The organism is Nocardiopsis sp. iso_237 (genome assembly GCF_056173345.1).
Genome location: NZ_CM149669.1, coordinates 2,059,543 through 2,116,371, shown reverse-complemented (window position 1 = coordinate 2,116,371; position 56,829 = coordinate 2,059,543). Strand labels below are relative to the sequence as shown.

Annotated in this window: 51 protein-coding genes (2 of these 51 cut by a window edge); 24 read left to right on the top strand and 27 right to left on the bottom strand. The window is 70.8% G+C overall.

The features are described from left to right. Both AC0VYM_RS09555 and AC0VYM_RS09550 read right to left on the bottom strand, forming a co-directional pair. Positions 1–784 carry the 5' portion of a hypothetical protein gene (locus AC0VYM_RS09555; protein ID WP_475461207.1) on the bottom strand. It extends 131 nt beyond the left edge of the window, so 784 of the gene's 915 nt are visible here — the first part of the coding sequence; its start codon is at positions 782–784; the stop codon falls past the left edge of the window. Beyond that, positions 781–1,578, bottom strand: coding sequence for an alpha/beta hydrolase (locus AC0VYM_RS09550; RefSeq protein WP_475461205.1), 798 nt, complete (start codon positions 1,576–1,578; stop codon positions 781–783). Before AC0VYM_RS09550 ends, AC0VYM_RS09555 begins: the two co-directional genes overlap by 4 nt. 415 nt (positions 1,579–1,993) lie before the next feature. Between AC0VYM_RS09550 and AC0VYM_RS09545 the strand changes: the two genes are divergently transcribed. Then, positions 1,994–2,857 carry a lysophospholipid acyltransferase family protein gene (locus tag AC0VYM_RS09545; protein WP_475461203.1) on the top strand — a complete coding sequence of 288 codons (864 nt, stop codon included), beginning with the start codon at positions 1,994–1,996 and terminating at the stop codon, positions 2,855–2,857. 64 nt (positions 2,858–2,921) lie between these two features. On the opposite strand, the gene AC0VYM_RS09540 is transcribed toward AC0VYM_RS09545, so the two are convergent. Together AC0VYM_RS09540 and AC0VYM_RS09535 are read right to left on the bottom strand one after the other, a co-directional pair. Next, on the bottom strand, positions 2,922–3,863 hold the full coding sequence (locus AC0VYM_RS09540; RefSeq protein ID WP_475461200.1) for an ROK family glucokinase: 942 nt from the start codon (positions 3,861–3,863) through the stop codon (positions 2,922–2,924). 181 nt (positions 3,864–4,044) lie between these two features. Then, positions 4,045–4,527 (bottom strand): hypothetical protein, encoded by a 483-nt coding sequence (locus tag AC0VYM_RS09535; protein WP_475461197.1) that lies wholly within the window; start codon positions 4,525–4,527, stop codon positions 4,045–4,047. A 572-nt stretch (positions 4,528–5,099) separates the two neighbouring features. Here AC0VYM_RS09535 and AC0VYM_RS09530 point away from each other — a divergent pair. After that, on the top strand, positions 5,100–6,908 hold the full coding sequence (locus tag AC0VYM_RS09530) for an AMP-dependent synthetase/ligase (RefSeq protein ID WP_475461194.1): 1,809 nt from the start codon (positions 5,100–5,102) through the stop codon (positions 6,906–6,908). Positions 6,909–7,150: 242 nt separating this feature from the next. Here AC0VYM_RS09530 and qcrB read toward each other — a convergent pair whose 3' ends face one another. Genes qcrB through ctaE form a run of 4 tightly spaced genes read right to left on the bottom strand, consistent with a single transcriptional unit; the run spans position 7,151 to position 11,443 of the window. Further along, positions 7,151–8,803: a cytochrome bc1 complex cytochrome b subunit gene (gene qcrB / locus AC0VYM_RS09525; protein WP_475461191.1), complete on the bottom strand. Its 1,653-nt coding sequence runs from the start codon at positions 8,801–8,803 to the stop codon at positions 7,151–7,153. A 3-nt stretch (positions 8,804–8,806) separates the two neighbouring features. Next, positions 8,807–9,937, bottom strand: coding sequence for a cytochrome bc1 complex Rieske iron-sulfur subunit (qcrA, locus tag AC0VYM_RS09520; RefSeq protein WP_475461189.1), 1,131 nt, complete (start codon positions 9,935–9,937; stop codon positions 8,807–8,809). Beyond that, positions 9,930–10,850, bottom strand: coding sequence for a cytochrome bc1 complex diheme cytochrome c subunit (qcrC, locus tag AC0VYM_RS09515; protein ID WP_475461187.1), 921 nt, complete (start codon positions 10,848–10,850; stop codon positions 9,930–9,932). The genes qcrA and qcrC overlap by 8 nt, the downstream gene beginning before the upstream one ends. 17 nt (positions 10,851–10,867) lie before the next feature. Beyond that, positions 10,868–11,443, bottom strand: coding sequence for an aa3-type cytochrome oxidase subunit III (ctaE, locus tag AC0VYM_RS09510; protein WP_378742560.1), 576 nt, complete (start codon positions 11,441–11,443; stop codon positions 10,868–10,870). Between the two features lie 534 nt (positions 11,444–11,977). Here ctaE and AC0VYM_RS09505 point away from each other — a divergent pair. The 3 genes from AC0VYM_RS09505 to trpD are packed head-to-tail and all read left to right on the top strand — an operon-like array spanning position 11,978 to position 13,718. Further along, positions 11,978–12,415: a hypothetical protein gene (locus tag AC0VYM_RS09505; protein WP_475461184.1), complete on the top strand. Its 438-nt coding sequence runs from the start codon at positions 11,978–11,980 to the stop codon at positions 12,413–12,415. 19 nt (positions 12,416–12,434) lie between these two features. Then, entirely contained in the window at positions 12,435–12,566 is a 132-nt protein-coding gene (locus AC0VYM_RS09500) for a hypothetical protein (RefSeq protein ID WP_475461183.1), read from the top strand. Between the two features lie 60 nt (positions 12,567–12,626). After that, positions 12,627–13,718 carry an anthranilate phosphoribosyltransferase gene (gene trpD / locus AC0VYM_RS09495; protein ID WP_475461180.1) on the top strand — a complete coding sequence of 364 codons (1,092 nt, stop codon included), beginning with the start codon at positions 12,627–12,629 and terminating at the stop codon, positions 13,716–13,718. 45 nt (positions 13,719–13,763) lie between these two features. Here trpD and AC0VYM_RS09490 read toward each other — a convergent pair whose 3' ends face one another. The 3 genes from AC0VYM_RS09490 to AC0VYM_RS09480 are packed head-to-tail and all read right to left on the bottom strand — an operon-like array spanning position 13,764 to position 16,602. Beyond that, positions 13,764–14,039: an Lrp/AsnC family transcriptional regulator gene (locus AC0VYM_RS09490; RefSeq protein ID WP_475461178.1), complete on the bottom strand. Its 276-nt coding sequence runs from the start codon at positions 14,037–14,039 to the stop codon at positions 13,764–13,766. Between the two features lie 42 nt (positions 14,040–14,081). Beyond that, positions 14,082–14,846, bottom strand: coding sequence for a rhomboid family intramembrane serine protease (locus AC0VYM_RS09485; protein ID WP_475461175.1), 765 nt, complete (start codon positions 14,844–14,846; stop codon positions 14,082–14,084). Continuing rightward, the gene (locus tag AC0VYM_RS09480; RefSeq protein ID WP_475461173.1) at positions 14,824–16,602 is read right to left on the bottom strand and encodes a DEDD exonuclease domain-containing protein; all 1,779 of its coding nucleotides are present in this window, start codon (positions 16,600–16,602) and stop codon (positions 14,824–14,826) included. The genes AC0VYM_RS09485 and AC0VYM_RS09480 overlap by 23 nt, the downstream gene beginning before the upstream one ends. Positions 16,603–16,731: 129 nt before the next feature. Between AC0VYM_RS09480 and AC0VYM_RS09475 the strand changes: the two genes are divergently transcribed. The 5 genes from AC0VYM_RS09475 to AC0VYM_RS09455 all read left to right on the top strand — a co-directional run bounded on the left by AC0VYM_RS09475 (position 16,732) and on the right by AC0VYM_RS09455 (position 22,432). Beyond that, on the top strand, positions 16,732–17,013 hold the full coding sequence (locus AC0VYM_RS09475; protein WP_475461170.1) for a hypothetical protein: 282 nt from the start codon (positions 16,732–16,734) through the stop codon (positions 17,011–17,013). After that, positions 17,010–18,419 carry an NYN domain-containing protein gene (locus AC0VYM_RS09470; RefSeq protein ID WP_475461167.1) on the top strand — a complete coding sequence of 470 codons (1,410 nt, stop codon included), beginning with the start codon at positions 17,010–17,012 and terminating at the stop codon, positions 18,417–18,419. Before AC0VYM_RS09475 ends, AC0VYM_RS09470 begins: the two co-directional genes overlap by 4 nt. A gap of 364 nt (positions 18,420–18,783) precedes the next feature. Next, positions 18,784–19,779, top strand: coding sequence for a C40 family peptidase (locus AC0VYM_RS09465; protein WP_475461164.1), 996 nt, complete (start codon positions 18,784–18,786; stop codon positions 19,777–19,779). A 350-nt stretch (positions 19,780–20,129) separates the two neighbouring features. Further along, positions 20,130–21,176 carry a C40 family peptidase gene (locus AC0VYM_RS09460; RefSeq protein ID WP_475461161.1) on the top strand — a complete coding sequence of 349 codons (1,047 nt, stop codon included), beginning with the start codon at positions 20,130–20,132 and terminating at the stop codon, positions 21,174–21,176. A gap of 107 nt (positions 21,177–21,283) precedes the next feature. Next, entirely contained in the window at positions 21,284–22,432 is a 1,149-nt protein-coding gene (locus tag AC0VYM_RS09455; RefSeq protein WP_475461159.1) for a glycosyltransferase family 4 protein, read from the top strand. Between the two features lie 31 nt (positions 22,433–22,463). Here the strand turns inward: AC0VYM_RS09455 and AC0VYM_RS09450 are convergent, their stop codons facing one another. The 4 genes from AC0VYM_RS09450 to ctaC all read right to left on the bottom strand — a co-directional run bounded on the left by AC0VYM_RS09450 (position 22,464) and on the right by ctaC (position 27,125). After that, a complete protein-coding gene (locus tag AC0VYM_RS09450; protein WP_475461156.1) occupies positions 22,464–23,783 on the bottom strand; it encodes a L,D-transpeptidase in 1,320 nt (439 codons plus the stop codon). Positions 23,784–24,032: 249 nt separating this feature from the next. Further along, a complete protein-coding gene (locus AC0VYM_RS09445) occupies positions 24,033–24,458 on the bottom strand; it encodes a cytochrome c oxidase subunit 4 (protein ID WP_357768088.1) in 426 nt (141 codons plus the stop codon). A gap of 12 nt (positions 24,459–24,470) precedes the next feature. Next, positions 24,471–26,144, bottom strand: coding sequence for an aa3-type cytochrome oxidase subunit I (gene ctaD, locus AC0VYM_RS09440; protein ID WP_475461152.1), 1,674 nt, complete (start codon positions 26,142–26,144; stop codon positions 24,471–24,473). Then, complete coding sequence (gene ctaC / locus AC0VYM_RS09435) at positions 26,145–27,125, bottom strand: aa3-type cytochrome oxidase subunit II (protein ID WP_475461149.1); 981 nt, start codon at positions 27,123–27,125, stop codon at positions 26,145–26,147. A gap of 403 nt (positions 27,126–27,528) precedes the next feature. Here ctaC and AC0VYM_RS09430 point away from each other — a divergent pair, with 403 nt between their 5' ends. Further along, on the top strand, positions 27,529–27,786 hold the full coding sequence (locus AC0VYM_RS09430) for a sulfurtransferase TusA family protein (protein WP_475461146.1): 258 nt from the start codon (positions 27,529–27,531) through the stop codon (positions 27,784–27,786). 238 nt (positions 27,787–28,024) lie between these two features. Here AC0VYM_RS09430 and rpsD read toward each other — a convergent pair whose 3' ends face one another. The 7 genes from rpsD to AC0VYM_RS09395 all read right to left on the bottom strand — a co-directional run bounded on the left by rpsD (position 28,025) and on the right by AC0VYM_RS09395 (position 33,502). Further along, entirely contained in the window at positions 28,025–28,636 is a 612-nt protein-coding gene (rpsD, locus tag AC0VYM_RS09425; RefSeq protein WP_017546511.1) for a 30S ribosomal protein S4, read from the bottom strand. Between the two features lie 286 nt (positions 28,637–28,922). Next, positions 28,923–29,894, bottom strand: coding sequence for a carbohydrate kinase family protein (locus AC0VYM_RS09420; protein ID WP_475461142.1), 972 nt, complete (start codon positions 29,892–29,894; stop codon positions 28,923–28,925). A 190-nt stretch (positions 29,895–30,084) separates the two neighbouring features. Further along, the gene (locus AC0VYM_RS09415; protein ID WP_378742598.1) at positions 30,085–30,435 is read right to left on the bottom strand and encodes a HesB/IscA family protein; all 351 of its coding nucleotides are present in this window, start codon (positions 30,433–30,435) and stop codon (positions 30,085–30,087) included. 261 nt (positions 30,436–30,696) lie between these two features. Beyond that, on the bottom strand, positions 30,697–31,317 hold the full coding sequence (gene pspAB / locus AC0VYM_RS09410; protein WP_475461140.1) for a PspA-associated protein PspAB: 621 nt from the start codon (positions 31,315–31,317) through the stop codon (positions 30,697–30,699). Between the two features lie 29 nt (positions 31,318–31,346). Continuing rightward, positions 31,347–32,273 (bottom strand): zinc metalloprotease HtpX, encoded by a 927-nt coding sequence (htpX, locus tag AC0VYM_RS09405; RefSeq protein WP_475461138.1) that lies wholly within the window; start codon positions 32,271–32,273, stop codon positions 31,347–31,349. A 183-nt stretch (positions 32,274–32,456) separates the two neighbouring features. Continuing rightward, entirely contained in the window at positions 32,457–32,735 is a 279-nt protein-coding gene (gene pspAA / locus AC0VYM_RS09400) for a PspA-associated protein PspAA (RefSeq protein ID WP_475461135.1), read from the bottom strand. Further along, a complete protein-coding gene (locus AC0VYM_RS09395; RefSeq protein WP_378742606.1) occupies positions 32,732–33,502 on the bottom strand; it encodes a PspA/IM30 family protein in 771 nt (256 codons plus the stop codon). The genes pspAA and AC0VYM_RS09395 overlap by 4 nt, the downstream gene beginning before the upstream one ends. Before the next feature lie 96 nt (positions 33,503–33,598). Between AC0VYM_RS09395 and AC0VYM_RS09390 the strand changes: the two genes are divergently transcribed. Together AC0VYM_RS09390 and AC0VYM_RS09385 are read left to right on the top strand one after the other, a co-directional pair. Beyond that, a complete protein-coding gene (locus tag AC0VYM_RS09390) occupies positions 33,599–34,261 on the top strand; it encodes a DUF3043 domain-containing protein (RefSeq protein ID WP_475461132.1) in 663 nt (220 codons plus the stop codon). Between the two features lie 123 nt (positions 34,262–34,384). Next, entirely contained in the window at positions 34,385–35,389 is a 1,005-nt protein-coding gene (locus AC0VYM_RS09385; RefSeq protein WP_475461129.1) for an aldo/keto reductase family protein, read from the top strand. Positions 35,390–35,453: 64 nt separating this feature from the next. On the opposite strand, the gene AC0VYM_RS09380 is transcribed toward AC0VYM_RS09385, so the two are convergent. Beyond that, the gene (locus AC0VYM_RS09380; RefSeq protein WP_475461126.1) at positions 35,454–35,657 is read right to left on the bottom strand and encodes a hypothetical protein; all 204 of its coding nucleotides are present in this window, start codon (positions 35,655–35,657) and stop codon (positions 35,454–35,456) included. Positions 35,658–35,863: 206 nt separating this feature from the next. Here AC0VYM_RS09380 and AC0VYM_RS09375 point away from each other — a divergent pair, with 206 nt between their 5' ends. Together AC0VYM_RS09375 and AC0VYM_RS09370 are read left to right on the top strand one after the other, a co-directional pair. Continuing rightward, on the top strand, positions 35,864–36,853 hold the full coding sequence (locus AC0VYM_RS09375) for a bifunctional adenosylcobinamide kinase/adenosylcobinamide-phosphate guanylyltransferase (RefSeq protein WP_475462981.1): 990 nt from the start codon (positions 35,864–35,866) through the stop codon (positions 36,851–36,853). After that, the gene (locus tag AC0VYM_RS09370) at positions 36,850–37,632 is read left to right on the top strand and encodes an adenosylcobinamide-GDP ribazoletransferase (RefSeq protein WP_475461123.1); all 783 of its coding nucleotides are present in this window, start codon (positions 36,850–36,852) and stop codon (positions 37,630–37,632) included. The genes AC0VYM_RS09375 and AC0VYM_RS09370 overlap by 4 nt, the downstream gene beginning before the upstream one ends. Positions 37,633–37,658: 26 nt before the next feature. On the opposite strand, the gene AC0VYM_RS09365 is transcribed toward AC0VYM_RS09370, so the two are convergent. After that, the gene (locus AC0VYM_RS09365) at positions 37,659–39,404 is read right to left on the bottom strand and encodes a hypothetical protein (protein ID WP_475461120.1); all 1,746 of its coding nucleotides are present in this window, start codon (positions 39,402–39,404) and stop codon (positions 37,659–37,661) included. A 436-nt stretch (positions 39,405–39,840) separates the two neighbouring features. Between AC0VYM_RS09365 and AC0VYM_RS09360 the strand changes: the two genes are divergently transcribed. From AC0VYM_RS09360 to AC0VYM_RS09330, 7 genes are all read left to right on the top strand, one after another. Beyond that, on the top strand, positions 39,841–41,361 hold the full coding sequence (locus AC0VYM_RS09360; protein ID WP_475461117.1) for a leucyl aminopeptidase: 1,521 nt from the start codon (positions 39,841–39,843) through the stop codon (positions 41,359–41,361). Positions 41,362–41,509: 148 nt separating this feature from the next. Continuing rightward, entirely contained in the window at positions 41,510–42,886 is a 1,377-nt protein-coding gene (gene lpdA / locus AC0VYM_RS09355) for a dihydrolipoyl dehydrogenase (RefSeq protein WP_475461115.1), read from the top strand. 105 nt (positions 42,887–42,991) lie between these two features. Further along, on the top strand, positions 42,992–44,719 hold the full coding sequence (gene sucB, locus AC0VYM_RS09350) for a 2-oxoglutarate dehydrogenase, E2 component, dihydrolipoamide succinyltransferase (RefSeq protein ID WP_475461113.1): 1,728 nt from the start codon (positions 42,992–42,994) through the stop codon (positions 44,717–44,719). Positions 44,720–44,905: 186 nt separating this feature from the next. After that, positions 44,906–45,469 (top strand): NADPH-dependent FMN reductase, encoded by a 564-nt coding sequence (locus AC0VYM_RS09345; RefSeq protein WP_475461110.1) that lies wholly within the window; start codon positions 44,906–44,908, stop codon positions 45,467–45,469. Between the two features lie 352 nt (positions 45,470–45,821). Then, the gene (gene lipB / locus AC0VYM_RS09340; RefSeq protein ID WP_475461107.1) at positions 45,822–46,526 is read left to right on the top strand and encodes a lipoyl(octanoyl) transferase LipB; all 705 of its coding nucleotides are present in this window, start codon (positions 45,822–45,824) and stop codon (positions 46,524–46,526) included. Positions 46,527–46,593: 67 nt separating this feature from the next. Further along, entirely contained in the window at positions 46,594–47,547 is a 954-nt protein-coding gene (lipA, locus tag AC0VYM_RS09335; protein WP_475461106.1) for a lipoyl synthase, read from the top strand. Between the two features lie 215 nt (positions 47,548–47,762). Then, positions 47,763–48,479, top strand: a complete 717-nt coding sequence (locus tag AC0VYM_RS09330; RefSeq protein WP_475461103.1) for a DUF4191 domain-containing protein — start codon at positions 47,763–47,765, stop codon at positions 48,477–48,479. A 73-nt stretch (positions 48,480–48,552) separates the two neighbouring features. Here the strand turns inward: AC0VYM_RS09330 and AC0VYM_RS09325 are convergent, their stop codons facing one another. The 3 genes from AC0VYM_RS09325 to AC0VYM_RS09315 all read right to left on the bottom strand — a co-directional run bounded on the left by AC0VYM_RS09325 (position 48,553) and on the right by AC0VYM_RS09315 (position 52,290). After that, positions 48,553–49,911: an LCP family protein gene (locus AC0VYM_RS09325; RefSeq protein WP_475462980.1), complete on the bottom strand. Its 1,359-nt coding sequence runs from the start codon at positions 49,909–49,911 to the stop codon at positions 48,553–48,555. 223 nt (positions 49,912–50,134) lie between these two features. Next, positions 50,135–51,556, bottom strand: coding sequence for an LCP family protein (locus tag AC0VYM_RS09320; RefSeq protein ID WP_475461101.1), 1,422 nt, complete (start codon positions 51,554–51,556; stop codon positions 50,135–50,137). Positions 51,557–51,783: 227 nt separating this feature from the next. Further along, positions 51,784–52,290 (bottom strand): RDD family protein, encoded by a 507-nt coding sequence (locus AC0VYM_RS09315; RefSeq protein WP_475461098.1) that lies wholly within the window; start codon positions 52,288–52,290, stop codon positions 51,784–51,786. 329 nt (positions 52,291–52,619) lie between these two features. Between AC0VYM_RS09315 and glnA the strand changes: the two genes are divergently transcribed. Both glnA and AC0VYM_RS09305 read left to right on the top strand, forming a co-directional pair. Further along, the gene (gene glnA, locus AC0VYM_RS09310) at positions 52,620–54,044 is read left to right on the top strand and encodes a type I glutamate--ammonia ligase (RefSeq protein WP_475461095.1); all 1,425 of its coding nucleotides are present in this window, start codon (positions 52,620–52,622) and stop codon (positions 54,042–54,044) included. Between the two features lie 112 nt (positions 54,045–54,156). Then, a protein-coding gene (locus AC0VYM_RS09305; protein WP_475461092.1) for a bifunctional [glutamine synthetase] adenylyltransferase/[glutamine synthetase]-adenylyl-L-tyrosine phosphorylase crosses the window boundary here: on the top strand, positions 54,157–56,829 show its 5' portion. It continues 429 nt past the right edge of the window; 2,673 of the gene's 3,102 nt are visible here — the first part of the coding sequence; the start codon lies at positions 54,157–54,159; the stop codon falls past the right edge of the window.

Genomic DNA, 56,829 nt, shown 5'->3' with positions numbered 1-56,829 from the left:
AACCCAGGAACGCGGCGCCGAAGAGCAGCACCGGACCGCCCAGGAGACCGATCCAGGCCGCGATGCCCACCCGGTCGCCCTGGAGCAGGGGTGGCGGCGGCGGGGGCTCGTAGTGGCCCTCCAGTTCCGCCTCGGCCCGGCGGCGGTCCTCCTCGCGGGACTCGTCGTCGTCCTCGCCCGGGTCCCGGGGCAGGTTGGCGAGGATGTCCCCGAGCCGGGTCTGGTGCTCGTCCGGGGCGCTGAGGTTCTCGACGTCGGGCCAGGCGACCCGGCCGCGCTGCTCGGTGGTGCCCTCGGTGTCGTCGTAGAACCGCGCGACCAGGTCGTTCCAGACGTCGTCCTCGTCCTTGGAGCGCGTCCGGGGCGTCTCGGGGTCGACGTCGGCCGGGGGTCCGTCGAGCAGGTCGCCGCCGGTGGACGTGTCGTCGCCCTCGTGCGCGGCTGCGGGTTCCTGCTTGTCCTCGCCCTCGGCCTCCGGTCTGACCTCGACACGCGGGGCCAGCAGGTCCGGCCCGGCGTCCCGGTCGCTGAGGTCGGGCAGCTCGGAGCCGAGCACGCGCTCGGCGGCACCGCGCTCTTCGGCGTCGACGTAGAGGTGGTCGGTGGGCGGGTCCTCCACCTGGCCGCCGGTGGGCTCCAGGACGTCCTCCGCCAGGGGAACCGCGTAGGCGGCGATCCCGCTGCGCCGGAGCGCCTCCAGCATGAGGTCCGCGTGGGAGGGCGCGAGCAGGATCAGCGGAACGTAGGCGTCGGCGAGCAGGCCGTTGCCCCGACGTTGCGTCATCGGTCGGATCCTTCCCCGCTTCTACTGCGCTCGCGTACGAACGCGAGGCTTCCTTCGAAGATGGTGGCGGCGTCGTGGTCGAGCGTCGCGACGTGGTAGCTGTCGTGGAGCAGGTGGATCGTCAGCCGCGTGTTGACCGCCCTCCTAGCGAGGATACGCAGACTGTCCGGTCCGACGACGTGGTCCTGGGGGCTCCGGTAGGCCAGAACCGGCGCCCGCAAACCGGACATGCCGTCCTGAACCGCGCGCCACAGCTTCGGGAGTGTCGCGGCCGCGGCGGTGGGTACCCGGTCGTACCCGCCCTCGGAGGCGGTCTCCAGGGCGACGTCGCTGGACAGGCCCGGGGTGGAGGGCATCAGGCGGGCGGCGAGGTGGCGGATCGGGGCGATGACCGGGAGCCTGCGGTCCTCCACGGTCAGGGAGGGGTTGACGAGGACCACCCCCCGGACGACGTCGGGGTGTTCCTGGGCCAGGCGCAGGGTGAGCGCCCCGCCCATGGACAGGCCCATGACGTACACCTGCTCGCACCGTCCCGCGAGGTCGAGCAGGGCCGCCTCCACCTCCGCGTACCAGTCGTCGCTGGTGGTGGTGGCCATGTCCTGCCAGGTGGTGCCGTGTCCGGGCAGGCGCGGGAGTTCGACGGTCAGCCCCGCCTCGGCCAGGTACTCGGCCCAGGGGCGCATCGAGTGCGGCGAACCGGTGAACCCGTGGCAGAGCAGGACTCCGACGCCCGAACCCGTGTGGCTGAAGGGGTCCGCCCCCGGGATGAGGGGGATGGCGCTGGTCGGTCTCACAGGTCTGCTCCCGGGATCGTTCGGCGGGGAACCGGTTGGGACGGCGGCCCCAGCCGTGAGGCTAGTCGCTCGGGCGAGCGTTTGTCATCGAGTGAACGGTAGCGTTCTCCTGCCCGAACTCCGGGAGCGCCCGGCGTGTTCCCGGGCGTCCGAGGGCGGACCTGCCGCGACGCCCGCACCGGTCGTGAGTATCCTCGACAGTGCCCCCGCGGCGCGTCCCCTCCTGACCCGCGACGAACGGCACGGTCCGTTCCGGACGCTTTTGGTGGAGACCCGCACGTGGTGGGAAGATGACGTTCGTCAGCCTCCCCGTGTCCGCGGCGGAGGCGTTCCGGACAATGTCAGCCGAGCGGGACAGTGAGACGTGGCAGGCCCTGCCCAGTGCTCCCCGCGTATGCAGGGGTGATCTGAAGCAATGTTCTACTGGGTGGTCAAGGCGATCCTGGGGCCGATTCTGGCCGTGTTGTGGCAACCCCGCGCGGAGGGCGTGGAGAACGTTCCCCGGCGCGGTCCGGCCGTCATGGTCAGCAACCACCTGTCGTTCTCCGACCACTTCTTCGGTCCGCTGCCGCTGCCGCGCAGGATCACCTTCCTCGCCAAGGCCGAGTACTTCACCGGCACCGGCGTGAAGGGGTTCCTCAGCCGGGCGTTCTTCACCGGCGTGGGCCAGATCCCCATCGACCGCTCCGGCGGCAAGGCGAGCGAGGCGGCCCTGCGCACCGGGCTGCGCGTCCTCAAGCGCGGTGACCTGCTGGGCATCTACCCCGAGGGCACCCGCTCCCCCGACGGCAAGCTCTACCGGGGTCGCACCGGGGTGGCCCGGCTCGCCCTGGAGGCCAAGGCCCCGGTCGTGCCGATGGCGATGATCAACCTGGAGAAGATCATGCCCCCCGGGCGCACCGTTCCCAAGCTGGGCGTGCGTCCCAAGGTGGTCTTCGGCAAGCCGCTCGACTTCTCCCGGTACTACGGGATGGAGAAGGACCAGCGGGTCCTGCGGGCGATCACCGACGAGATCATGTACGCCCTCATGGAGCTCTCCGGCCAGGAGTACGTGGACCGCTACGCGCAGGCGGTCAAGGCCGAGATCGAGGCGGAGGAGAAGGAGGCCAGGCGCGAGCAGCAGGCCGGCGCCAAGGACGAGCGCCGGACCCGCCGCGCCGAGCGCAGGGCCGACCGTGCGGCCCGCAAGGAGGCGAAGCGCGAGGAGAAGCGGGCCCGGAAGGCCTCCGACCGGGCCGACGCCGAACAGGCCGAGACGCCGCGCGACGACGCCGCGTAACGTCGGACCGCCGGAAGGGGGCGGCCACCGGGGGTTCCCGGTGGCCGCCCCCTTCCCGTGGGTCTCAGTGCCGGGCGAGGTCGCCCGCGCCGACGATGCCCGCCTCGCCGCCGAGTTCGGCGACGCGCACCTCGGCCAGACGGCGGCCCGGGCGGCCGGAGACGTGCCGCGCGAAGGAGGCGCGGACCGGGTCGAGGAGGATGTCGCCCGCGTCGGAGACCCCGCCGCCGAGGACGAAGCACTCGGGGTCCAGGATCGCGGCCAGGTCGGCCAGGCCGAGCCCGGCCCAGTCCCCGACGATCCGGAAGCACTCCAGGGCGGCCGGGTCGCCCTCCATCGCGGCGCGGGTGATGACCTCGCCCTCGACCCGCTCCACGAGGCCGTCGGCGAGCTTGAGCATGCGCTCGCCCCTCTGGGGGTCGGTGCGGGCCAGGTCCTGCGCCTCGGCCACCAGGGCCCGGCCGCTGGCGTACTGCTCCCAGCAGCCGTGGTTGCCGCAGGCGCAGCGGCGGCCGTGCGGGACCATGCGGTAGTGGCCGACCTCGGCGGCCACGCCGTGGCGGCCCCGGTGCAGGGCGCCGCCGAGGACGAGACCGCCGCCGATCCCGGTGCCCAGGGTCACGCAGACGATGTGGTCGCTGCCGCGCCCCGCGCCGAACCGGGCCTCGGCCCAGGCGGCGGCGTTGGCGTCGTTCTCGATGACCACGGGGAGGTCGACGTGGCGCCGCACGCGCTCCTTGAGGGGTTCGTCGAGCAGGCCGAGGTTGACGGCGACCTGGACGGTGGCGCGGTCCTCGTCGACGAAACCGGCCACGCCCACGCCCACCGCGCCGACCCCGGGCCGGCGCTCACGGAGCTCCCGCACCGCCCGTCCCACGACCTCGGCCAGGCCGCTCGGGTCGTGGGACGGGGTGGGGTACTTGACCTTGTCCAGGATCTGCCCGTCGTGGTCGACGACACCGGCGGCGACCTTGGTTCCGCCGATGTCTACGCCAATGGTCAGCATGGGGGCAGCTCCTTCTACTTACGCCCGAACTCTGACATAAGTCTCAAGGTTCATGGCAGAGGGTTTTCAAATGGTGTAAACCATTCGATTAAACCAGGCTCGGGCGTCGCCGCACACCCCGAGAGCGACCACTGTCCGGTTCGCCCCGATCCCCCACCGTGACCTGCGAATCCGCCCCGCCCTAGGCGCTCCCACCAGGTGCGGAGGCCTCCTCCGCACCCTCCGGCGACTCACGGCGGGCACGCGCGTCCCGCTCGCGGTCGTCCCGCTCCCGCGCCTCCCTCTCCTCACGCTCCCGGGCGGCCTCCTCCCGCCCCTGCTCGAAGGAGCGCTCCACCACTCCCCAGGTGCGTCCCACGGCGTCCGCGAAGGACAGCCCGGCCCGTCCGAGGTGCCCCGCGACCTCCGGGGCGCTCCTGCGCACGATCTCGACGAACTCCTCCAGCGGGGGGCGCTGCTCCCGCGTCTCCACACGGATCGCCTCCTCCCACACGTCGGCCTTGGCCGGAGGGTTGGTGACCGCGCTGACCCCCCGCTTGACCCCGGCGACCAGGAGCTTGCGCTGGAGGCTGTCCACGAGGCGCAGGGCGTCGTCGATGAGGTCCGGGCTGTCGGGGCGTCCGCCGCCCGTCCGTTCCGAGCGCCCGGTGTTGTTGTCGGTCATGTCCGTGAGCCTCCTGTAGGTACGTCTGGCATCACGGTAACCGCCCCGCCCCGGGGCCGACAGGCGCCCCGGGGGAGGTTCAGGGAAGAGCCAGGGGCGCCCGGGGGTCGTGCCCGGGGATGACCCCGGGGGCCCGTCACGTTACGGAAACCGGGAGGAGACAGGCGGGCCCTCGGGCACGGAGCCAACGGGACACCCGTCCGTTTCGGGGGGAAACGACGCGAACCTCACCGGATGTGCACGAAGAACCCGCCGCGCGGTAGTCTCGGCTCCGCGCGAGCAGTTACCGGGATCACCCGCTTGACCTGCGCACTCCCGGGCGGCCCGACGAGAGGCGACCCGCCCTCCGACGGGCGCGATCACGCCGACAACATCACAGGGGAAGGCCCGACCCGACCACTCACGGCCACCGGCGGACACGCGACGAACAGCGCGTTCGCCCCGCGAGGCGCGTCAAGCTCGGATCACCGTTGGATACCGAACGGCAACCTGTCCTACTCACGAGTAGGATGGTGTTGTTACGGTCGTCACGTCCCCACCACCAAGAACCCGTACACGTCCAGGAGCATCACGTGCGCGAATACAGCTCTCCCGCGAAGGCTGAGATCTCCGACGACGCGCGGCTGACCGACACGCTCTTTGCGCGCGCGGCCAGCGAGCCGCAGGCCGTCGCCGCCCGTCGCCAGGAGGAGGCCGGGGCCGGCCAGTGGCGCGACGTGACCGTCGAGCGCCTCCACGGCGACATCGTCGGATACGCCAAGGCCCTGATCAACGCGGGCATCGGGCAGGGCGACCGCGTCGCCCTCATGTCGCGCACCCGCTACGAGTGGACCGCGGTCGACTACGCGGTCTGGGCGGTCGGCGCCGTCACCGTACCGATCTACGAGACCTCCTCCGCCGAGCAGATCGAGTGGATCCTCTCCGACTCCGGCGCCAAGGCCGCGTTCGTCGAGACCGAGGACCACGCCAAGCGCGTCGAGGGCATCCGGGCCAACACCCCCGAGCTCGCCCACCTGTGGCGCTTCGACGGCGACGACCTCACGGCGCTCACCGCCACCGGCGCCGACGTCTCCGACGAGGACCTGGAGACCCGCCGCACCGCGGTGGGGGCCGACGACCTCGCCACCCTCATCTACACCTCCGGCACCACCGGCCGCCCCAAGGGTTGCGAGCTCACCCACCGCAACTTCCTCTTCATCGCCCACTCCGCGCTGGAGGGCCCGGCCAAGCCGATCATCCTGGGCCACGAGGGCACCCCCTCCACCCTGCTCTTCCTCCCCCTCGCGCACGTCTTCGCGCGCTTCGTCCAGGTCATGGTCATCGAGGGCAAGGCCGTCCTGGGCCACTACCCCAGCACCGGCCCGGACCTGATCGACCAGTTCTCGGTCTTCAAGCCCACCTTCCTCCTCGCGGTCCCCCGCGTCTTCGAGAAGGTCTTCACCAAGGCCCAGCAGAAGGCCGAGGGCGAGGGCAAGGGCAAGATCTTCAACGCCGCCGCCGACACCGCCATCGAGTACAGCAAGGCGCTGGCCACGGGGAACGTCCCGTTCACCCTCAAGCTCAAGCACGGTCTGTTCAAGAAGCTGGTCTACGGCAAGATCACGGACCGCCTCGGCGGCGAGGCCCACTACGCGGTCTCCGGCGGCTCCGCCCTGGGCGACCGCCTCGGGCACTTCTTCCGCGGCGTCGGCCTGACCATCATCGAGGGCTACGGCCTCACCGAGACCACCGCCCCGACCTCGGTCAACAGCCCCGGCTTCAACAAGATCGGCACCGTCGGCCAGCCCATGCCCGGCACGACCGTGCGCATCGCGGACGACGGCGAGATCCTGCTCAAGGGCGACCACATCATGGTCGGCTACTGGCAGAACGAGAAGGCCACCAAGGAGGCCTACGAGGACGGCTTCTACCGCACCGGTGACCTCGGCTCCCTCGACGCGGACGGCTTCCTCAGCATCACCGGCCGCAAGAAGGAGATCATCGTGACCGCGGGCGGCAAGAACGTCGCCCCGGCCGTCCTGGAGGACCGCATCCGCTCCCACGCCCTGGTCAGCCAGTGCATGGTCGTGGGTGACAACCGCAAGTTCATCGCGGCCCTGGTCACGATCGACCCGGAGTCCTTCGAGCTGTGGAAGGACGCCAACGGCAAGACCGGCGAGATCTCCGACCTCACCGCCGACGCCGACCTCAACGCCGCCATCCAGGGCGCCGTGGACGACGCCAACAAGGCGGTCTCCAAGGCCGAGGGCATCAAGAAGTTCAAGATCCTGCCGAGCGACTTCACCGAGGAGGGCGGCCAGATGACCGCCTCCCTGAAGGTCAAGCGGCACGTCGTCAGCAAGCAGTGGAGCAAGGAGATCGACGACATCTACGCGGGCTGAGCCCGACGCTCCCGATGACTGAGGGGGCCGACCGCCACGCGCGGTCGGCCCCCTTCGTCGTGCGCTGACGGCCCCGGAGCGGCGGGCCCACACCCGGGCCGCGCGACCGCCCTCCGCGCCCCGCCACACGCCTCTGAGCGGCGCGCCCGGCGCCTCCGGCGGAGAACACGGGGCACCTCCGGTGGAAACACGACGGACCCGGCCGCGCGATGCGGCCGGGTCCGTCGTGCGACAGGTGGACCCTAGTGGGCCTTGTCGTCCCCGTGAGAGGAGTGGTGCAGGTGGTGGCCGGTGTGGGCCTCCACGCCCTCGAAGGACACGTTGTCCTTCGTGTACCAGTGGGCGAGCGCGCGGCGCAGCTTGCCCGTCGGCTTGCGGGCCGCCGGGTTCTCCACGCCGTTGTCGTCGGTCGCGTCCTCTTCCAGAGCGGTCGAGGTGATGACCGGCTTGCTCTCCAGCACGTGGGTGGTCTCGTCGGAGTTCTCCTTGTGAACCTCGATGAACTCACCGCTGGGCAGCTGCTGGATGATGCCGCTCTCGTAACCGTGCTCCAGGGTCTCCCGGTCACGGCGCTGGAGACCGAGGCAGATCCGCTTGGTCACGATGTAGCCCACGATCGGACCGGCGATGACCAGCACACGGAAGATGTACGTGGTCAGGTACAGGTCGATCGAGAAGGTCTCCGACAGGATGTCGTTCGACCCGGCGAGCCAGAGCACACCGTAGAAGACGATGCCCGCGACACCGAGACCGGTGCGGACCGGGGCGTTGCGAGGACGGTCCGCGACGTTGTGGGCCCGCTTGTCGCCGGTGATCCACTGCTCCACGAAGGGCCAGGCGCCCATGGCGCCGAAGATCAGGCCCGGTACCACCAGACCCGGGACCAGGACCGCCGTCATGACCGGGTAGCCGGCGCCGATCGGGATCGTGAAGTCCAGGGTGTTCGGGAAGATACGCAGCGAACCCTCCATGAAGCCCATGTACCAGTCCGGCTGGAGACCGGAGGTGATGGACGTCGGAGTGAACGGACCGAACAGGTGGATCGGGTTGATCTGCACGAACGCGCTCAGACCGGCGATCACGGCGAACGTGAAGAAGAAGAACCCGCCCGCCTTGACCGCGAACGCCGGGAACATGGGTGTTCCCACCACGGTCTTGTCGGTTCGGCCCTGCCCTGGATACTGCGTGTGCTTCTGGTGCCAGAGGATCATGAAGTGCGCGACGATGAGCCCCAGCAGCAGGGCCGGGATCAGCAGCACGTGCAACATGTACAGGCGCGTGATGATGTCCTCGCCGGGGAACTCCCCGCCGAAGAGGAACATCGACACGTACGAGCCGACCAGCGGCAGCGCCAGCATCACGCCCTGGAGGATGCGGACACCCATGCCCGAGGGCAGGTCGTCCGGCAGCGAGTAGCCGAAGAGGCCCTCGACCATGGCCAGGGTGAAGATGGCGACACCGATGAGCCAGTTGATCTCACGCGGCTTGCGGAACGCGCCGGTGAAGAACACGCGGAGCGCGTGCACCACCAGCGAGGCCACGAAGATCAGCGCGGCCCAGTGGTGGATCTGTCGAACGAGGAACCCGCCACGGACGTCGAAGTCGATGTAGAGGGTCGAGGCGAACGCCTCACTCATGGGAACGCCCTGGAGGCGCTCGTAGGAGCCGTCGTAGACGACCTCGATCATGCTCGGCTTGAACCACAGCGTGAGGAACACACCGCTGACGAGCAGGATGATGAACGAGTACAGCGCGATCTCGCCCAGCATGAACGACCAGTGGTTCGGGAAGACCTTGCGAAGGTTCTTCTCACCGGTCTTGGCCAGGTGGAAGCGGTCGTCGATGAAGTTTCCGACGCCGCGCAGCGCCTTGGGAGCTTGCGTGGTCTTACTCATCGACTAGTCCTTCCTGTATTCCCAGAACGTCGGCCCGGTCGGCTCGTTGAAGTCGCCCTTGGCGATGAGGTAGCCCTCGTCGTCGACGCCGATCGGCAGCTGGGGCAGGGGACGGTGCGCGGGACCGAAGACCACCTTGGCGCCGTCCGAGGCGTCGAACGTCGACTGGTGGCACGGGCACAGGATGCGGTGCGTGGTGCGCTCGTAGAGCGCGGCGGGGCAACCCACGTGCGTGCAGATCTTCGAGTACGCCACGATGCCCTCGTGGGTCCAGTTGAGGCGGGTCTCGTCGCTGCCCTCGCGGACCGCGTCGTTCATCCCGCCCTTCCAGTCGTCCTCCGGCATCTTGATGAGCAGGATGACGGACTTGGCCTGGTCGGTGAGGCTGATCCCGTGCGGGTACCGGTCGTCGTCCAGGGCGGGGAGGGCGGAGATCATCCCGTACGGGTCGTTCTCCAGGTCCTCGGCCCTGATCTTGCGGTGGGTGCCCTCGACGTACATGTGCATGCCGTCGACCCACGGGGTCTTCTTCATCTGCTCGCCCGGCAGGGGGCCGGTGTCGCGCAGCAGCACGATCGGCGCGATGCCCAGCGGCAGCATGGCCGCGATGAGCGTACGGCGCATCAGCGGACGCTTGGTGAAGCCGCTCTCGTCCGCGCTCTTCATGAAGAAGTCGCTGAACGAGCCCTTCTCCTCCGGGTTGGAGGGGAGGTCCTCGTACGGCGACGCCACCTCGTAGTGCGGCATCACGTTGCGCGCCCAGACCGTCATACCGGCGCCGATACCGAACATGGCGATGGTGAGCGTTCCACCAAGCAGCATGTTCGAGTACTGGCCGATCTGCGGGTCGGCGATCGCGGGTCCCGCCGCCGTGGGCGGGAACAGGAAGTACGAGACGATGAAACCCATACCGCCGAGGAAGGCGATGATGAACCACACCGAGGCGAGCTTCTCGCCGCGGCGCTGCTTCTCCTCCGAGTGCTGGTGAGTCTCCGAGGCCAGGTACGGCCCGTTGTGCTCGCTCTCAGCCTTGGCGGAGGTCTCGGACACCACGTCGGTGGTGTCCGTCGGGGTGCCGACGACGCGCTCCTTGGCGTCGTCCCCCGGGTTGTTGTCGTTGTTGTTCTCAGTCATGGGCACGCTGCTTCGCGGTGATCCAGATCGCGCAGGCGATGATCAGGGAGAGACCGACGGTCCACCCGATGAAGCCCTCAGCCACCTGGCCGACTCGGTCCAGGTCGAAGATGCCGCCGGCGTTGGGTTCCGCCTGGAGCGTCTTGACGTAGGAGATGAGCTCCTGCTTCTCCTCGGGGGAGATGGCGCCGTCGCTGAACATCGGCATGGCGCCGGGCCCGCTGACCATGGCCTCGTAGATCTCACGCGGAGACGAGTCATGGATCTGGGGGGCCCAACGGCCGTCGGTGAGGGCGCCGCCGCCACCGGACCAGCTGTGGCAGTGCGCACAGTTGGTCAGGTAGAGCTTCATGCCCATGTCGGTGTTGCTGGCGCCCTCGATGTAGGCGTCGTACTCGTCCTCGTACTCGGAGAGGGCCTCTTCGTAGGCCTTCTCGTCGTCGAAGTCGGCACGCTGCGGAGCGGCGTCGGGCACCTCGGTGGGCACCTCGGCTCCGGCACCGTTGGTCCTGATCTGCGCGTTGTAGTACGCGATCAGGTCCGCCAGATCCTGCTCGGACATGGCCATCGGCTTGCGCGGCATCTGGCTGTCCGGGTCCATCGACGGCATACGACCGGTGCTGACCTGGAAGTCCAGGGCCGCGGGGCCGACCTCGCGGAGGTCGGGACCGTTCAGGGCGGAACCCGAACCGTCCAGGCCGTGGCAGGAGGCACAGGTCTGGTCGAAGATGGTCTTGCCCTGGGCGATGTCCACGTCGTCCGCGGACGGCGCCTCAGCGGCAAGGGTCTGCGCCTGCGCCTGGTCCGAGGTGGGGGCCAGTCCGGCGTACCCCACCCCGAACAGGGCTAGCGCGAGGATGACGACGACATACCCCGCCAGGGGATGCCGTCGCCGCGCGGTAATCCATTTCACGGTTTCCCCGTTTCGGGTTACTGGATGAAGTAGATGGTTACGAACAAAGCGACCCAGACGACGTCGACGAAGTGCCAGTAGTAGGACACGACGATCGCACTGGTCGCCTGCTGGTGAGTGAAGCGCTTCGCGGCGTACGTGCGTCCCAGCATGATGAGGAACGCGATCAAACCACCGATGACGTGGAGTCCGTGGAAGCCCGTGGTCAGGTAGAACATCGACCCGTAGGCGCTCGACTGGAGAGTCAGGCCCTCGTGGAAGATGAGCTCGTAGTACTCATACGCCTGTCCAAGGATGAAGAACAGGCCCATGAAGAACGTGATGAAGAACCACATGCGCAGCTTCTTGACGTCGCCGCGCTCCGCGGCCCAGACGCCGAACTGCGCGGTGAAGCTGGAGGCCACCAGGACGATGGTGATCGTCGAGGCCCAGGGCACGTTGAGGTGGACGTCCGCCCACTCGCCGAGCTCGGGGTTCCCGTTGGTCACCGATCGGATGGTGAAGTACATCGCGAACAGCGCGGCGAAGAACATGAGTTCGTTGGCAAGCCAAACGATGGTGCCAACACTCACCAGGTCAGGACGCTTTGCCACACCATGAGCTGATGCGGTTGCTGATTTTGGGTTCGCGGTTGCTGTCGCCACGGGAGCATTATTACGGCTTCTCGCGAAGGTCCGTACTCGACCCCCCGTAAGGAGGCGGATCGGTCCCGGTATCGACCGGTCTTACGGCCCTGGACGGCGCTCGCACCGTGACTCCGGCGTTACTGTAGCCGCCCGCCCACCCAGTGTCGGCCTCAGGGCCGCCCGCCAGCGCTCAAAAGCGCGATCCGGCGCGGTTGAGGCGATCCGTACCCGGCCGGAAGGCGCTTCAACCGCCTCCAGCCAACGCCAAGGTATCGAAACGGTCACTGTTGGACAACGCCGCGCCCGGGGCGGGTTAGCGCGGGCCCGTGCGACCCTGGCATCCTGTGGTGTCGAAGGTCTCAACCCCTTCACCGGTCCGCAGGCTCCCCCAGGGGCCGGGCGGCCCCGAGGCAATACAGTCATAGGCAGAGAGCCAACGAACGCCACGGTCGCACCCCCCACGGCGGCGGCCGCGGTCAGACGCGATGGGACGGTTGCGCGATGGTGGTCAGCGGTACGGACACGGGTGCCAGGATGCGCGTGCTGGTCTACAGCGACAAGGCGGACACCCGCGAGCAGGTGCGGACGGCCATCGGCCGCCGCCCCGCCGCCGATGTCCCCAAGGTCGAGTTCGTCGAGTGCGCGACCGCGCCCGGCGTCCTGCGCAAGCTGGAGTCCAAGGACCCGGCCGAGCGCGTCGACGTGGCCGTCTTCGACGGCGAGGCGGCCCCCACCGGCGGGATGGGCCTGTGCCGCCAGGTCAAGGACGAGATCTACCGCTGCCCGCCGGTGCTCCTGCTGGTGGGCCGGCGAGACGACGGCTGGCTGGCGACCTGGTCGCAGGCCGACCAGGTGGTGAGCCACCCGATCGACCCGGTCGCGCTGGCCGAGTCGCTGGCCGAGCTCATGCGCCAGCGCGTCGCGGCGCTCAGCGGCTGAACCCGTGGGGTGTGACGAGATGACCGACAGGACGAACGGCGACAGGGACCTGCGCCGTCGCATCGTGGTGGGCGGAGCCCTCAACCACGGCGCCGACATCGGGCGATGGCGTGGCCACGCCACGCCCCTCCCTGTCCCCCGGAGCCGTTGAGGGGGCGGGCCCGTGCGCCCGCCCCGGCTCCTCCGCCCGTTCTCCCAGGAGTCCCAGTACATGAACGTCCACGTCACACCCGAACCCGACCAGGCCGCCTCCGCCGTGGCGGAGCGGACCTGGTCCAACCTGATCACCGCCCTGTTGGGCGGGGTCTCCCTCAGCGCCGCCGACACCGCGTGGGCGATGCACGAGATCATGTCGGGCTCGGCCACCGACGCGCAGATCGCGGGCTTCGCCGTGGCCCTGCGCGCCAAGGGCGAGAGCGTGTCCGAGGTGACCGGTCTGGCCCAGGGCATGCTCGACAACGCGGTCCGGATCAGTGTCGAGGGCCCGACCCTGGACATCGTCGGGACCGGCGGCGACCGGGCCCACACGGTGAACGTGTCCACGATGGCGGCGATCGTCGCCTCGGCCGCGGGCGCGCGCGTGGTCAAGCACGGCAACCGGGCGGCCTCCTCCTCGTGCGGCACCGCCGACGTGTTGGAACGGCTCGGCGTGGTCCTGGACCTGCCGCCGGAGCTGACCGTGCGGGTGGCCCGGGAGGCGGGCGTCACCTTCTGCTTCGCCCCGCTCTTCCACCCCTCGCTGCGGTACGCCGCCAAGCCGCGCCGCGAGCTCGCGGTGCCGACCGTCTTCAACTTCCTGGGTCCGCTGACCAACCCCGCCCAGCCGACCGCCTCCGCGATCGGCGTGTTCGACGAGCGCATGTGCGAGGTCATCGCCGGGGTGTTCGCCCGCCGGGGCTCCTCCGCGCTGGTGTTCCGGGGCGACGACGGCCTGGACGAACTGACGACGGCCACCACGTCCACGGTCTGGGTGGTCGAGGGCGGTCGGGCGCGGCGCGAGCGCCTGGACCCGGCCGACCTGGGCATCGCGCGGTCGGGACCGGACGCCCTGCGCGGCGGGGACGTGGAGTTCAACGCGCAGGCGGTGCGGGACCTGGTCGCGGGACGCCCGGGCCCGGTGCGCGACGCCGTGCTGCTCAACGCCGGTGCCGCGCTGGCCGCCGTGGACGGGGTGGGCGACTCCCTGACCGACGCGGTGCGCGCGGGGTACGCCCGGGCCGCCGAGGCCGTGGACAGCGGTGCGGCCGAGCGCCGCCTGGCCTCCTGGGTGGAGACCAGCCAGGGACTGGCCAAGACCCTGTAGGGCCTTCCGGGGCCGGTCCCGGAGGCGGCGACCGGCCCCGCCCGGCTACCAGCCGATGGCGAAGGCCGACTCCAGGTCGTGCTTGGAGTAGGTCTGGAACGAGATGTGGGTGTCGGAGGAGATCACGCCGGGGACCTTGTTGACGTGGCCGGGGATCACGTCGGCGAGGTCCTCGTGGCGGCGTACCCGGACCATGGCGATCAGGTCCACCCCGCCGGTGACGGAGTAGACCTCGCTGACCCCCTCGATCGCGGCGATCGCCTCGGCGACCTCGGGGATGCGGTGGACGTCGGCCTTGATCATGACGATCGCGGTGATCACTGTGCCTCCTGGGCGGTTCGGTGCGGGACGCGGCGCCGGGCGCTAGTAGGCGTCGGAGAGCCGTGTCCCCGAGCGCCAGCGCAACCGGTGCACCACCAGTCCCGCGATCACCCCCGCGATGAACCCGTAGACGTGTGCCGCGTAGGCCACGTTGGTGCCAGCGCCAGGGGCGGTCGAGGATGTGACGTAGAGAAGATACTGAAGTGCGAAGTAGCTTCCCACCACGGCCCACCCGGGCAGACGCATCGGGATGACGCCGAACACCAGTGTGGTGACCCTGCTACGGAACTGCACCACCAGGTAGGCGCCGAGGACGCCCGAGATCGCCCCGGAGGCGCCGACCATCGGGACGGTGCCGTCGGAGTCGACCAGGGCGAAGCCGAGGGCGGCCACGATCCCGGTGCCCAGGTAGAGGGCGAGGAAGCGGAGCTTGCCGATGCGGTCCTCGACGACCGGCCCGAAGACGAACAGGTAGACCATGTTCCCGAGCAGGTGCATCGCGCCCGCGTGCAGGAACATCGAGCTGAACACGGAGAACCAGACGGACTTGCCCGTGATCCCCTCGCACGTGGGGCTCAGCGGTCCGGCCAGGTCGACCCGGCCCAGCAGTTCGTCGGGGATGGCTCCCCAGCGCATGAAGTAGTCGTCGATCGCGCAGTAGCGGCCGACCGCGTCCGCCGGGTACCAGACGGCGGTGGCCGACTGGGGCGAGACGAGGTAGACGAGGACGTTGACCGCGATCAGTCCGAAGGCGACGACGGGTGCGCGTCGGACGGGGTAGTCGTCATTGAGCGGAAGCGCGGCCATGCGCCCAGTGTGTCATCCCGGTGTGCGCTTCGGCGCTCCGCAACGGGCATGTCCACTCACCTTCCATCTCGACCAGCCGGGTCCCGGGGCGTTCGAGCCAGTCCAGGAGCAGCTCCGTCTCCCCCGCGGTGGCGTTGGGGACGGGGCCGAACCCCGCCGGGACGCGCTCGGCGGTGGCGGTGAGGGAGTGCAGGAAGGCGGTGGGGTCGGTGCCGGGGCGCAGGACGGCGCTGGCGGCCAGTCGGCCGTGGCGGACCACCACGGTCTCCCACCCGGTGGCCCCCGGTCCGGTGGCGACCAGGTGCGGGACGGCGGCGATCGCGGCGAGGCGCTGGGCGCGGCGGGCCCCGCGCAGGAAGGCGGAGAGGCGGTCGCGCAGCGCCGCCGCCTCCTCGTAGCGGAGGTCGGCGGAGAGTTCACCGATGCGCCCGGTGATCGCGTCCACGACCACCGCGGGGTCGCCGGTCATCGCGGTGCGGGCCGCGTCGGCGTGCGCGGTGTAGTCGGCCAGCGACTCCGTTCCGTCGCAGGGGGCGCCGCACCGTCCCAGTTGGGCGAGGACGCACGGCTTCACCCCGCTGGGGGCCACCCTGCGGTGGGTGTCCCCCGTGCTCCGCCCGCCACCGCGCACCTCCTCGACGGTGAACGTGTGGGTGCACTGGCGCAGCGGGAGCGCGTGCAGGATCGCCTCCCGGGCCTCCTCGGCCGCCCGGGTTGAGGGGTAGGGGCCCAGGTAGGGGGCGCCGTCGTCCTTGATCACCCGCACCACGGACAGGCGCGGCAGGGGGCCGGGGGTGAGCGTGACCCAGGCGGCGCGCTCGGGGTTGCGGGAGCGGCGGTTGAACGGCGGTTTGCGCTCCGCGATGATGCGCAGCTCGCGGACGGACGCCTCCAGTTCGGTGGTGCACACGATGGGCGTCACCCCCTCGACCAGCCCGGCCATCTCCCGGATGCGCCTGCGGGACTCGGCGGCGGTGAAGTAGGTGGCGACCCGGCGGCGCAGGTTGTTGCTCTTGCCGACGTACAGGCTCTCGCCCCGGGCGTCGGTGAACACGTACACGCCGGGGCGTTCGGGCAGGTCCTCAGCGAGGTGGCGGCGGGCCCGCTGGGCGCGGCTGGGGGGCTTGTTGACCGCGCGCAGCTCCTCCAGGCTGGTCACGCCCAGCGGCGCGAGCCGGGCCAACAGGCCGTTGAGCACGTCGACGGTGGCGCGGGCGTCGTCCAGGGCCCGGTGGTTGGGGGTGGTCGGGGCGCCGAAGTAGGCGGCCAGGGTGCCCAGGCGGTGGTTGTGGACCTCGGGCCGGACCAGGACCGCCCGGGCCAGGCGCAGGGTGTCCACGACCGGGTAGCCGGGCCACTCGACGCCCTCGCGCTCGCAGGCGGCCTTGAGGAAGCCGGTGTCGAAGGCGGCGTTGTGCGCCACCAGCACGGTGTCGGGTTCGGCGGCCAGGAAGGCCAGCAGGTCCGGCAGCGCCCGGGTGATGGGCGGGGCGGTGGCCACCATCGACTGGGTGATGCCGGTCAGCAGGGTGATGTTGGCCGGGATGAGCACGCCCGGGTCGACCAGCGTGGTGAACTCGTCGGTCACCCGTCCGTCGCGGACGCGGACCGCGCCGATCTCGGTGATCCGGGAGCGGGAGGCGCTGGTCCCGGTGGTCTCCAGGTCGACGACGACGAAGGACACCCCGGCCAGCGGCGTGCCCAGGTCCCCGATGCTGGTTTGGACGCCCTCGGGCGCCGCTGACTGTCGAACCACGCGGTCAGGGTAGTCGGGGCCCACGACCAAACACCTCCGGGCTACGGTCAGACCCGCCCGACATGGAAAGATGTGGGTCGTGGGACGGCAGAGGCCGCCGCCCCGTGAAGCACGACGCAAGGAGGAACCGTGGGGATCGCGATGCCGGGTGACAGTGAGCGTTGGCGATGCACCGGGTGCGGGAACCTCACGCGGTTCGACGTGACCCGGACCGTCCGCTCCCAGGACTTCGTGCATCAGGAGCTGTCCGGCGTCGGCGCGGTCGAGGAGCGCACGGTGCTCTCCGAGACGGTCGAGCGGGTGAGGTGCCGCTGGTGCGGCGCCACCGACAGCGTGGAGATCGTCCCCCGTCCTGACGCCGACTCGTCGGTCTCCGACGCATCGGCGGAGAGCCCGACGGGTCGGGCATGAGCGCCCGCCCGGACACGGGCGGCACCGGTGACGAGGGCCGTGACCGCGCCCCTGACGCACTGGACCAGAAGGCGCACGAGGCGTCGGCGCCCTCGGAGGAGGGCGGGGAGCGGCTGCGCCGTCCCCTGCCCGAGCCGGTACGCGCCCGGGTCGTCGAGTACGGGTCCGACGTGCTCGGCGGCATGCGCGCCTCCGACCTCCCCCCGGTGCTGCGCCGGGTCGCCAAGTTCGAGCCCCGTCGCCGGGCACGGCTGGCCGGACCGCAGATCGCCGCGCAGTTGGAGAACGACCCCGGGTTCCGGGACCTGGTCGCCGCGCGGGTCGAGCAGGTCTGGCCCGAGCTGGCCGAGGGCATGCGCGCCGGGGTGGTGCCGCCCGCCGCCGACCCGGTGGCGGTGGCCGCCAGCGCCTACCTCCTGCGCCCCAAGGGGTGGCCGGAGATCATCGAGGGCGTCCACGAGGAGCTGGAGCGCCAGACCAGCGCCCGGGAGGTGGGCGAGGCCGCCGAGGCCCTCGACGACGTCCGCCGACGCCTGGAGGAGACCCAGCAGGGGCACCAGGCGGAGCTGGAGCGGCTGCGCGGGCAGATCGGTGCGCAGCGCACCGAGATCGCGGAGCTGCGCCGCAAGGTGCACAACGAGCGCCAGCGGGCGCGGAAGGCGGTGGCCGAGGCCGAGCGGGCGGTGACGGAGACCGCCGACCGGCGGCACGAGAACGAGAGCCAGGTCAGCGCTCTGGAGGTGGAGAACCGCAGGCTGCGGTCGCGCCTGGCGGACGCCGAGGCCCAGGTGGAGAACGCCCGCCGCGCGGTGCGCACCGGCCGCAACGCCGACGAGGCCCGGTTGAGGGTACTGCTGGACGTGCTGGTGGACGCCTCCCACGGTCTGCGCCGGGAGCTCGCGCTGCCGACGTCCCTGGACAGCCCCGCCGACCTGGTGGCGGAGGCCCAGGAGGAGCACCGCCGGGTGTCGCTGGGCGGTCTGCCCGACGACGCCCCCGGTCTGCTGGAGCACCTGCTGACGGTCCCCCGGGTGCACCTGCTGCTGGACGGCTACAACGTCACCAAGACCGGGTACGGGACCCTGCCGCTGGCCGACCAGCGCACGCGGCTGCTCACCTCCCTGGAGGGACTGGCGAGCCGGACCAAGGCGGAGATCACCTGCGTCTTCGACGGCGCCGACGTGGAGGCGCCGCCGGTGACGACCAGCCGCCGGGTGCGCGTGCTCTTCAGCGCTCCCGGGGAGACCGCCGACGCGCTGATCGTGCGTCTGGTGCGGGCCGAGCCGCCCGGCCGACCGATCGCGGTGGTCACCTCCGACAAGGAGATCGTCACCGCCGTCAGGCGGGCGGGGGCGCGCGCCGTGCCCTCCGTGGTCTTCCTGCGCCACCTGGAGGCCCACTCCTGAGCGGACCCGGGCCCCGGTGCGCCGCCTCCGCCGTCCCCCCGGCTGAGAGCCTCACCACGCGCGTGGGCGCGCCGGGCCCGGCGCCCCTCCCCCTCCCACCTGGCCGGTCCGGGCCCGGCGGGCCGGTGCGGCCGGGGTCCCCGGCACGATAGTCACGGTGCCGTGGTTGAGGCGCGCAGGCCCTTCCGCTAGGTTCTTGCAGGAACGTGAGTGCCCCGTCGGACAGTAGGCCACCCTTGCGCCTCCCCACACCGGCCGGGACCCGCACACTCTCGTGAGGCCCGTTCCCACACGCGGGCCCCCTGATCCTTCAGTCTCCCAGCACCCCGTGCGGACTTCCCAACCTCAAGGAGCGTGGACCGCCATGAAGAACCCCGGTGGTCGGCGTACGGCTCGCCGAATCGCTACGACCGGTCTCGGCGTGGTCGCCGCCGGTACCTTCCTCGCCCCCGGCATCGCCCACGCGGAGCCGACCCAGGAGGAGGTCGAGGACCGCATCGAGGAGCTGAACCAGGAAGCCTCCACAGCGGTCGAGAACTTCAACCAGGCCGAAGAGGACTACGACGCGGCCAAGGCCGCGTACGACGAGCTCGACGGCCAGGTCGGTGACGAGCAGGAGCGCTACGACGGGCTGCGGGAGAAGGTCCAGCAGTTCGCCAGCGCCACCTACCAGGGCGGCGACCTCAACTCCACCGCCAACGTCCTGACCTCCGACGGCCCCGAGGCGCTGCTGGAGCAGAACGCGGACCTCAACTACCTGTCGGACACCCAGCAGACCCAGCTGGACGACTTCGGGGAGTCCGCCGAGCGCCTGTTCGCGCTCAAGGACGAGGCCGAGAAGGCCCTCGAGGAGGCCGAGAAGGCCAAGGACGAGGCCGAGGAGGCCAAGGACGACGTCGAGGAGAAGATCGAGGAGCAGCAGGAGATCCTGGCGCAGTTCCCCGACTCCGACGCCTCGGCCGAGGGCGGCGACGACAGCGGCGGCCAGAGCCACGGGGGCAGCGGCAACGCCTCGTCGGCCCTGGACTTCGCCTACTCCAAGGTGGGGCTCCCCTACGTGTGGGGCGGCACCGGCCCCAACGGGTACGACTGCTCCGGCCTGGTCCAGGCGTCCTGGCGCGCGGCCGGAGTCGACCTGCCCCGCACCACGTACGGGCAGGCCGACGTGGGCACCCGCATCTACGACATGAGCGCCGTCCAGCCGGGCGACATCCTGTTCTTCTTCGGCGACCTGGGGCACAACGGCCTCTACGCCGGGAACGGGCAGATGGTCCACGCCCCGAGCAGCGGCCGCAACCTGGAGGTCGTCGGCCTGGCCGCCTACTGGGGCGGTCAGTTCCAGTTCGCCGTCCGGCCCTGATCCACGCGTGACCCGTGAGGCCGCCGTCCCCGCCGGGACGGCGGCCTCTCGTGTGCGTCGGCCCACGCCCGTCCCACCGATCCCCCTTTAGGGTCAGGAACCCTGATTTCGGACACTCCTCGCCTTCCAGCGGAATGTCACGAAACAGTTGAGAGCCCCCCGAGCGATGCACTAGTGTTCGACGCCGAGCGCGGTTGCTCCTCATTCACCACCCCCCCGGTGGTGACAGCCGCGCCCGGGTCGGGCACACCCCCACACCGTTTCGGCCACCCTCTCTGGCCCGAGGTTCCCCACCCGGTGCAGTCCCTTGTTCCCCGTATCGCCTGGGACAAGGGGAGAAAGGTGTTTCAGTGTCTGCATCCCGTGGCGAACGCCAACGTCGAACCGCGGTCATCGCCTCCCTCGCCGTCGGTGCCTTCCTCCTCCCCGCCGCCGTGGCCCACGCCGAGCCCACGTCCGAGGACGTCCAGGAGGAGATCGAACGCCTCGAAGAGGAGTTCATCGAGCTCAACGCGACCTTCAACGAGGCCAAGGAGACCCACGAGGCGGCCGAGGAGAAGCTCGACGGCATCCTCTCCGACATCGAGACCGCCGAGAAGAAGGTCGACTCGCTCAGCGGCGGCGTACGCGCCCTGGCCAACACCACCTACACGGGCGTGGACCTGACCTCTCCCGCCCAGCTGATCGGGGCCACCGGCCCCGAGGAGGCCCTGGAGCACCAGGCCGACCTCACCTACCTGTCCGAGCAGCACCAGGAGAGCCTCGCCCAGTACCTGGAGGAGCTCGAACACCTGGAGGGCCTGCGCGGCGAGGCCGAGTCCACCGAGGAGGCCGCGGCCGACGCCCTGGACGAGGCCGAGGAGGCCACGGAGGCGGCGGAGGAGGCGATCAGCGAGCAGGAGGAGATCCTGTCCGAGCTGACCGCCGAGGAACAGGCCGCCGCCACCGAGAACGTCAGCACAGAGACCGGCGGCGGTGGCGGTGGAGGCGGCAGCAGCAGTGGAGGGGGCGGCGGCGCCGACTACACCGGCCCGGCCACCGGCAACGCCCAGACCGTGCTGAGCTTCGCCTACCAGCAGGTCGGCAAGCCCTACGTCTGGGGCGGCACCGGACCCAACGGGTACGACTGCTCCGGCCTGACCCAGGCCGCCTGGGCCCAGGCGGGCGTGAACCTGCCGCGCACCACCTACGACCAGATCAACGCCGGTCAGCGCGTCTCCTGGGAGAACATGCAGCCCGGTGACCTGATCTTCTTCTACGGCCCCAACCCGAGCCACGTGGGTCTGTACGCGGGCGACGGCGTGATGGTGCACGCCTCCACGTCCGCCCGCCCCATCGGTACGGTGCAGCTGAGCGACTACTACCGGTCCAACTTCGTCGCGGCGGTCCGGCCCTAGGACACGCCACCGCGCACCCGCGGCCGGACGACCGGCGGAGGGGCCCCTGGGAAACCACCCCGTTTCCCAGGGGCCCTTCCCGTGTCCGGGCGCCTAGACTCGCTCAGGTGTCGCGAACCCTGATCATCACCAACGACTTCCCTCCGCGCCCGGGCGGGATCGAGTCCTTCGTGCACGAGCTGGCCCGCCGCCGCCCCCCGGGGTCGGTGCTGGTCTACTGCTCCTCCCCCGCCGCCGAGGACCTGCGCGCCGACCCGTACTTCGACCTGCACCAGCCGTTCCCCGTCGTGCGCGACTCGGCCTCGGTACTGCTCCCCACGCCGGGGGTGGCCCGGCGGTCCCGGGTCATCGCGGAGATGGAGGAGTGCGACTCCGTGCTCTACGGGGCCGCCGCCCCCCTGGGCCTGCTCGCCGCCGGGCTGCGCTCCCGGGTGCGGCGCCAGGTGGCGCTCACCCACGGACACGAGACCGGCTGGACCGTGGTCCCCGGAGCGAGTTCGGCGCTGCGGCGGATCGGTGACGGCGTCGACACCGTCACCTACCTGGGCGAGTACACCCGGAGGCGGCTGGCCCGCTCACTCTCCCCCGCCGCCACCGCCCGGATGCGGCGTCTGGCCCCCGGGGTGGACACCGAGCGCTTCCGTCCCGGCTCCGGCGGCGAGGAGGTCCGCCGGGAGCTGGGCCTGGGTTCGCGCCCGGTGGTCGTGTGCGTGTCCCGGATGGTGCCGCGCAAGGGACAGGACACCCTGCTGCGGGCCTGGCCCCGCGTGCTGGCCGACGTGCCCGACGCGGTCCTGCTGTTCGTCGGGGACGGCCCCCTCGCGCCCCGGCTGCGCTCGGCGGCCAGCGGCACGGACTCGGTGCGCTTCACCGGTCCCGTCCCCGCCGACCGGCTCCCCGCCCACTACGACGCCGGCGACGTCTTCGCCATGCCCTGCCGCACCCGCCGGGGCGGTCTGGACGTGGAGGGCCTGGGCATGGTCTACCTGGAGGCGTCCGCCACCGGACTGCCGGTGGTCGCCGGGGCCTCCGGCGGCGCCCCGGACGCGGTCCTGGAGGGCGAGACGGGGCACGTGGTCGACGGGTCGGCGCCCGGACCGACCGCCCGGGCCCTCATCCGGCTCCTGAGGGACCCCGACCGCGCCGCCCAGATGGGCGCACGCGGCCGGGAGTGGGTGGCCGCCGAGTGGTCCTGGGACCGCACCCTCGAACGCCTGGACGGCCTTCTCAGCGGCGCGGAGCCGGTCCGGGACTGACCGGACGCCCTCCGCGCCGACGCCCTGCCTCCTAGAGGCCCTCGCCGTGGACGGACCCGGGGGTGCCGGAGCCGTCCGTGCTCTGGGGCTCACCGGTGACGCTGTGGGACAGCCACTCCTCCCAGGAGCGCTGGTAGAAGCCCCACCCGTTGTCCCACTCCAGGTCGCGGTCGGTGCCGGTGGTCTCCAGGATGTCGCCCATGAGCGTCTGGTTGTGGTACCAGCGGGCGTCCTCCACGGACATGTTCGTGCAGCCGTTGGAGGTGTTGGCGCCGCCGAGGTTCCCCGCGTTCCAGGGGGCGGCGTGGGTGAACTCGCCGCTGTTGGAGGTGCGGACCGCCCAGTCCACGTCCAGCCGGTAGTAGCCGGGCGACCCCTCCGGGATGCCCACGGTCGCGGAGTCCATGACCAGCGACTGGTACTTCTCCATGGTCAGGTGGGTCCCGGAGGTCGTGGTGTTGAAGCGCTCGTCGGCGGACCCGTTGCTGACCGGGATGGTGCGGACGGTCTCGCCGTCGATCGACACGCTCATCTCGTGGTCGGGGACGTGCATCGTGGAGACCAGCTCGCGCCCCACCTCGAACTCGATGCGGTGGTTCTCCACGCCGTAGACCCCCTCGGAGGACTCCACCCCCGCGAGTCTGAGGTCCACGGTGACCTGCTGGTAGGGGTCCCAGTACTCCTTGGGCCGGAAGACCGCCATCTCGTCGGTGACCCAGTTCCAGGCGCCCTCGGTCTCCTCCTCGGCCGTGACCTGGATGGAGTTCTCCACCTGCGCCTTGTTGGTGACGGGCACGTCGAAGTTGACGATGACGGGCATGCCCACCCCGACCACGTCACCGCTGCTCGGGAAGTTGGAGGCGAGTTCGAGGCGGTGACCGGGCTCCGACTCCAGGGTGGTGAACTCCGAGACCACCTCGGACTCCTCCCCCTCCTCGTCGGCGGCGGTTACCACGACACTGACGGAGGCCCCGGGACGCAGGTTCCAGTCACTGACCCAGGCGTCCCCGGCCTCGTTGAGCGTGCCCGTGACGGGGAAGGGGTCCTCGGCCTCCTGGCCCTGTCCGCCCTCCTCGGCGGTGTCCCCGGAGGCGGCCCCGTCCTCGGTGCTCTGCTCGATCCGCACGTCGGTGATGGCCCCGTCCACGGCCTCGACCCGGACCGGGGTGTTCGGCGGGACCCCGGTGGCGCCCGGCGCGGGGGTGATCGCCACCTCCGGCCCCCGCTCGACCTCCTCGGGGGCCGAGGTGCCCCCGGGACCGTCCCCTCCCCCGGAGGTGCACGCCGACGCGAGGATCACGAGGACTGCCGCCGCCGCGGCCGTTCGGGAAGGGGCGGTTCGTCGCTTCACGCCAAGGACCTCCAGCGTCCGTACGGGGCCCGGACGCGAGCGGAGCGAGCGCACCGGCGCGACGCCGACAGGGCCTGGATGCGTCGTGACCTGCGGAGCAGTCGTCACGTGGGGGTCACCGAAAAAGAGTACCCCGGTGCCCGGAGGTCGTCTGGGACGACCGGTCCGGCCACCGGGGCGGTGACACGCACATCCTACCCCGCGTAGTGGTCATCTCTCGAAGAGTGACGACCCTGCGGGGTGCGCACGTCAGTGCTGGAACTCCTTGCGGTAGTACTCGAAGACCCAGCCCAGCGAGGTGAGGATGACGGCGAAGAAGCCGATGAACACCATCCACCAGCCGATCGCCACGCCGACCGCCGTGAAGGCGACGGCCATCGCGACGAACATCGGCCACCAGCTGTGCGGGCTGAAGAACCCGTACTCGCCGGCGTTCTCGGCGATCTCGCCGTCGAGCCGCTCCTCGGCCGGGAGGCCGTGGTGGTGCTCGCTGTGGCGGGCCGACTGCCAGAGCCAGAAGCCGATCATCCAGCCGAAGCCGATGGAGACCACGAGGGCGGTGGTACCCGCCCACTCGATCTCACCGGTCTCCAGGAGGGACCAGTAGATGTACAGCGCGGCGGCCAGACCGAAGAAGGTCGAGATACCCATGAACAGGTAGGCCTGCATCTTCATGTGCTCTACCCCCTACTTCTTCTCGGCACCGGCGGCGACGGCACCGGGTGCGGCCGCGTGCGGGTGGTTGAGGTCGAAGGCCGGACGCTCGGACCGGATGCGGGGCAGCGACGTGAAGTTGTGTCGCGGCGGCGGGCACGAGGTGGCCCACTCCAGCGAGCAGCCGTAGCCCCACGGGTCGTCCACGGTGACCAGCGGCGCCTTCTTCGCGGTGACGTAGATGTTCCAGAAGAAGATCAGCGTCGAGGCGGCCAGCACGAACGACGAGATCGAGGAGATCTGGTTCAGCTCGGTGAAGCCGTCCGTGGCCAGGTAGTCCGCGTAACGACGCGGGAAGCCCATCGCGCCCAGCCAGTGCTGCACCAGGAACGTGCCGTGGAAGCCCAGGAAGAGCAGCCAGAAGTGGAACTTGCCCAGCTTCTCGTTGAGCATCCGCCCGGTGAACTTGGGCCACCAGAAGTAGAAGCCCGCGAACATCGCGAACACCACGGTGCCGAACACCACGTAGTGGAAGTGCGCCACCACGAAGTAGGAGTCGGTGACGTGGAAGTCGATCGGCGGCGAGGCCAGCAGCACACCGGTCAGACCACCGAAGAGGAAGGTGACCAGGAAGCCGATCGTGAACAGCATCGGCGTCTCGAAGGTGAGCTGCCCGCGCCACATCGTCCCGATCCAGTTGAAGAACTTCACACCGGTCGGAACCGCGATGAGGAACGTCATGAACGAGAAGAAGGGCAGGAGCACGGCGCCGGTCGGGAACATGTGGTGGGCCCACACGGTCACGGACAGGCCGGCGATGGCGATGGTCGCCGCCACCAGGCTCTTGTAGCCGAAGATCGGCTTGCGGCTGAAGACCGGGAGGATCTCCGTCGCGATGCCGAAGAACGGCAGCGCGATGATGTACACCTCGGGGTGGCCGAAGAACCAGAACAGGTGCTGCCACAGGATGGCGCCACCGTGCTCGGCGTTGAAGACCTGCGTACCGACCATGCGGTCGGCGCCCAGGGCGATCAGCGCGGCGGTCAGGACCGGGAACGCGATGAGCACCAGGACGCTGGTGAGCAGGGTGTTCCAGGTGAAGATCGGCATGCGGAACATCGTCATACCGGGCGCGCGCATGCACAGGCCGGTGGTGATGAAGTTGACCGCACCGAGGATCGTGCCCAGACCGGAGACGGCCAGACCCAGGATCCACAGGTCACCGCCGAGGCCCGGCGAGCGGACCGCGTCGGAGAGCGGGGTGTAGGCGAACCAGCCGAAGCTGGCCGCGCCGCCCGGGGTCAGGAAGCCGCTGATCGCGATGAGGCTGCCGAAGAGGAACAGGTAGTAGCCGAACAGGTTGATCCTGGGGAAGGCCACATCGGGGGCGCCGATCTGCAACGGCATGAGGATGTTCGAGAACCCGACGAACAGCGGGGTCGCGAACATCAGCAGCATGATCGTGCCGTGCATCGTGAAGAGCTGGTTGAACTGCTCGTTGGACATGTACTGCATGCCCGGGGTGAACAGCTCCAGGCGCATCAGGAGCGCCAGCACTCCTCCGAAGAGGAAGAACGCGAAGGAGGTGATCAGGTACATGTACCCGATGACCTTGTGGTCGGTCGACGTCAGCCAGTTGACGATGATCGACCCTTTGCGTGACGGTGCCTGACCGTCAGTGCGGGGTTCGGTTGCCGTCGTGGTCATTTACTCGTCATTCTCCTCGGACTCGGTCGCCTCGGCGCCCGTGCCCTCAGCGTCGGTGCCGTCGGCACCCGTGCCCTCGGCGTCGTCGGTCGCGGCGCCCTCGGACTCGGCGGCTTCGGCGGCTTCCAGAGCAGCGGCCTCGTCGGCCTCCGCAGCCTCCGCGGCCTTGGTCTCCTGCTCGGCGGCCCAGGCGTCGTACTCGTCCTGCGGGAGGACCTCGACGTTGAAGAGCATGCGGGTGTGGTCCACACCGCACAGCTCGGCGCAACGCCCGACGTACTCGCCCTCGGAACCTTCATTGAGGTTGACCTGGAAGGAGTTGTCACGGCCCGGGACGACGTCCATCTTGAACCCGAAGGACGGGATCCAGAAGGAGTGGATGACGTCGGGAGAGTGGAGGTCGAAGTGGACGACCGCGCCCTCGGGGAGGACCAGGGTCGTCTGGGTGTCACGGTTGGCGGTGCCGTCCGGGTTGGGGATACCAACCTCGGAGAAGAGCACGTCGCCACCGTTCTCCTTGGTGTCGTCCATGTAGTTGAACTGCCAGGCCCATTGGAAGGCCACGACCTCTACGTGGACGTCGGCGGGCTCTTCGGTGTCGAGCAGGTAGGCCTGGTCTCGCGCGGTGAAGAAGAAGAGCACCGAGATGACGACGATCGGCAGAACGGTGTACAGCGCTTCGATGGGCATGTTGTACCGCACCTGCGGCGGCAACTGCTCAGAGCGCTTGCGGTGGAAGAGGATTGTCCAGATGAACAGTCCCCACACAAGGACGCCGACCGCGAACGCCGCCACCCACGAGCCCTGCCAGAGCGAGAGAACACGCTCGGCCTGCTCGGTGATCGGCTCCGGCATGCCCAAACGAGTGAGATCGTTCGACGCGCAGCCGGTCGCGGCCAGCCCCAGCACGGCGAGCGCGGCGCCGCGTGGTGCCCATCGGCGCAGAGTTGAGCGCCGATTTTTTTGGCGGGTCGGACTCACGGATTGCCTTCCCAGCGGTGAAGCCCGTGGATTCTCCACGGGCGGCCTAAGTATCCAAAGCTTGTCAGGGGGAAACATTATCGCGAACCGCCCAGCGTGCCGTTCATGGGCTTGCCTGGTCAGCGTGTTGCCAGACGCGCCCTCTCGAAACGTTCGGCGGCCCCACGGAGCCGGGCCAGGTCGCCCCCGAGGGAGGTCCTCCCGGCTGGCTACGAGGCGCGGCCCGGCGATCCCCCGGGCCCTCGTTCGCTCACGTGCGCATCTCCGTTCGGGGCGGTGGTGCGCGCGATCGCGGGACGAGGCCAAGGCGAGCGTATCGCTGGGTTTACGACACCCTTAACCGGGTGCGCCTTTTGGCGCGCGCCGGGTCAAGATTGGGCCACAGGACGACAACCGAATGGGGGTGGACGTGCCCGAGCGACCGACTGCGCAGCAGCCTCTGGTCACCGTGGAGGCGGTGGGGCTCAAGTGCCCGATCCCGATCATCATGCTGGCCGCCCGACTGCACGAAGTGCCTATCGGGGCGGTCATCGCGGTCACCGCGGACGATCCCGCGGCGAGCGCGGACATACCGTCCTGGTGTCGGATGAAGATGCACGAGTTCGTCGTCGAGCGGCCGCTGGCGCGGGGTAGCGCTTTTCACATCCGGCGGATGTACTGACCCCGACGACGCGACCGGAACACCGGACCGGACTTTCGGTCCCGTTGCGATAACGATTCACGCCGCCCGGTTTCCGGGGGCGGCGTGAGTACCCGATCCCCCTCCCTCTGCCCCCCGACGGGGGCCGGAGGAGGGAGGTACCGGACAAGGCGAAGGCCGCGCGGACACGGGGTCCACGCGGCCTCTCCCACACTGCGGTTCCGCCCCCGAGGAGGGGAACCGCGACCGCGGGAACCGTCTAGCGAGCGTAGTACTCGACGACGAGCTGCTCGTCGAAGGGCACGGGGATCTGCTCACGCTTGGGGCGGTCGACGACCGCGATGCGCAGGTCCTTGTGGCTCACGGCGAGGTAACCGGCGATCTTGTCGTCGGCGTGGATGCCCTCGGCGGCCTCGACGAACGGGACCATCGAGCGGGACTTCTCCCGAACGCTGATGATCTGGCCCGGCTTGACCTGGTACGACGGGATGTCGACCTTCTTGCCGTCCACGGTGATGTGACCGTGGTTGATGAACTGACGCGCGGCGTAGATCGAGGCGGCCAGACCGGCGCGCAGCACGACCGTGGCCAGACGCAGCTCGAGCTCGCCGAGCATCTCCTCACCGGTACGGCCGGGACGCTTCTTGGCGTTCTCGTAGATCCTGACCAGCTGCTTCTCGGTCAGGTCGTAGTACCAGCGCACCTTCTGCTTCTCCGCCATCCGAACGGCGTAGTCGCTGCTGTTGCGTCGGACGCGACGACCGTGCTCGCCGGGCGGGTACGGACGCTTCTCGAAGTAGCTGACCGCCTTACGGGTCAGCGGGGTGCCGGCGCGCCGGGACAACCGCACCTTCGGTCCGGTGTAGCGCATGCGAAGTCCTTTCAGGGTGAATCAGGGAATCCCAGGTAAGGCTGGCCTAGATCTGGGAGGCGCTCAGGGCGCCCGAGCCCCGGTGTCCCGCGGTGCGGGTCGGAAGCGGGTTCCCCACCGCCGCGCGTGACCCGGCGCGAGCGGTTCGGGCGAATGACCCGGCACGCGTTTCAACGCACCGGGCGGGCACGGGGAGTCCCCGTGCGGGTCACAGCCATCCACTTTACGGGCTCCGGGGTACCACCCCGACCAGAGTGCGTGCTTTTCCGGCCGGGGAGGACCCGGGTCACACGAAGGGGCGGACCTCGTCGGCGGCCTCGGCGCCGTAGGAGCGCTCCAGACGCTCCAGCAGTGAGGCGCCGGTCAGCGTGTACTCCTGGGGGCCGTCGGCCTCCAGGCAGTGCACGGCGGTGGCGTTGCCGACCTGGGCCGCGCGCTCCAGGGACAGGCCCCAGGAGTGGGCGGACAGGAAACCGGCGCGGAAGGCGTCGCCCATGCCGGTGGGGTCGACGAGCTCGTCCACGGCCGCCGAGGGCACGTGGACGCTCGGCTCGCCCTCGCGGTCGATCCGGGCGCCCTTGGCCCCGAGGGTGGTCACGCGCGTGCCGACGAGGGACAGGATCTCGGCGTCGGACCACCCGGTCTTCTGCTCGGCCAGGGCCTTCTCGTACTCGTTGGTGAACAGGAAGGCGGCGCCCTCGATGAGGGTGCGCACCTCCGGGCCCTCCATACGGGCCAGCTGCTGGGAGGGGTCGGCGGCGAAGGGGATGGAGCGGGTCCGGCACTCCTCGCTGTGGCGGACCATCGCCGCCGGGTCGTCGGCGCCGATCAGGACGAGGTCGAGGCCGCCGACGCGGTCGGAGATCGGCTGGAGCTCGATGTTGCGGGCCTCGGCCATCGCGCCCGTGTAGAAGGAGGCGATCTGGTTCTGGTCCAGGTCCGTGGTGCAGACGAACCGGGCGGTGTGACGCAACTCGGAGATGTGCACCGCCGAGGTGTCGACGCCGTGGCGGTCGAGCCAGGAGCGGTACTCCTCGAAGTCGGCGCCGGCGGCACCGACCAGGACCGGGCTCAGACCGAACCCGCCCATGCCGAAACAGATGTTGGCCGCGACGCCGCCGCGGCGAACGTCCAGCTCGTCGATGAGGAAGGAGAGGGACAACTGCTGGATCTGCTCAGGGATGATCTGCTCTGCGAACCGACCCTGGAAGGTCATCAGGTGGTCGGTGGCGATGGATCCGGCAACCGCGATACGCACGGGACGTGGGCTCCTTGCTGGCGAGGTGGATCGCTCGTGGACGATCCGGCGAGCTGTTCAGGGCATGCCGGGGACGTGCCCGTCGGGACCAGCCAAGGGTACCCAGAGGGGGAGGGCGAACGCTCGTCCGCGTCCGCCCTCCCCCTGTGGTTCCGAGAACCTGAGCGCTCCCTCGGGGAGCCGGGGACTCCTAGTTGAAGGAGTCACCGCAGGCGCAGGAGCCGGTCGCGTTGGGGTTGTCGATGGTGAACCCCTGCTTCTCGATGGTGTCCACGAAGTCGATGGTGGCGCCGATGAGGTAGGCGGCGCTGCGGCGGTCGGTGACGACCTCGACACCGTCGAAGTCGGCGATGACGTCGCCGTCGAGGTCGCGCTCGTCGAAGTAGAGCTGGTAACGCAGCCCCGAGCAACCACCGGGCTGGACGCCCACGCGCAGGCGCAGGTCGTCCCGGCCCTCCTGGTCAAGGAGCGTCCGAACCTTGTCGGCCGCACCATCGGTGAGGATGACTCCCTGCGCGGTGGCCTCGCTCTGAACCGTCATGTTGTAAAGCTCCTCTGGAAAGGGGTTGCGGCCGTCTGGCGACCCCGGTCGCTTACCGGATCGGCCCGCGTCGGCGGGTCCAGTCCTCTTCAACGGGTCCCAACGTCGGAGGCCGGTGTGGCATTCCGTCGTGTGGCCGCTGTGTTCGCGCTGGCACCTCGGCCGCACGGTGCACGTGTGGCCTCGGTGACGCACGGGTGTGCTCGTACCTCCAAGGGTAATTTGTCCCGGCCCCGGATGCCATCTCCGGACGGCCCCGCCTCAGAGGCCCGGGGCGCCGTAGACCGGGAACCAGCGGGAACGGTCCTTCTCCATCGGCAGGTCGTCCCCCACGGCCGCCTCCACCTGGAGCTCCAGCGCGTTGTCGCGGCGCTGGCCGCCCTGGGGCGCGAACGGGTAGAAGGTGCCGCGCTTGTACAGGTAGACCAGGCCCACGGAACGGCCGCGGGAGTCGGTGAAACCGACCAGGGAGCAGAGCAGGGAGGGCCCGTACCCGTTGACCTCCAGGGTCGAGTTGACCGCGTGCAGGTCGGTGACCAGGCCGGTGATGTCGGTGTCCACGAGTTCACCGCCCGAGGGGTCGCCGCCGTCGTCGGCGGCCTCGGCCGCGCCCGGGCGCAGCACCAGCCAGGTGTAGCCGTAGTCGTCGGTGGTCTGTTCGACCGAGGGCCCCTCCCCCGCGTTGAGCAGCGCGGTGACGTCGCGTTCGACGTCCGCGAAGGCGGCGCCCTCGGCGGCGCGGAAGGCCACCGACCCCGAGCCCGTGGGGGTCAGGCCCACCCCGGCCCGCAGGGTGAGCGCGGCCGAGGGCAGGCCGAACAGCGCGTCGAGGTCGGGCTTGACCGGTTCGGAGCGGCCGAGCAGGGTGCGCCAGAAGCTCATGTGGTGGATCCCCTCGTGGGTGGTTGGGGTCAGGCTCCGCTACCGAGCTGGCGGGAGATGTCGGAGAGCTGGGCCAGGCGCTGCTCGACGGGCGGGTGGGTGGCGATGAGCTGGTTCATGCTGAAGCCCTTCTTCGCGAACGCCGGGGCGAAGAAGAACGCGTTGAACGGCTCCGCCTGTCGCAGGTCCCGGGTGGGGATGCGGGCCATGTCACCGGTGATCTTGGACAGGGCGCTGCCGAGCACGGACGGGCGGCCGGTCAGGTACGCGGCGGCGCGGTCCGCGGCGAGCTCACGGTACCGGGACAGGGCACGGGTGAGCAGGAAGCTCAGGACCCAGGCGACGGCGCTGACCAGGACGACCAGGAGCGCGACGACCGCCGGGGCGGGGCCGTTGTTGTTGCCGCCGCGCCCGCCCGCTCCGGCGAACATGGCGAAGCGCAGCCCGGCCTGGGTGAGGAACCCGGCGACGATGCCGAGGAAGCCGGCGATGGTCATCACCATCACGTCGCGGTGGGCGATGTGCGAGAGCTCGTGGGCGACGACCGCCTCCAGCTCGGGGCCGTCGAGGCGGCGCATGAGCCCGGTGGTCACGCAGATGACCGCGGACTTCTCGTTGTGCCCGGTCGCGAAGGCGTTGGGCACGTCGGTGTCGGCGATGCCCACCCGCGGCTTGGACATGTCGGCCATGGCGCACAGGCGGTCGACCATGGCGTGCAGGTCGGGCGCCTGCTGGGGGGAGACCTCCTTGGCGCCCATCGCGAACATGGCGATCTTGTCGGAGGAGAAGTAGGAGAACAGGGCGAACGCCGCGACCAGGACCAGGACCAGGAACACGTTGAGCCCGGCCAGGACCAGTCCCACGACGAAGGCGACGTAGACCAGGAACAGCAAAACCATGGTCATGACCATCCGGGCCGTCAGCCCCCGGTCCGGACGGAACTTCGAACCAGCCACGCCGACTCCCTCCCCCTACGGATGTGTCGGAGTGTAGTTCCGGCAGGTGAGAAACGGGTTAAAGCGGGACACCGCGTGTCCCCGCGCCCGCATGACCCCGGACACACCCCGGCCGCCGTGACGGATCACGGCGGCCGGGGTGGAAGAGCGCGTACGCGAGGGCACCGAGTACGGGGACGAGCCCTAGCCCGGGATGAGCCCGTCGTCCTGGAGCATCTCCCGAACCTCGTCCATGCTGGCGTCGGCGGGCGGGAGGATGAACTGCGAGGGCTCCAGGGAGTCGGGCGGCAGCGGCTTGCTGTCCTGCCGGACCTTCTCCAGGAGGTCGTGCAGCGCCTTGCGGAACGTGGCCTCGTCACCCGACTCGATCGCGGCCTCCAGGGCGGCGTCGAAGTCGTTGAGCAGGTCCAGGTCTGCGTCGGTGAGGTCGACCTGCCCCTCACCCATGATGCGGACGATCACGAGCCCTCCCGGTTCCCGGCCCCGTTGCCACCCTCGATCTGCGGGGTGGCGCCGCCACCGCTGCCGCCGCCGAGTTCGAGCTTCATGCGCTCCAGCTCGGCCTCGACACCGGTCGTGCTCGCCATCTGGTCGAGCTCGTACTGGATGTCGTCCTTGGGGCCGGTGCCCGTGACGTCGTCCAGCGCGCCGGAGGCGAGGAGCTCGTCCACCGCGCCCGCACGGGCCTGCATCTCGGCGGTCTTGTCCTCCGCCCGCTGCACGGCCATGCCGACGTCGCCCATCTCCTCGGAGATACCGGAGAAGGCCTCGCTGATCTGCGTCTGTGCCTGGGCGGCGGTGTAGGTCGCCTTGATGGTCTCCTTGCGCGTGCGGAAGGCGTCGACCTTCGCCTGCAGGCGCTGGGCCGCCATCGTGAGCTTCTGCTCCTCGTTCTGGAGGTTGGCGTGCTGCTCGCGCAGCCCCTCCATCTGGCTGGTGAGGCCGGAGCGGCGGGTGAGGGCCTCGCGGGCGAGGTCCTCACGGCCCTGGGTGAGGGCGGCGCGGCTCTGGTTCTCCAGCTTGCCGGACTGCTGCTCCAGCTGCTGGATCTGGAGCTCGACCCGCTTGCGGGAGGTCGCGACGTCGGCGACGCCGCGACGGACCTTCTGGAGCAGTTCGAGCTGTTTCTGGTACGAGTAGTCGAGGGTTTCCCTGGGGTCCTCGACCGAGTCCAGGGCCTTGTTGGCCTTGGACTTGAAGATCATCGAAAGTCGCTGAAACACGCTCATTGGCGTGGCCGTCCCCTTCTCGGTGCGTACATCGGCTGTTCCCAGCGGGCGCTTTGCCCAACCCTACGCGGTCTGGCCCGCGGTCGCCATAAAGCTATGACCGGCTACCCTGAGGGTGTGTTCCGACGTCGCTCCGCTTCCGCAGCCCCGGATTCGACCACGGCCGAATCCGCCAGCCCTGAGGCCACTGAGGCCACCCAACCTAAGGGATATACCCCCAAGAAGGGTGTGCCCACCCCTAAGCGCAGGGAATCCGAAGGCACCCCGCGCCGACCGGTGAAGGCCCCTGAGACCCGTAAGGAGGCCTACCGCGCCTACCGGGACCGTCTCGAACGTCAACGCGGCACGACCGCCCGGCGTTCCGGCGCCCCCAAGGGAGACGAGAAGTACTTCCGGCAGCAGGACCTCGGCAAGGCCCGTGCCTACGCCCGGGACTTCATCGACTCGCGCCGCAGCGCGAGCGAGTTCTTCCTGCCGTTCTCGATCCTCATCATCGCCCTGTTGTTCGTCAACAGCCCGGTCTTCCAGGTGGGCGTCGCCTACGTGCTGTGGCCGCTGATGATGGTGACGATCATCGCCGAGGGCGTCATGATCGGCCGCACGGTCAAGCGCCGCGCCACCGAGTACTTCCCGGACGACCCGGCGGTCAGGGGCATCGGCATGTACGCCGCCATGCGCCAGCTCCAGTTCCGGCGCCTGCGTCTGCCCAAGCCCCGGCTGAAGGTCGGAGAAGACCCCACTCCGAGCGGCGTCCGCTGATCCACCGGCCGCCCCGGCATCCCCATCCCCGACGACGTGAGCGGGGCCGGTGACCGCACCGGCCCTTCACCTCCCTCCGTCCCCGTGGAGCTCGCCGGAAGCGCGCCAACTAGAGTGCTCGGCATGGAATTTCGGCATCTTGGCAACAGCGGTCTGATCATCAGCGAGATCGCGTACGGGAACTGGATCACCCACGGCTCCCAGGTCGAGGAGGACACCGCGGCCTCCTGCGTCCGTGCGGCGCTCGACGCGGGCGTCACCACCTTCGACACCGCGGACGCCTACGCCCAGGGCAGGGCCGAGGAGGTGCTGGGCCGCGCGCTCAAGGGACAGCGCCGTGACGGCCTGGAGATCTTCTCCAAGGTCTTCTGGCCGGTGGGCGAGGGCCGCAACGACCGGGGCCTGAACCGCAAGCACGTCATCCGCGGCTGCGAGGACTCCCTGCGCCGCCTGGGCACCGACTACCTGGACCTGTACCAGGCGCACCGGTACGACTACTCCACCCCGCTCGAAGAGACCATGCGGGCCTTCGAGGACCTGGTCCGCCAGGGCAAGGCCCTCTACATCGGTGTCTCCGAGTGGCGCGCCGACCAGATCGAGCGGGCGCTGAAGATCGCCGACGAGATGGGCTTCGACCGGATCGTCTCCAGCCAGCCGCAGTACAACATGATCTGGCGGGTCATCGAGTCCGAGGTCGTCCCGCTCTCCGAACGCGAGGGCATCGGCCAGCTGGTCTGGTCCCCCATCGCGGGCGGCGTCCTCACGGGCAAGTACAAGCCGGGCCAGGAGCTCCCGACCGGATCGCGGGCCAGTGACCCCAAGAGCGAGCGCTTCCTGGCGGACAAGGTCGCGGACCAGACGCTGCTGGAGCGGGTGCAGCTGCTGGAGCCGCTGGCGGCCGAGGCCGGGCTCACCCTGTCGCAGCTGTCCGTGGCCTGGGTCCTCCAGAACCCGAACGTCTCCGCCGCGATCATCGGCGCCTCCCGTCCCGAGCAGGTCGAGAGCAACGTGAAGGCGGCCGGGGTCAGGCTCGACGCCGCGCTGATGGCGCGGATCGACGATGTCCTGGGCGACAGCGTGGAGCGCGACCCGGAGCTCACCAAGAGCCCGGAGAACATCCGCGGCTAGCGGGATCCCCCGTCCCGGGTCGCGGGGGCCCGGCGGTCGTGCGGACCGCCGGGCCCCCGCGCGTTCACTCGGTTCCGAGGGGCATCGTGTAGAGCTCGCTGTCGTCCTCCAGCAGCGCGACGCTGACCACGCCGCCCTCCGCCAGCTCGGCCCAGTTCTCACCCAGCCAGCTCTCGGCGTCGCCACGCGACGTGAACGACTCGGCCGGCAGTTCCTCCGTCCCCGTCCGGTCACCGTCAGTCCCGATGTACCGCCACGTCCACGCCATCCTCGACCGCCCTTCGTCGCCGGTTCCACGGTGGGTGCACCGCGATCCTGCGCCGAGCTTAACCAAGGCTTGGTCCGCGATGCTGTTTACTCTTCTGGGTGCGTATCCGATTTCTGGGGACAGCGGGTCACACGGGCTGGCCAGCCCCACAGTGCACCTGCTCGTCCTGCAACAAGGCCCACGCGGAACGCCGCCTGCCGCTGCGGGTGACCGTCGACGACCGCTTCCGCCTGCGAGAGGCCGGAGCGGTCGGACCGGTCCCGCCCGGCTACACCGTGACGTCCACGCCGGACGGCGCCCTCGTGGAGAGCGCGGACGGCGGCCGACTGCTGTTCGCCCGCTCCGGTCCGGGGCCGCTGCCGGGGGGACCGCCCGCCGACGGTCGGCCCTCGGGGGCGTCCGCGTACTCGTCCGCGCCCGCCCAGCAGGTGGACATGGTGATCGTGGACGCCGCGCAGCGCCCGGAGGTCGTCGGAGAGCTGCGCCGGTCCGGGGTGATCGGGGTGACCACCGCCGTGGTGGCGGTCGGCGGCGACCACCGCATCCGGTCCCCCGAGGAGTTCGCCCGGCGGGCCCACCTGTGGGGCGCCCTGGTCCCGGGTGACGGCACCGTCATGTCGTGCCCGCCCGCGGTGTGGCCGGAGTCCCGGCCGCACGGGCCGTACCGCGCGCTGGTCACGGGCGGGGCCCGCTCCGGCAAGTCCACCGAGGCCGAACTGCGTCTGCTGACCGAGCCCCGGGTGGTCTACGCGGCCACCGGACCGGTCCCCGACGGCGCCGATCCGGAGTGGGCGGAGCGGGTCGAACGGCACGCGCTGCGGCGCCCCTGGTGGTGGCGGACCGAGGAGACCACGGACCTCGCGGTGCTGCTGAGGCAGGCGCGGGGCGCGGTCCTGGTCGACTGCCTGGGCACCTGGCTCACCGGGGTGATGGGCGAGTGCGGGCTCTGGGAGGAGGACCCGCCCGAGGACGCCGAGGAGCGGTTGGAGACCGCCGTCCACGAACTGTTGGAGGCCTGGCGTTCGACCCGGGCCTACGTGGTGGCGGTCACCAACGAGGTGGGTTCGGGCGTGGTTCCGCCGACCCGCTCGGGCCGGATCTTCCGTGACCGGCTGGGGCTGCTGAACCAGTGGGTGGGCGCGGAGTCCGAGGTCGTGGTGCTGGTGACGGCCGGGCGCGTGGTGGAGCTCGGGTGAGCGCCGCCGACGCCCTGGCAGGGGCGCGGATGGCTGTGGGCACCTTCACGGTCTGGCCGGTGCGGGTGGAGCGGGTGGACCGCGCCGTGGCGGGGTGGGCGATGTGCTGGGCACCCGTGCTGGGCGGGCTGCTCGGCGGGGTCACCGGGATCGTCGCGGTGGCCGGGGCCTGGTGGTGGTCCGCCCCGCTGGCGGCGCTGCTCGCGGTGGGGCTGGGGGCGCTGCTCACCCGTGGGCTGCACCTGGACGGGCTGGCCGACCTCGCCGACGGCCTGGGCAGCGGCCGCCCGGCGGAGGGCGCGCTGGAGGTGATGCGCCGCTCCGACATCGGACCGTTCGGGGTGCTCACCCTGCTGGTCGCGGTGGGAGCCCAGGTGCTGGCGCTGGCGGGGCTCGTCGAGGCCTCGCCCTGGGCCGCCGTGGCCGGGGCGGTGGTCGCGGGCGCGACCGGACGGCTGGCGGTGACCCTGGCGTGCACGGGGGTGCCCTCGGCTCGCCCCGACGGGCTGGGCTCCTTCGTGGCGGGGACGGTGCGCCCGCTGGCGGCGGCGGTGTGCGCGGCCGGGGTGCTGGCCGCCTGCCTGCTCGGGCTGGCGCACTCCCCCGGGTTCGCCGCGGCCTGCGCGGTGGCTGCGGTGGCGGGGCTGGCGGCGGCCGGGGCCCTGCTGTACCGGGCGGTGCGCCGGCTGGGCGGGGTGACCGGGGACGTCCTGGGTGCCCTGGTGGAGACGGCAGTGACGGTGGTCCTGCTGGTGACGGCGGCCGCCGCGCGCGGCTGAGCGCCCGCGGTCGACCGCGCCCCCGGTCAGTGGTCGCGTTGGCGGCGGTTCCACCCCTCCAGGCGGTCGCGCGCCTGCTCCATGCGGCGGCGGACGGCGAGGACGCGGTCGATGTCGTTCGCGCGTTCGTTGTCCCCCTTGAGCAGTTCGTACTCCCTCAGGTGGGTCTCGAACTCCTCCACCGAGCCGGTCACGGGGGCCTCGGCCCGGGCCAGCTCCTCACCCAGCTCCGTGATGCCCCGGTCGTTCTCGGCCTGGATGGCGGCGACGCGGGCCGCCTCCTCCGCGCGCAGTTCCTCCATGGTCTCGGCGTCCTCCCGCTCGGACGCGAGGCGCTCCTGTTCCCGTACCCGCGCGGACAGCGTCCGACGTCGTCCGAGCACGCCGACCAGACCGATCGAGGTCAGGGCGACGGAGAGCAGCAGGCCGAGCACGGCGGGCCAGGGCAGTGTCGCTGGCCCCCGGCCGGTGGCCGGTTCCTCCACGGCGAGCACCGACCCGTCACCGAGCTCCGTCAGGAGGCCGTCCACCGAGTTCCGGGCGCTCTCGTGGTCGAGGCCGAAGAAGACGGCGGTGGCGAGGTCGTACTCGGCCCCGGTGACGTCTCCGCGCACCGGGTAGTACTCCACGTCTCCGGAACCGTCCAGCGTGTAGACGACGACGGGGTCGTCGGACCCGTCGGCCACCGCGTCGGCCAGCGGCTCGGCGCCGCCGTCCGGGTCGGCCTCCAGCCGGGCTCCGGCGGGCAGGACCGCGACCCGGACCGGTTCGTCCCTGGCGGCCAGGGCGGCGTCGAGTTCGGCGCGCTCGGCCTCGGTGATGTCGGCGCCCGCCCTGGGGTGCACGAACAGGTGGTCGTCCGCGAGGGCCGCCCGGGCGTCGGCCACCACGTTCCCGTCCGCCGCGCCGGCGAAGAGGTGGAGCGCGGGGGCCAGGCCGTCCAGACCGGGGCCGAGCGGCAGCAGCCACGCCAGGTCCTCGGGCGCGGGGCCCTCCGGGGCGGAGGCGGGTGTGAGGTCGAAGTCGTCGAAGGTCCAGACGGCGAGCAGGGCGGTGCCGTCGTCACCGAGCGGTTCGAGCAGGGCGTCGGCGTAGGCCTCCTCGTAGGTGGCGGCGCCCTCCCCCGGCGGGGGGACGACCGCGACCCGGGTGTCGTCGTCCAGGCCGTCGAACCGCTCCCGGAGGGCCTCGACGTCGAGGTCGGGCAGGGCCGCCTCGACGGCGGGGTGGACGTAGACCGTCTCCTCGCGGGCGGCCGACGCGAGGTCGGGGAGCAGGTCGCCGTCGAGCAGGTCCACCGCGCTGACCATCTGCTCCACCGGGTCCCCGTGGGAGAACACGAAGTGCTCCTCCAGGTCGGCGCCGCCGGTGTCGATGCCCACGGCGGTCCAGGACAGGTGGGTCGTGGCACCCCCGGTGGAGGCGCGCTCCTCGGTGGCCACCACGTACAGACCCGGTTCGCCGACCTCCTCGGCGAGGGTGTGGACGGCCCGCGCGGGGTCCACTCCTTCGAGGAGGGCGCCGCGGATCGGCGTCCGCGCCTCGGAGAGCCGGGCCCGCGCCAGGGCCAGGGTCTCCTCGGAGACCTCGGGGCCGTCCGGCGCGACGTGGACGTGCTCTCCGGAGGAGAGGTCGCGGGCCGCCTCCGCCAGCGGTGAGTCGGCCCCGGCCGGGGCCGGGACCGCGACGCACACGGCGAGGAGGGCCAGCGCGACGGTGGCCGAGCGGGCGGCGCGGAGAGGCGGCGGGGTGGGGGTTCCGGGATACGGCATCTGTTCTCCCGTGCAGGTCAGAGGCGAGGGCAGGCTCGCTTGAGCGATCCTAGGACGAGGCGGTTCGGGGACGGCTGCCGGGGTGTGCGGGTCGGGGCGGAGGGGGCGGCGGCGCTCGCGCTGTGAACAGCCGGGGGCTGCTTCACCTGCCGATTCGTGCTGTCTGATAGTTTTCCGCGACGGCCGGATGTCGCCATCATCACATTTTTTCACACTCAGTTTCACGCGGCCGGGGCCGGGGAGAGGGTGTCCGGGCGCCGCCGACCGCGTGCGACACCTCCCACGAGGGACCAGAGGCCCCACATGGCGCGGCCGGAGGTGGACCCACCCGGGGCCACCCGTACGCCGCGCGACGGCGGGGAGCGCCGCGTCAGGGCCCCGGAGGCACGGGGCGCGGCGTCACCGCCGGGGGCGCGGGAGGACTAGCATCGAGGACGTGAGCACGACGTTGTCAGTAAACACGGAGTCCCCCAGTTCGCTCGACGCCGACGCGGTTGTCGTCGGTTACCACTCCGGAGGCGACGCCCCGGAGCCCGCATCGGGCGCTCATAGCGTCGACGCCGCCTTCTCCGGCGGCCTCGGCTCGACCCTGTCGCTCCTGGGAGCGAGCGGCGCCCCTGAGGAGGTGCACACCATTGCCTCCCTCGGAGCCGTCACGGCCCCGGTCGTCGTCGCGGTCGGGCTCGGCCCGGCGCCCGCCGACGGTGCCGTCGACCCGGACGTCCTGTCCCGTGCGGCCGGAGCCGCGCTGCGCGCGCTGAGCGCCCGCCCCGAGGGCGCGGGCCGCGTCGCCCTGGCCCTGCCCGCGACCACCGCCGACCAGGCCGGAGCCGTCGCGCTGGGCGCCGAACTCGGCACCTACAGCTTCGACCGCTACCGCACCGGTGAGAAGGCCGAGAAGAGGGCCGCCCGCCCCTCCGCCACGCTCACCGTGGTCAGCGAGGCCGACGGCGCCGCCGACGCCGTGGAGCGCGCCGCCGTCCTGGCCGAGGCCGTCTCCTTCACCCGTGACCTCGTCAACACCGCCCCCGCTGACCTCGTCCCCGAGGACCTGGCCTCGGCGGCCCAGGAGATCGCCCAGCAGGCCGAGCTGGAGATCGAGGTCCTGGACGAGCGGGCCCTGTCCGAGGGCGGCTACGGCGGCCTGACCGGCGTCGGCCAGGGTTCGGCCAACCCGCCCCGCCTGGTCCGGCTGGCCTACGGCCACCCCGAGGCCACCAGGACGGTCGCCTTCGTCGGCAAGGGCATCACGTTCGACTCCGGCGGCCTCTCCCTCAAGCCCGCGGGCGGGATGGACTCGATGAAGTCCGACATGAGCGGTGCCGCCTCGGTGCTCGCCGCCATGCGCGCCATCTCCACCCTGGGCCTGAAGGTCAACGCGGTCGGCTACCTGACCGTGGCCGAGAACATGCCCAGCGGCACCGCCCAGCGCCCCTCCGACGTCCTGAGCATCTACGGCGGCAAGACCGTCGAGGTCCTCAACACCGACGCCGAGGGCCGCCTGGTCATGGCCGACGGCCTGGTCCGCGCCCACGAGGACCAGCCCGACCTGATCGTGGACATCGCCACGCTGACCGGCGCCCAGCTGGTCGCGCTCGGCACCCGCGTGTTCGCGGTCATGTCCAACGACGACGCCGTGCGCGACGAGGTCGTCGCCGCCGCCACCGCCGAGGGCGAGGCCTCCTGGCCGATGCCGCTCCCGGGTGAGCTGCGCGCCGGTCTCGACTCCTCGGTCGCGGACATCGCCAACGTGGCGGCCGAGCGCTGGGGCGGCATGCTCTCGGCGGGCGTCTTCCTCCAGGAGTTCATCGAGGAGGGCACCAAGTGGGCCCACCTCGACATCGCCGGGCCCTCCTTCAACCAGGGCGGCCCGCACGGATACACCCCCAAGGGCGGCACGGGTGCGGGTACCCGCACCCTCGTCCGGATCGCCGAGGACTACGCCCGCAAGCAGTAGTCCGGAAGGGCGGGGCGGCGCTCCCGAGCCGGCAGCGCCGCCCCGTCCCCGGCAGCCGGGGTCCCCGATGACACACCGCCACCGGCGACGGCGGACCACGGTCTTCCACCACCATCACCAGCCACACCACAACTAGGAGTTCGTTCCCGTGAGTGAGAGCGGCGGCACCTTCGACCTCGTCGTCCTTGGCGGCGGCAGCGGCGGCTACGCGGCGGCACTGCGCGCCGCAGAGCTGGACATGAGCGTCGTCCTGATCGAGAAGGACAAGCTCGGCGGCACCTGCCTGCACCGCGGCTGCATCCCCACCAAGGCCCTCCTGCACTCGGCCGAGGTGGCCGACTCCGCCAAGGAGAGCGAGACCTTCGGTGTCCGGGCCACGTTCGAGGGCATCGACATCGACGCGGTGCACCAGTACAAGGACAAGGTCATCAACGGCCTGCACAAGGGCCTGAGCGGGCTGGTCAAGTCCCGCAAGATCACCGTCGTCGAGGGTGAGGGCAAGCTCACCGGCAAGGACGAGGTCACGGTCGACGGCACGGTCTACAAGGGGAAGAACATCCTCCTGGCGACCGGCTCCCAGCCCAAGACCCTGGGCCTGGAGATCGACGGCGACAAGGTCATGACCAGCGACCAGGCCCTGGGCCTGAACCGCGTCCCCGAGTCCGTCATCGTTCTGGGCGGCGGCGTGATCGGCGTGGAGTTCGCCAGCGTGTGGCGTTCCTACGGCGCCGACGTCACCATCGTCGAGGCCCTCAAGCACCTGGTCCCCGTCGAGGAGGAGTCCAGCTCCAAGCTGCTGGAGCGCGCCTTCCGCAAGCGGAAGATCAAGGCCGAGCTGGGCACCCCGTTCGAGTCGGTCAAGACCACCGACTCCGGCGTGGTCGTCACCCTCCAGGGCGGCAAGACCCTGGAGGCCGAGGTCCTGCTGGTCGCCATCGGTCGCGGCCCGGTCTCCGAGGGCCTGGGCTACGAGGAGCAGGGCGTCACCCTGGAGCGCGGCTTCGTCAAGGTCGACGAGAACCTGCACACCGGCGTGGGCAACGTCTACGCCGTCGGTGACCTCATCCCGACCCTCCAGCTCGCGCACGTCGGCTTCGCGGAGGGCATCTTCGTCGCCGAGCACATCGCCGGGCAGAACCCGCCCGCGATCGACTACGACGGTGTCCCCCGCGTCACGTACTGTGAGCCTGAGGTCGCCTCCGTCGGTCTCACCACCAAGGTGGCCAAGGAGCGCGGTCACGACGTCGTCGAGATGAACTACAACCTGGCGGGCAACGGCAAGAGCCAGATCCTCCAGACCCAGGGCGCGGTCAAGGTCATCGCCGAGAAGGACGGCCCCGTGCTGGGCGTCCACATGGTCGGCAGCCGCGTCGGTGAGCTCATCGCCGAGGGCCAGCTGATCTACAACTGGGAGGCCCTGCCCTCCGAGGTGGCCCAGCTGATCCACCCGCACCCGAGCCAGTCGGAGGCACTGGGCGAGGCCCACCTCGCGCTGGCGGGCAAGCCGCTGCACGTCCACGACTGACCGCTTCACCCCCGGGGGCGGGCCCTGACCGGCCCGCCCCCGCACACATCCGCGCTGCCCATCAAGGCCTGGGCAGGTACCGCGTCCAGATCCAACGAGGAATCCATGCCGACTTCCGTTTCCATGCCCGCCCTGGGTGAGAGCGTCACCGAGGGCACCGTCACCCAGTGGCTGAAGAACGTGGGCGACACCGTCGAGGTAGACGAGCCGCTCCTGGAGGTCTCCACCGACAAGGTGGACACCGAGATCCCGTCCCCGGTGGCCGGAGTGCTCACCAAGATCCTCATCGACGAGGACGAGACCGTGGAGATCGGCGCGGAGATCGCGATCATCGGCGGCGACGGTGACGGCGCCGACGACGCGGCACCCGCGCCCGAGGCCGCTCAGCCCGAGGCGGCCGAGCCCGAGCCGGAGCCCGCCGCCGAGGAGCCCGCTCCGGCCCCCGCCGCCGAGCCCGAGCCCGCCGCTCCGTCCGCCGGTTCCGACGGTCCCGGCACCCCCGTGACCATCCCCGCCCTGGGTGAGAGCGTCACCGAGGGCACCGTCACCCAGTGGCTGAAGAGCGTCGGTGACACCGTCGAGGAGGACGAGCCGCTCCTGGAGGTCTCCACCGACAAGGTGGACACCGAGATCCCGTCCCCGGTGGCCGGAGTGCTCACCAAGATCCTCGTCAACGAGGACGAGACGGTCGAGATCGGCGCCGAGATCGCGATCATCGGCGGGGCCTCCGGTTCCGCTCCCGCGCCCGCCGCCCCCGCCGAGCCCGCCCCCGCGCCCAAGAGCGAGCCCGCCCCCGCCCCGGCCGCCCCGTCCGCGCCTGCTCCCGCCGCACGTGAGCAGGACTCCGACAGCCCGTCGGTGGACATCGAGACGCTCAGTGGCACGGGCCAGGCCTCCGGCACCGACGCCGTGGCCGAGGGGTACGTGACCCCCCTGGTCCGCAAGCTCGCCAGCGAGCACCGCGTCGACCTGGCCCGGGTGACCGGCACCGGCGTCGGCGGTCGCATCCGCAAGCAGGACGTCCTCAAGGCCGCCGAGACCCAGCGTTCGGCCGCCGCGGCGCCCGCCGCGCCCGCCGCGCGCAAGGTCACCTCGGACACCTCGGTGCGCGGCCGCACCGAGAAGCTGAGCCGCCTGCGCAAGTCCATCGCCGACCGCATGGTCGAGTCGCTGCGCGTCTCCGCCACGACGACCCAGGTCATCGAGGTCGACGTCAGCAAGATCGCGCGTCTGCGCGACCAGGCCGCGGCCGACTTCGCCAAGCGTGAGGGCGTGGAGCTGGGCTTCTTCCCGTTCTTCGCGCTGGCCGCCGTGGAGGCGCTCAAGGCCCACCCGAAGGTCAACGCGGTGATCAACGCCGCCGAGCAGACGGTGACCTACCACGACGTCGAGAACCTGGCCGTGTCGGTGGACACCGAGCGCGGCCTGCTCGCCCCCGTGGTCAAGGACGCCGGTTCGCTGAACCTCGGTGGTCTGGCCCGCGGCCTCACCGACCTGACCGAGCGCGCCCACACCGGCAAGCTCGGCCCGGACGAGCTGGGCGGCGGCACGTTCTCGATCTCCGAGACGGGCCACACCGGCGCGCTGTTCGGCACGCCCATCATCAACCAGCCGCAGGTGGCGATCCTGGAGACCGGCGCGGTCGTCAAGCGTCCCGTGGTCGTCGAGGACGAGGCCATGGGCGGCGAGGTCATCGCCGTCCGTTCGATGGTCTACCTGTCGATGGCGCACGACCACCGTCTGATCGACAGCGCCGACGCCGGCCGCTTCCTCCAGACCGTGAAGGAGCGCCTGGAGGAGGGCGCCTTCGAGGGCGACCTCGGTCTGTCCTGAGCCCAACCTCCCCTCGGGGAGGACGCTCCCGGCCCGGGCCGGGCACCCCGCACGGGGTGTCCGGCCCGGGCCTTTCCCGCATGGTCGCGCCCTCCCCCACCCCGGCTTGACCTCAACCTGACTTGAGGTCCTATCGTGGTCTGGCCTCCCCGCCCCTGCCCCGGCCACCCGAAGACGAGGAACCCCATGCAACAGCCGGATCTGCGGATCGCCGTCATCCTGGGCGGAAACCTCAACGGCCGCACCGGCACCGTGGTCTCCGGGTGGTTCCTGGACCGGGCCGCCTCCCGGCAGGGCGTCGCCCTCGACGTCCTGGACGTGGCGGAGCTCGACCTCGGCGACGGCCACGGGACGGCACTGGACGCGTTCTCACCCCGCGTCGACGCGGCGGACGGGTTCGTGGTGGTGACCCCGGAGTACAACCACGGCTACCCCGGACCGCTGAAGAGCGCCATCGACTCGGCGCGCAAGGAGTGGTTCGCCAAACCGGTCGCGTTCGTCTCCTACGGAGGCATGTCCGGCGGCCTGCGCGCCGTGGAGCAGCTGCGCGCGGTCTTCGCCGAGCTGCACTCCACCTCGGTGCGGACCTCCGTGAGCCTGCACAACGCCCAGCGGATGTTCGGCGCGGAGGGCGGCCCCGTCACGGAGCTGAGGGGCGCGGAGGACGCGGTGGAGGAGATGCTGGACCAGCTGGTGTGGTGGGCGCTGTCGCTGCGTGAGGCCCGCGCGCGCCGCCCCTTTCCCGGCTGAGCGGGAAAAGGTGGACGGGGCGGCGCCTGAACGGCACCGCCCCGTCTTTCTACCCCACCAATCACCATCCCCTGATGATCCCCATCATCAAAGGTCTGCGGGTCTGCGAACGCCTGCCAGCCCGACAGGGCGTCGCCCACGGTAGCTCCGCGCTGACGCGGAGTTCCATGTCCCACTCACAACCTAGAAGACACAGCCGCCCCCCGCAGTCCTTTCACCGAAAAACTCGAGAAAAGTTCGACGGAAACGCGTGAGCGGGTCCTCCTATTCCCCCGGGCGCCCCGGCCGCGGCAGTGCGCTATCCGACATCCTGCCCTGACCCGCCCCTCCCGCCGGGGCGTAAGGTGGAGGTGTGAGTGATCTCGTTTACGCATGGCTGGGCGACACTCCCGTCCCGTACCACCAGGGCTGGGATCTCCAGAGACGGCTCCACCAGAGCCGCGTCGCCGATGAGGTGGCCGACACGGTCCTCTTCCTGGAACACGAGCCCGTCTACACGGCGGGCAAGCGCACCGGGAGGTCGGATCGTCCCATGACCGATCCCGGGGCTCCCGTGGTGGACATCGACCGGGGCGGCAAGATCACGTGGCACGGCCCCGGCCAGCTGACGGTGTACCCGATCGTCAAGCTGCCGGACCCGATCGACGTGATCGCCTACGTCCGCATGCAGGAGGAGGCGATCATCCGCACCCTCTCCGAATACGGCCTCACGGGCCGACGGGTCGAGGGGCGCACCGGGGTCTGGCTGGACGCCGCCCCCGAGCGCGGGCTGATCGAACGCAAGATCGCCGCGATCGGCTGCCGTATCGCCCGCGGGGTGGGGATGCACGGGCTGGCCGTGAACTGCGACAATGACATGTCGTGGTTCGACCGGATCGTCCCCTGCGGGATCTCCGACGCGGGGGTCACCTCGCTCACCAACGAACTGGGGCGCACCGTCACCGTCGCTGACGTGCGGCCGCGCCTCGAACGGCACCTGGCCGACGTCCTCGGCGCGGCGGAGTACAGCCACACCGACGGCTCCGGAATGCTCTCCGGCGCCACCGCCCGCGGATGACTGACCACAGCCCCCACGAGGGGCGCGAGGGTCCCCGTCAAGGGGTACAGAAGGGAACGGGTTCGCGTTGACCATCGCTCCTGAGGGCCGCAAGCTGCTGCGCGTGGAGGCGCGCAACAGCGAGACCCCGATCGAGAGAAAGCCGCCGTGGATCAAGATCAAGGCGCACATGGGGCCGGAGTACACCGAGCTCCAGTCCCTGGTCAAGGGCGAGGGCCTGCACACCGTCTGTCAGGAGGCGGGCTGCCCCAACATCTTCGAGTGCTGGGAGGACCGGGAGGCCACGTTCCTCATCGGCGGTGACCAGTGCACCCGCCGCTGCGACTTCTGCCAGATCGCCACCGGCAAGCCGTCGGCGCTGGACCGGATGGAGCCGACCAAGGTCGCCACCTCCGTCAAGAAGATGGAGCTGCGCTACGCCACCGTCACCGGTGTGGCCCGCGACGACCTGGAGGACGGCGGCGCCTGGCTCTACGCCGAGACGGTCCGCAAGATCCACGAGCTCAACCCGGGCACCGGCGTCGAGCTGCTGATCCCGGACTTCAACGCCGACCCCGACCAGCTGGCCGAGGTCTTCGGCTCGCGTCCCGAGGTCCTGGCGCACAACGTGGAGACCGTGCCGCGCATCTTCAAGCGCATCCGCCCGGGCTTCCGCTACGAGCGCTCGCTGAGGGTCATCACCGAGGCGCGCGAGGCCGGTCTGGTCACCAAGTCCAACCTGATCCTGGGCATGGGCGAGACCCGCGAGGAGATCAGCGAGGCCATGCGCGACCTCCACGAGGCCGGGTGCGACCTGCTGACGATCACCCAGTACCTGCGCCCCTCCAAGCTGCATCACCCGATCGACCGCTGGGTGAAGCCGCAGGAGTTCGTGGAGCTGGGCAAGGAGGCCGAGGAGATCGGTTACGCCGGTGTCATGTCCGGCCCGCTCGTGCGTTCGTCCTACCGCGCCGGAACCCTGTACAAGCAGGCCCGCGAGAAGCGTGACGCCGAGGCCGCCAAGGCCACGAGCGACGCATAACGGCTGATACACCCGAGTCGTGACCAAGCTGGAACGGTGGCCCACGGGCCACCGTTCCGCATCTCGGGAGCCGGACACATATCCTGGTGTTCCAAGGCGCCCAGCTGGCGGCGCCGGAAGGCGCCGCACCACAGGTCGACCGCGAAGAGGAGGCAAGGCAGCCCAGGGATCTCCTTCCCCACCGACGAGTTCGGTGTGCGCTGCCTGAAAGCACGATGGCGAAGAAGTCCGAGAACACGACCGCCGGACAGGGTGGCGAGAAGCAGCCGGGCCGGTTGAAGCAGATCGGCATGGTCGCCAAGGTCGTGCACAAGCAGAGCCCGCGGACGATCCCGATCGCGGTGGCCGTCGCGGTCGTGATCTTCGCCGCCTTCGTCGGCGTCGGCGTCTGGACCGGATCCTGGATCATCTGGCCGCTCACCGGTCTGCCGATCGCCTTCCTGGTCGGTTTCATCATGTTCACCCGCGCCGCCCAGCGGGTCCAGTACCAGATGCTGGACGGCCGTCTGGGCGCCGGTATGGCGATCCTGGAGAACATGCGCGGCAACTGGGTGGTCGAGCCCGGCGTGGCGGCCAACAAGCAGATGGACGTCGTCCACCGCGTGGTCGGCCGCCCCGGTGTGGTCCTGGTCGGTGAGGGCGACCCCGGTCGGCTCAAGGGCCTGATCGCCGGTGAGAAGAAGCGCGTCGCCCGCGTGGCCCACGACACGCCCATCTACGACTTCAAGGTCGGCAACGGCGAGGACCAGGTTCCGGTCTCCAAGCTCCAGCGCGCGCTGGTCAAGCTGCCGCGCAACCTGGACAAGGGCGACACCGCCGAGCTGAACTACCGCCTCAAGGCGCTGCCGCCCGCGATGCGGATGCCCAAGGGCCCGATGCCGAAGGGCGCGAAGCTGCCCAAGGGCATGCGCGGCAACAAGGCCGGGGGCTGATCCGCTCCCTCCCGAGCGCACGAGAACGGGGCCGTCACACCTGGTGTGACGGCCCCGTTCTCGTTGGGGTGGGCTAGGAGCAGCTCACCTCGTCCTCGGCGGCGGAGGTGGTCTCGATGTCGCCCGGGGCTCCTCCGGGCTCCGCGACGGCGGCCAGGCCGTCCCAGTCCGCCGCGCCCATGACCAGTTCCAGGTCGTCCCCGAGCGTGGGCTCCTCGACCACCTCGGCGACCGACAGGGCGGAGGCCAGGACCTCGGCCTGCTCGGCCTGGTCCGGCCCGTGGTAGACCGTGGTCGTGTCGGGCGCGCGGAGGTCGGGGTTGGTGGACTCGGTGACCACGAAGCCCTCGGCCTCCAGCAGTCCCTGGACCTGGCTGCCCAGACCGTCGATCCCGGTGTTGTTGAGCACCCGCAGGGACACGTCGGAGGGCTCGACGCCGCCGGAGCCCTCCTCCTCCGCCTCGTCGTCCCCGCCCTCGGCCAGCTCGCCCGTGGCCACCGCCGTGAACAGCTCCTGGGCGGCGGTCTCCTCCAGCGCGACCTTGTTGGGGTCGGCGGGGTAGTCGGTGACCGGCGCGGTGATCATGTTCATCCGGCCCAGGTCGACCTCGCGCATCGCGACGGCCAGTTCGGTCATCTTGTCGGTGCTGAAGTCGCTGTCGGTGGTCAGGCTGTCGGTGATGGAGTCCAGGAAGCCGTAGAGGGTGCTGGGGCTGGACAGGATCTCGCCCTCGGTGACCTCACGGAGGATGGAGCCGATCATGCGCTGCTGGTTCTCGATCCGGCCGAGGTCGCTGCCGTTCTCCGCGCTGTCGCGGGAGCGAGCCAGCCCCAGCGCCTGTTCCCCGTCGAGCCGCTGCATTCCGGCGTCCAGCACCAGGTGCGCCTTGGGGTCGTCGATCGGCTCGGGGACGCACATCTCGATGCCGCCGATCGAGTCCACGATGTTCTCGAACCCGGCGAAGTCCACCAGGACCATGTGGTCGAGGTGGATGCCGGTGATGGTCTCCACCGTGTTGCCCTGGCAGTCCATGCCGCCGTAGGTCATCGCGTGGTTGAGCTGGTCGACGCCGCCGTTCCAGCCCTCGCCCTCGTCGCCCCCGTCGCAGGGCGGGATCTCGACCATCGTGTCGCGGGGCAGGTTGACCATGGTCACCCCGCCCTTGTCGACGTCGATGCTGACGACCACCAGGACGTCGGGGCGGATGCCGTTGAGCTCGTTGTAGCTGGCGTCGTCCCCCGCGCGCTCGTCGGTGCCCAGGAGCAGGATGTTGTGCACCCCGTCCACCTGCGCGGGGCGGTCCCCCCAGCCGTCAGTGTCGATCTCGGCGGTGTCGAGGGCGAAGACGTCCTGGTAGACGCCGTAGCCAGCCAGACTCCCGGCGATGACCACTCCGGTCATCCCGCACGCCACCCATTGGCCGGGACTCATCCCGGCGGCGGCCTTCGACACGTTTCTTGGGGCCAAGAGGGCACCTGCGATCCGTTCTGGGACATGAGAGGAGAACTCGCCCGAAGAGGGAACCAGTCACGGGGGGCTCCCCATGACTACTCGGACGTAACCCCCCGGATGGTACCGGAACGGTCTCGTTGTGTCAGACCCCGCTCACACGAACGGGGGCGTCCCCGGTGGGACGCCCCCGTCGGAACACGGACTAGCAGGCGCTTTCCTGCTTCTCGGCGGTGACGCCGCCGAGGTCGTCGGTGATGGACAGGTCGCTCTCGGAGGAGGAGCTTCCGAAGCCCTCCCAGTCCGACCCCGCGACCAGTTCGAGGGTCTGCTCCAGGCCCTCGGCCTCCTCGGTCTGCGCGTTGGTGAGACTGTCCGCCAGCAGCTTGGCCGCCGCCTCGTCGCCGGGACCGTGGTAGACGGTGGTGAGTTCGGGGACGCGCGCCTCGGGGTTGCCGACCCCCGTGACCACGAAGCCCTCCTGGACCAGGACGGCCTGGATCTCCAGGGCGAGGCCGTCGATCCCGGTGTTGTTGGCGATCTCGACCGAGACGTCGCCGGGCTCCACCGGGACGTCCTCGGCCTTCTCCTCGTCCTTCGCGTCGCCGTCGTCCCCTCCGCCCAGGTCCTGGCCGTTGTTGATGGCCTCGAACAGGGCCGGGGCCGCGTCGCTCATGATGATGCGGTTCTCGTCGGCCGGGTGGGCGCCGTTGGGGACCGTGACGAACTGGACGCGGTCCAGGTTGACCTCGCGCATGGAGATGGCGATGTCGGCCATGGTGTCCACGGTGAGCTCCTCGTCGGTGGTGATCGAGTCCGTGACCGCGCCGAGGAAGCGCGTGATGGTGACCGGGCTGGTCATCACCTCGCTGCTCAGGACCTCGCGGAGCATGGCGCCCATGAACTCCTGCTGGCGGTCGATCCGGGACAGGTCGCTGCCGTCGCCCTGCGAGTAGCGGGAGCGCACGAAGCCCAGCGAGTCCTCACCGTTCAGCGTCTGCATACCGGCGTCCAGCACCAGGTGCGCCTTGGGGTCGTCCACCGGCTCGGGGATGCACATCTCCACCCCGCCGATGGCGTCCACCATGTCCTTGAAGCCGACGAAGTCCATCATCAGGAAGTGGTCCAGGTGGACGCCGGTGACCTGCTCCACCGCGTTCCACTGGCAGCCCACGCCACCGAAGGTCATGGCGGAGTTGATCATGCCCTGCTGGGCCTGCATGCCCTCGTACCCCTCCGTCGGCTCACAGGCGGGCAGGTCGACCATGAGGTCGCGGGGCAGGTTCACCAGGGTGGCCGCGCCGTTGTCCACGTTGACGCTCGCGATGAGCATCGTGTCCGGACGCTCCCCCTCGACCTCGCCGTACTCGGCGTTCTCCCCCGAGCGCACGTCCGAGCCGATGATGAGGATGTTCATGACACCCTCGACACTCGTGGGCCGGTCCCACTCGTCGGTGTCCACCTGGGCGGTGGTGATGTTGCCGATCAGGCCCTGGTACCAGCCGTAGCCGCCGAGGCTGGCGATGATGGCCAGCGCGGTCGCGACGCACGCGACCCACTGTCCGGCGGACAACCGGGCGGTGCTCAGGGCACCGGAGTTGCGAGGGGCGGAGCGTCTTCCAGCCATGCGAACCTTCGAGGGTGCGAGGAGACCTTGAGGGGGGCGGGTTCAGGGCAGCCGGGGCCGGTCCGGACGGCGCACCCACCGGTGGCGGGGCGTCGACGCGCGGTACACGGCCCGAGGTCGCGGGGGTCCCTGCGGGAAATGCCGTGAACGGATGCTAACAGCAGCTCGGTACGGGTGCGCACGCGTGTGCGCACGGCGTCCGGAGCGGGAGGACCGGGCGTGTCCGCTCAGTAGCGGGTGGCGACGGTCCCGGCGGCGCGGTCGTGCAGGCCCCGTGTGTCGCGGTCGTAGACCACGGCCGGGATCACCAGGCACAACAGCAGGGTGCGCACGGCCATGGAGGCGAACCAGGGCCAGCCGCGCTCACCGGTGGCGGTGATACCGACCCCGACGAGACGGCGTCCGATCGTCGTGCCGAACATCGTGAGCAGGAGGAGGTTCATCGCCGCGAACACCACCAGGGTGGACAGGGTGGTGAAGTTGGTCAGGGCGATGGCCTCGGGGTCGCCCCCGGCCGCCGCCGCGGCGGCCAGCTCCTGACCGATCAGGCCGAGGCTGAGCGCGACCCACACCAGCATCGCGGAGATGGCCCAGTCGAGTGCGAGGCCGACCAGGCGGCGCATGACCCCGGGCACCGACCCGCTGCCGCTCTCGGGCAGACCCAGCCGGTTGCCGCGGTAACGGAAGTCGTCATCGGAGACCGTGGGGGCGCCGCTCCGGCTCTTGTCGCTCATGTTTTTCACGTTATCCGCCCCGCGTCGCCCCCCGCGCGCGGGTCCGTGCGACCTCTGTGACGTGCGGACGGAGGGGACGTGGCGCGGGTCACTCCCGAGGGTCCCGACGCCCCGTTTTCGCCCCGAAACAGGCGGAATCACCGTTCCGGGACCACTGGTCGACGCGGGCGACCGGCTCCGTAACATGCAGGAAACAATAGAGACACGGCGTGGAAATCACGCGCTCTTAGCTTCGAAGACGAGGCCGGGAGACGGCGCGTGGTTCGACACGGCCGCGATGGTGCGGGCCGCGAACCCGCCGTCTCAGCTATCTGCACGGAGGTTCCGTTTTGTTCAGCAGCGTCGACGAGGTGCTCGCCTACATCCGAGACGAGGACGTCAGGTTCTTCGACGTCCGGTTCACGGACCTGTTCGGGGGCGTCCACCACGTTACCCTCCCGGTCGAGAACGTGGACGAGTCCACGTTCACCGACGGTCAGATGTTCGACGGTTCCTCGATCCGCGGCTTCCAGGCCATCCACGAGTCCGACATGCTGCTCCTGCCCGACCTGAGCACCGGTGTCCTGGACCCGTTCCGCAAGCACAAGACGCTGAACATGACGTTCTTCGTCCACGACCCGCTCACGCTGGAGTCGTACAGCCGCGACCCGCGCAACGTCGCCCGCAAGGCCGAGGCCTACCTCACCGGCTCGGGCGTGGCCGACACCGCCTTCTTCGGCCCCGAGGCCGAGTTCTACATCTTCGACGACGTCAAGTTCGAGACGCGTGCGAACACCGGCTACTACGAGATCGACTCGATCGAGGGCGCCTGGAACACCGGCTCCGCGATCGAGGGCGGCAACCGGGGCTACCGTCCCCGCTTCAAGGGCGGCTACTTCCCCGTCGAGCCGGTCGACCACTACAGCGACCTGCGCTCCGACATGGTGCGGGCCCTGATCGAGTCCGGCATCGAGGTGGAGCTCCAGCACCACGAGGTCGGCACCGCCGGCCAGGCCGAGATCGGCATCAAGTTCGGCACGCTGCTGGAGCAGGCCGACAAGGTCCAGCTGTACAAGTACATCGTGAAGAACGTGGCGAACGAGGCGGGCAAGACCGCGACGTTCATGCCGAAGCCGCTCTTCGGTGACAACGGCTCGGGCATGCACTGCCACCAGAGCCTGTGGAAGGACGGCGCGCCGCTGTTCTTCGACGAGGCCGGCTACGGCCAGCTCTCGGACACGGCCCGCCACTACATCGGCGGTCTGCTCAAGCACGCCTCGGCGCTGCTGGCCTTCACCAACCCGACGGTGAACTCCTTCCACCGCCTGGTGCCGGGCTACGAGGCCCCGATCAACCTGGTCTACAGCCAGCGGAACCGTTCGGCCTGCATCCGCCTGCCGCTCACCGGTTCCAACCCGAAGGCCAAGCGCATCGAGTTCCGGGTGCCGGACCCGTCGGCCAACCCCTACCTGGCCTTCTCCGCCATGCTGATGGCGGGCATGGACGGCATCAAGAACAAGATCGAGCCGCCGGAGCCGGTCGACAAGGACCTGTACGAGCTGCCCCCGGCCGAGGCCGCGGCGATCGAGACGGTCCCGGCGTCCCTGGAGGCGGCTCTGGAGGCCCTGGAGGCCGACCACGAGTTCCTGCTGGAGGGCGGGGTCTTCACCAAGGACCTCATCGAGACCTACATCGACTACAAGCGCACCGAGGAGATCGACTCCCTGCGCCTGCGCCCGCACCCGCGCGAGTTCGAGCTCTACTACGACATCTAGTCGCACCCCTCGGGGCCGGTATCCAGTTCGGGTACCGGCCCCGAGCCGGTTCCGGGGTCCGGATCCCCAGGACGGCTACCGTTGACGCGTGGCAAGGGACGGAAGAACCAACATGACAGCGGGCGCGCTCGCTCGACGCGGTTTCAGTGACAGCACCCGGGCCCTGCGGCTGGTGGAGGAGGCGGGGCTGGACGCCCTGGCCGACACCGAGGTGATCGGTGCCCTCGCGGCGGCGGCCGACCCGGACCAGGCGCTGCTGGGGCTCCTCCGGCTGCTGGAGGCCGCCCCGGACCCCGAGGAGGTGCGCGTCGCCCTTCGGGAGGAACGCGACCTGCGGACCCGGCTGTGCCGTGTCCTGGGGGTCAGCACGGCGCTGACCGACCATCTGGTGCGCCATCCCGGCGACTGGCGTGAGCTGCGCGGGGCCGACGCCGCGCGCACCCCGGACCGCGAGGAGCTGCGCCGGGGGCTGATGCACACCGTGGGGGCGAGCCCCGACGAGTCCGCTCCGGCGGCCGACCTCTCCCTGGGCCTGGGCGAGGACGGGGAACCCCCGGCCGTGCTGCGGCACACGCTGCGGGTGGCCTACCGGCGCCGGGTGCTGCGGCTGGCCGGTCGGGACCTGACCGGGGTGAACACCGTGGACGAGGTCGCCGCCGAGCTGGCCGACCTGGCGGCGGCGGTCCTGGACGCGGCACTGGCGGTGGCCCGGGCGGAGTCCCCGGAGGACGCCGCCCTGTGCCGTCTGAGCGTGATCGGTATGGGCAAGTGCGGTGGCCGCGAACTGAACTACGTCAGCGACGTGGACGTGGTGTTCGTGGCCGAGCCCGCCACCGACGCGGACGGCGTGCCCGCCGACGACCAGGAGGCGCAGCGCGCCGCCACCCGGCTGGCGACCGCGATGATGCGCGTTCCGGCGGAGACCGACGCGGAGGGCACCCTGTGGGAGGTGGACCCGGCGCTGCGGCCGGAGGGCCGCAACGGTCCGCTGGTGCGGCCGCTCGCGGGGCACCTGGCGTACTACGAGCGCTGGGCCAAGACCTGGGAGTTCCAGGCGCTGCTCAAGGCCCGGCCGATCGCCGGTGACGAGGAACTGGGACGCCGGTACGCGGAGGCCATCGCGCCGCTGGTGTGGGAGGCCTCCGGCCGCAAGGACTTCGTGGAGGACGTGCAGGCCATGCGCCGCCGGGTGGTGGCGCACATCCCCGCCGGGCAGGCCGAGCACGAACTGAAGCTGGGCCCCGGAGGGCTGCGCGACATCGAGTTCTCCGTGCAGCTGCTCCAGCTGGTGCACGGGCGTTCGGACGAGCGGTTGAGGTCGGGCAACACCCTCCAGGCCCTCTCCGCGCTGTCGGAGTACGGCTACGTGGGGCGGCGGGACGCGGCGGGGCTGTCCGACGCCTACCGCTTCCTGCGGCGGGTGGAGCACCTGTTGCAGCTGGAGCGGCTGCGCCGGACCCACCTGATGCCCGACCCCCGGTCCCCTGACGGCCCGTCGCGGCTGCGGCAGCTGGGCCGGGCCCTGGGGTTCACCTCCGACTCGGTGCGGGAACTGACCGGCGCCCGCAAGCGGGTGTCGGCGGAGGTGCGCCGTCTGCACGAGAAGCTCTTCTACCGTCCGCTGCTGAACGCGGTGGCCGCCCTGCCCGAGGACGAGATCCGGCTCTCCGCCGACCAGGCCGTGGAGCGCCTGGGGGCGCTGGGGTTCGTGGACCCGCGCGGGGCGCTTCGCCACCTGGAGTCGTTGACGTCGGGGCTGTCCCGGCGGGCGGCCATCCAGCGCACGCTGTTGCCGGTGATGCTGGGGTGGTTCGCAGACTCGCCCGACCCGGACGCGGGACTCCTCGGGTTCCGGCAGGTCAGCGATGCCCTGGGCACCACGCCCTGGTACCTGCGGCTGCTGCGGGACGACGTCCGGGTGGCCGAGCGGATGGCGTGGCTGCTGGGGACCAGCCGGTACGTGACCGAGCTGCTGCTGCGGGCCCCCGAGGCGGTGGCCATGCTGGGCGACGACGCCGACCTCCGGCGGCGCGAGAGGAGGTCGCTGATGGCCGAGGCCGACGCGGCCCTGCGCCGCTACGACACCCCGGAGGAGGCGGTGTCGGCGGTGCGGGCGCTGCGCCGCCGGGAGCTGCTGCGCACGGCCGCCGCCGACCTCCTGGGGGTGTCCTCGGTCGAGGAGGTGGGGCGGGCGCTCACCGGGATCGCGGAGGTGACCGTCGACGCCGCCCTGCGCGCGGCCTACACCAAGGTGATCTCCGAGTCCGGCGGCGAGGTGCTGACCCGGGTGTGCGTGGTGGCGATGGGCCGGTTCGGCGGTGGTGAGCTGACCTACGCCAGCGACGCCGACGTGATGTACGTGCACGACCCCCTGCCGGACGTGGACACGGGCGCCGCCACCAAGCAGGCCATGGCGATCGTGCGGGAGTTGGCCCGGCTGCTGGAGATGCCGCAGGCGGAGCCGCCGCTGAAGGTCGACACGGACCTGCGGCCCGAGGGCCGCAGCGGGCCCGTCGTGCGCACGCTGGACTCCTACGCCGCCTACTACGGACGCTGGTCCCAGGTGTGGGAGAGCCAGGCCCTGCTGCGGGCGCGACCGATCGCCGGGGACGTGGAGCTGCGTTCGGCGTTCGTCGCGCTGATCGACCCGATCCGCTACCCCGACGGAGGCGTCTCCCCCGCGTCCGTGCTGGAGATCCGCAAGCTCAAGGCACGGATGGAGGCCGAGCGGCTGCCGCGCGGGGCGGACCCGACCCTGCACACGAAGCTGGGCCGGGGCGGGCTG

Bases quoted from the DNA above. Each gene is read 5' to 3' on its own strand.
- AC0VYM_RS09545 (WP_475461203.1), top strand. From the start codon at position 1,994: ATGTTCTACTGGGTGGTCAAGGCGATCCTGGGGCCGATTCTGGCCGTG.
- AC0VYM_RS09540 (WP_475461200.1), bottom strand. From the start codon at position 3,863: ATGCTGACCATTGGCGTAGACATCGGCGGAACCAAGGTCGCCGCCGGT.
- AC0VYM_RS09535 (WP_475461197.1), bottom strand. From the start codon at position 4,527: ATGACCGACAACAACACCGGGCGCTCGGAACGGACGGGCGGCGGACGC.
- qcrB (WP_475461191.1), bottom strand. From the start codon at position 8,803: ATGAGTAAGACCACGCAAGCTCCCAAGGCGCTGCGCGGCGTCGGAAAC.
- qcrA (WP_475461189.1), bottom strand. From the start codon at position 9,937: ATGACTGAGAACAACAACGACAACAACCCGGGGGACGACGCCAAGGAG.
- AC0VYM_RS09505 (WP_475461184.1), top strand. From the start codon at position 11,978: ATGGTGGTCAGCGGTACGGACACGGGTGCCAGGATGCGCGTGCTGGTC.
- AC0VYM_RS09500 (WP_475461183.1), top strand. From the start codon at position 12,435: ATGACCGACAGGACGAACGGCGACAGGGACCTGCGCCGTCGCATCGTG.
- trpD (WP_475461180.1), top strand. From the start codon at position 12,627: ATGAACGTCCACGTCACACCCGAACCCGACCAGGCCGCCTCCGCCGTG.
- AC0VYM_RS09485 (WP_475461175.1), bottom strand. From the start codon at position 14,846: ATGGCCGCGCTTCCGCTCAATGACGACTACCCCGTCCGACGCGCACCC.
- AC0VYM_RS09470 (WP_475461167.1), top strand. From the start codon at position 17,010: ATGAGCGCCCGCCCGGACACGGGCGGCACCGGTGACGAGGGCCGTGAC.
- AC0VYM_RS09465 (WP_475461164.1), top strand. From the start codon at position 18,784: ATGAAGAACCCCGGTGGTCGGCGTACGGCTCGCCGAATCGCTACGACC.
- AC0VYM_RS09445 (WP_357768088.1), bottom strand. From the start codon at position 24,458: ATGAAGATGCAGGCCTACCTGTTCATGGGTATCTCGACCTTCTTCGGT.
- ctaD (WP_475461152.1), bottom strand. From the start codon at position 26,144: ATGACCACGACGGCAACCGAACCCCGCACTGACGGTCAGGCACCGTCA.
- rpsD (WP_017546511.1), bottom strand. From the start codon at position 28,636: ATGCGCTACACCGGACCGAAGGTGCGGTTGTCCCGGCGCGCCGGCACC.
- AC0VYM_RS09415 (WP_378742598.1), bottom strand. From the start codon at position 30,435: ATGACGGTTCAGAGCGAGGCCACCGCGCAGGGAGTCATCCTCACCGAT.
- pspAB (WP_475461140.1), bottom strand. From the start codon at position 31,317: ATGAGCTTCTGGCGCACCCTGCTCGGCCGCTCCGAACCGGTCAAGCCC.
- AC0VYM_RS09395 (WP_378742606.1), bottom strand. From the start codon at position 33,502: ATGAGCGTGTTTCAGCGACTTTCGATGATCTTCAAGTCCAAGGCCAAC.
- AC0VYM_RS09390 (WP_475461132.1), top strand. From the start codon at position 33,599: ATGACCGGCTACCCTGAGGGTGTGTTCCGACGTCGCTCCGCTTCCGCA.
- AC0VYM_RS09385 (WP_475461129.1), top strand. From the start codon at position 34,385: ATGGAATTTCGGCATCTTGGCAACAGCGGTCTGATCATCAGCGAGATC.
- AC0VYM_RS09380 (WP_475461126.1), bottom strand. From the start codon at position 35,657: ATGGCGTGGACGTGGCGGTACATCGGGACTGACGGTGACCGGACGGGG.
- AC0VYM_RS09365 (WP_475461120.1), bottom strand. From the start codon at position 39,404: ATGCCGTATCCCGGAACCCCCACCCCGCCGCCTCTCCGCGCCGCCCGC.
- sucB (WP_475461113.1), top strand. From the start codon at position 42,992: ATGCCGACTTCCGTTTCCATGCCCGCCCTGGGTGAGAGCGTCACCGAG.
- AC0VYM_RS09345 (WP_475461110.1), top strand. From the start codon at position 44,906: ATGCAACAGCCGGATCTGCGGATCGCCGTCATCCTGGGCGGAAACCTC.
- AC0VYM_RS09330 (WP_475461103.1), top strand. From the start codon at position 47,763: ATGGCGAAGAAGTCCGAGAACACGACCGCCGGACAGGGTGGCGAGAAG.
- AC0VYM_RS09325 (WP_475462980.1), bottom strand. From the start codon at position 49,911: ATGAGTCCCGGCCAATGGGTGGCGTGCGGGATGACCGGAGTGGTCATC.
- AC0VYM_RS09320 (WP_475461101.1), bottom strand. From the start codon at position 51,556: ATGGCTGGAAGACGCTCCGCCCCTCGCAACTCCGGTGCCCTGAGCACC.
- AC0VYM_RS09315 (WP_475461098.1), bottom strand. From the start codon at position 52,290: ATGAGCGACAAGAGCCGGAGCGGCGCCCCCACGGTCTCCGATGACGAC.